Annotated in this window: 55 protein-coding genes and 1 pseudogene (1 of these 56 running past the window's edge); 30 read left to right on the plus strand and 26 right to left on the minus strand. The window is 59.6% G+C overall.

Annotation, left to right across the window (positions count from 1 at the left end; genetic code table 11):
- Together rep and HU759_RS00010 are read left to right on the plus strand one after the other, a co-directional pair.
- On the plus strand, positions 1 to 2010 hold the full coding sequence (rep, locus tag HU759_RS00005) for a DNA helicase Rep (protein ID WP_017135871.1): 2010 nt from the start codon (positions 1 to 3) through the stop codon (positions 2008 to 2010).
- Between the two features lie 58 nt (positions 2011 to 2068).
- Complete coding sequence (locus HU759_RS00010; protein ID WP_010207474.1) at positions 2069 to 2641, plus strand: xanthine phosphoribosyltransferase; 573 nt, start codon at positions 2069 to 2071, stop codon at positions 2639 to 2641.
- 132 nt (positions 2642 to 2773) lie between these two features.
- Here HU759_RS00010 and HU759_RS00015 read toward each other — a convergent pair whose 3' ends face one another.
- Complete coding sequence (locus HU759_RS00015) at positions 2774 to 4696, minus strand: acetyl-CoA hydrolase/transferase family protein (RefSeq protein ID WP_170036717.1); 1923 nt, start codon at positions 4694 to 4696, stop codon at positions 2774 to 2776.
- 328 nt (positions 4697 to 5024) lie between these two features.
- On the opposite strand from HU759_RS00015, the gene HU759_RS00020 reads away from it, so the two are divergent.
- The 4 genes from HU759_RS00020 to HU759_RS00035 are packed head-to-tail and all read left to right on the plus strand — an operon-like array spanning position 5025 to position 8223.
- Positions 5025 to 6359 (plus strand): saccharopine dehydrogenase C-terminal domain-containing protein, encoded by a 1335-nt coding sequence (locus tag HU759_RS00020; RefSeq protein WP_170036715.1) that lies wholly within the window; start codon positions 5025 to 5027, stop codon positions 6357 to 6359.
- A gap of 42 nt (positions 6360 to 6401) precedes the next feature.
- Complete coding sequence (locus HU759_RS00025; RefSeq protein ID WP_186354645.1) at positions 6402 to 7160, plus strand: ferritin-like domain-containing protein; 759 nt, start codon at positions 6402 to 6404, stop codon at positions 7158 to 7160.
- Positions 7157 to 7867 (plus strand): hypothetical protein, encoded by a 711-nt coding sequence (locus tag HU759_RS00030; protein ID WP_225933017.1) that lies wholly within the window; start codon positions 7157 to 7159, stop codon positions 7865 to 7867. The genes HU759_RS00025 and HU759_RS00030 overlap by 4 nt, the downstream gene beginning before the upstream one ends.
- Complete coding sequence (locus tag HU759_RS00035) at positions 7867 to 8223, plus strand: hypothetical protein (protein WP_017135866.1); 357 nt, start codon at positions 7867 to 7869, stop codon at positions 8221 to 8223. The genes HU759_RS00030 and HU759_RS00035 overlap by 1 nt, the downstream gene beginning before the upstream one ends.
- A gap of 74 nt (positions 8224 to 8297) precedes the next feature.
- Here HU759_RS00035 and HU759_RS00040 read toward each other — a convergent pair whose 3' ends face one another.
- The 5 genes from HU759_RS00040 to dadA form a co-directional block, all read right to left on the minus strand.
- Positions 8298 to 8714, minus strand: a complete 417-nt coding sequence (locus tag HU759_RS00040; protein ID WP_170037030.1) for a c-type cytochrome — start codon at positions 8712 to 8714, stop codon at positions 8298 to 8300.
- Positions 8715 to 8895: 181 nt separating this feature from the next.
- A complete protein-coding gene (locus tag HU759_RS00045; protein WP_017135864.1) occupies positions 8896 to 9444 on the minus strand; it encodes a cupin domain-containing protein in 549 nt (182 codons plus the stop codon).
- Between the two features lie 116 nt (positions 9445 to 9560).
- Positions 9561 to 10634, minus strand: coding sequence for an alanine racemase (gene alr, locus HU759_RS00050; protein ID WP_170036713.1), 1074 nt, complete (start codon positions 10632 to 10634; stop codon positions 9561 to 9563).
- A gap of 79 nt (positions 10635 to 10713) precedes the next feature.
- Positions 10714 to 11067 (minus strand): RidA family protein, encoded by a 354-nt coding sequence (locus HU759_RS00055; protein WP_017135862.1) that lies wholly within the window; start codon positions 11065 to 11067, stop codon positions 10714 to 10716.
- Positions 11039 to 12343: a D-amino acid dehydrogenase gene (dadA, locus tag HU759_RS00060; RefSeq protein WP_017135861.1), complete on the minus strand. Its 1305-nt coding sequence runs from the start codon at positions 12341 to 12343 to the stop codon at positions 11039 to 11041. Before dadA ends, HU759_RS00055 begins: the two co-directional genes overlap by 29 nt.
- Positions 12344 to 12499: 156 nt before the next feature.
- Here dadA and HU759_RS00065 point away from each other — a divergent pair, with 156 nt between their 5' ends.
- Entirely contained in the window at positions 12500 to 12988 is a 489-nt protein-coding gene (locus HU759_RS00065) for an Lrp/AsnC ligand binding domain-containing protein (protein WP_003176896.1), read from the plus strand.
- A gap of 73 nt (positions 12989 to 13061) precedes the next feature.
- Here the strand turns inward: HU759_RS00065 and HU759_RS00070 are convergent, their stop codons facing one another.
- Positions 13062 to 13415: a YkgJ family cysteine cluster protein gene (locus HU759_RS00070; protein WP_017135860.1), complete on the minus strand. Its 354-nt coding sequence runs from the start codon at positions 13413 to 13415 to the stop codon at positions 13062 to 13064.
- Between the two features lie 115 nt (positions 13416 to 13530).
- Here HU759_RS00070 and HU759_RS00075 point away from each other — a divergent pair, with 115 nt between their 5' ends.
- Positions 13531 to 14823, plus strand: a complete 1293-nt coding sequence (locus tag HU759_RS00075; RefSeq protein WP_170036711.1) for an FAD-binding oxidoreductase — start codon at positions 13531 to 13533, stop codon at positions 14821 to 14823.
- Here the strand turns inward: HU759_RS00075 and HU759_RS00080 are convergent, their stop codons facing one another.
- On the minus strand, positions 14824 to 15048 hold the full coding sequence (locus tag HU759_RS00080) for a DUF1127 domain-containing protein (RefSeq protein WP_017135858.1): 225 nt from the start codon (positions 15046 to 15048) through the stop codon (positions 14824 to 14826).
- A gap of 166 nt (positions 15049 to 15214) precedes the next feature.
- Between HU759_RS00080 and HU759_RS00085 the strand changes: the two genes are divergently transcribed.
- Positions 15215 to 16639 carry a PLP-dependent aminotransferase family protein gene (locus HU759_RS00085; protein ID WP_099550264.1) on the plus strand — a complete coding sequence of 475 codons (1425 nt, stop codon included), beginning with the start codon at positions 15215 to 15217 and terminating at the stop codon, positions 16637 to 16639.
- A gap of 61 nt (positions 16640 to 16700) precedes the next feature.
- Positions 16701 to 18269 carry a phospholipase D family protein gene (locus HU759_RS00090; protein WP_170036709.1) on the plus strand — a complete coding sequence of 523 codons (1569 nt, stop codon included), beginning with the start codon at positions 16701 to 16703 and terminating at the stop codon, positions 18267 to 18269.
- A gap of 127 nt (positions 18270 to 18396) precedes the next feature.
- Here the strand turns inward: HU759_RS00090 and HU759_RS00095 are convergent, their stop codons facing one another.
- Complete coding sequence (locus HU759_RS00095) at positions 18397 to 19539, minus strand: MFS transporter (RefSeq protein WP_170036707.1); 1143 nt, start codon at positions 19537 to 19539, stop codon at positions 18397 to 18399.
- A 180-nt stretch (positions 19540 to 19719) separates the two neighbouring features.
- Positions 19720 to 21213, minus strand: a complete 1494-nt coding sequence (locus HU759_RS00100; protein ID WP_170036705.1) for an aldehyde dehydrogenase — start codon at positions 21211 to 21213, stop codon at positions 19720 to 19722.
- A 230-nt stretch (positions 21214 to 21443) separates the two neighbouring features.
- Here HU759_RS00100 and HU759_RS00105 point away from each other — a divergent pair, with 230 nt between their 5' ends.
- A complete protein-coding gene (locus HU759_RS00105) occupies positions 21444 to 21806 on the plus strand; it encodes a cupin domain-containing protein (protein WP_017135853.1) in 363 nt (120 codons plus the stop codon).
- Between the two features lie 71 nt (positions 21807 to 21877).
- On the opposite strand, the gene rpmG is transcribed toward HU759_RS00105, so the two are convergent.
- Complete coding sequence (gene rpmG, locus HU759_RS00110) at positions 21878 to 22033, minus strand: 50S ribosomal protein L33 (protein ID WP_003176906.1); 156 nt, start codon at positions 22031 to 22033, stop codon at positions 21878 to 21880.
- Positions 22034 to 22044: 11 nt separating this feature from the next.
- On the minus strand, positions 22045 to 22278 hold the full coding sequence (gene rpmB, locus HU759_RS00115) for a 50S ribosomal protein L28 (protein ID WP_003176907.1): 234 nt from the start codon (positions 22276 to 22278) through the stop codon (positions 22045 to 22047).
- A 458-nt stretch (positions 22279 to 22736) separates the two neighbouring features.
- On the opposite strand from rpmB, the gene HU759_RS00120 reads away from it, so the two are divergent.
- Positions 22737 to 24329 carry an ABC transporter substrate-binding protein gene (locus HU759_RS00120; RefSeq protein WP_017135852.1) on the plus strand — a complete coding sequence of 531 codons (1593 nt, stop codon included), beginning with the start codon at positions 22737 to 22739 and terminating at the stop codon, positions 24327 to 24329.
- Between the two features lie 57 nt (positions 24330 to 24386).
- Here the strand turns inward: HU759_RS00120 and radC are convergent, their stop codons facing one another.
- Positions 24387 to 25061, minus strand: a complete 675-nt coding sequence (gene radC / locus HU759_RS00125) for a DNA repair protein RadC (protein ID WP_017135851.1) — start codon at positions 25059 to 25061, stop codon at positions 24387 to 24389.
- 143 nt (positions 25062 to 25204) lie between these two features.
- On the opposite strand from radC, the gene coaBC reads away from it, so the two are divergent.
- From coaBC to argB, 4 genes and pseudogenes are all read left to right on the plus strand, one after another.
- A complete protein-coding gene (gene coaBC / locus HU759_RS00130; protein WP_015886530.1) occupies positions 25205 to 26413 on the plus strand; it encodes a bifunctional phosphopantothenoylcysteine decarboxylase/phosphopantothenate--cysteine ligase CoaBC in 1209 nt (402 codons plus the stop codon).
- Between the two features lie 5 nt (positions 26414 to 26418).
- A complete protein-coding gene (gene dut, locus HU759_RS00135; RefSeq protein ID WP_099550262.1) occupies positions 26419 to 26874 on the plus strand; it encodes a dUTP diphosphatase in 456 nt (151 codons plus the stop codon).
- Positions 26875 to 27115: 241 nt separating this feature from the next.
- Positions 27116 to 28537: pseudogene (locus HU759_RS00140) on the plus strand (phosphomannomutase/phosphoglucomutase); the annotation flags it as partial.
- 20 nt (positions 28538 to 28557) lie between these two features.
- A complete protein-coding gene (gene argB / locus HU759_RS00145) occupies positions 28558 to 29463 on the plus strand; it encodes an acetylglutamate kinase (RefSeq protein WP_015886532.1) in 906 nt (301 codons plus the stop codon).
- Between the two features lie 168 nt (positions 29464 to 29631).
- On the opposite strand, the gene pyrE is transcribed toward argB, so the two are convergent.
- A complete protein-coding gene (pyrE, locus tag HU759_RS00150; RefSeq protein WP_017135848.1) occupies positions 29632 to 30276 on the minus strand; it encodes an orotate phosphoribosyltransferase in 645 nt (214 codons plus the stop codon).
- Positions 30277 to 30358: 82 nt separating this feature from the next.
- Between pyrE and HU759_RS00155 the strand changes: the two genes are divergently transcribed.
- Positions 30359 to 31138, plus strand: coding sequence for an exodeoxyribonuclease III (locus HU759_RS00155; RefSeq protein WP_003176915.1), 780 nt, complete (start codon positions 30359 to 30361; stop codon positions 31136 to 31138).
- 58 nt (positions 31139 to 31196) lie between these two features.
- Here HU759_RS00155 and HU759_RS00160 read toward each other — a convergent pair whose 3' ends face one another.
- Both HU759_RS00160 and rph read right to left on the minus strand, forming a co-directional pair.
- Positions 31197 to 31565, minus strand: a complete 369-nt coding sequence (locus HU759_RS00160) for a DUF4870 domain-containing protein (protein ID WP_017135847.1) — start codon at positions 31563 to 31565, stop codon at positions 31197 to 31199.
- 22 nt (positions 31566 to 31587) lie between these two features.
- Positions 31588 to 32310 carry a ribonuclease PH gene (gene rph / locus HU759_RS00165; RefSeq protein WP_003213280.1) on the minus strand — a complete coding sequence of 241 codons (723 nt, stop codon included), beginning with the start codon at positions 32308 to 32310 and terminating at the stop codon, positions 31588 to 31590.
- Between the two features lie 219 nt (positions 32311 to 32529).
- On the opposite strand from rph, the gene HU759_RS00170 reads away from it, so the two are divergent.
- The 6 genes from HU759_RS00170 (at position 32530) to HU759_RS00195 (ending at position 37826) form a co-directional block, all read left to right on the plus strand.
- On the plus strand, positions 32530 to 33393 hold the full coding sequence (locus HU759_RS00170; RefSeq protein WP_017135846.1) for a YicC/YloC family endoribonuclease: 864 nt from the start codon (positions 32530 to 32532) through the stop codon (positions 33391 to 33393).
- Between the two features lie 10 nt (positions 33394 to 33403).
- On the plus strand, positions 33404 to 34024 hold the full coding sequence (gene gmk, locus HU759_RS00175; RefSeq protein WP_010168203.1) for a guanylate kinase: 621 nt from the start codon (positions 33404 to 33406) through the stop codon (positions 34022 to 34024).
- 167 nt (positions 34025 to 34191) lie between these two features.
- Positions 34192 to 34455 (plus strand): DNA-directed RNA polymerase subunit omega, encoded by a 264-nt coding sequence (gene rpoZ / locus HU759_RS00180; RefSeq protein WP_003176920.1) that lies wholly within the window; start codon positions 34192 to 34194, stop codon positions 34453 to 34455.
- A gap of 60 nt (positions 34456 to 34515) precedes the next feature.
- Positions 34516 to 36621, plus strand: coding sequence for a bifunctional GTP diphosphokinase/guanosine-3',5'-bis pyrophosphate 3'-pyrophosphohydrolase (gene spoT, locus HU759_RS00185; protein WP_170036703.1), 2106 nt, complete (start codon positions 34516 to 34518; stop codon positions 36619 to 36621).
- A 24-nt stretch (positions 36622 to 36645) separates the two neighbouring features.
- Positions 36646 to 37026: a RidA family protein gene (locus HU759_RS00190; RefSeq protein WP_003176922.1), complete on the plus strand. Its 381-nt coding sequence runs from the start codon at positions 36646 to 36648 to the stop codon at positions 37024 to 37026.
- A 56-nt stretch (positions 37027 to 37082) separates the two neighbouring features.
- Entirely contained in the window at positions 37083 to 37826 is a 744-nt protein-coding gene (locus tag HU759_RS00195) for a hypothetical protein (protein ID WP_017135845.1), read from the plus strand.
- 126 nt (positions 37827 to 37952) lie between these two features.
- Here the strand turns inward: HU759_RS00195 and HU759_RS00200 are convergent, their stop codons facing one another.
- A complete protein-coding gene (locus HU759_RS00200) occupies positions 37953 to 38804 on the minus strand; it encodes an SDR family oxidoreductase (protein ID WP_017135844.1) in 852 nt (283 codons plus the stop codon).
- Positions 38805 to 38993: 189 nt separating this feature from the next.
- Here HU759_RS00200 and exbB point away from each other — a divergent pair, with 189 nt between their 5' ends.
- The 7 genes from exbB (at position 38994) to HU759_RS00235 (ending at position 47025) form a co-directional block, all read left to right on the plus strand.
- Positions 38994 to 39977 (plus strand): tonB-system energizer ExbB, encoded by a 984-nt coding sequence (exbB, locus tag HU759_RS00205; RefSeq protein WP_186617258.1) that lies wholly within the window; start codon positions 38994 to 38996, stop codon positions 39975 to 39977.
- A gap of 6 nt (positions 39978 to 39983) precedes the next feature.
- Positions 39984 to 40409 carry a TonB system transport protein ExbD gene (exbD, locus tag HU759_RS00210; protein WP_003195519.1) on the plus strand — a complete coding sequence of 142 codons (426 nt, stop codon included), beginning with the start codon at positions 39984 to 39986 and terminating at the stop codon, positions 40407 to 40409.
- Complete coding sequence (locus HU759_RS00215) at positions 40406 to 41155, plus strand: energy transducer TonB (RefSeq protein ID WP_017135842.1); 750 nt, start codon at positions 40406 to 40408, stop codon at positions 41153 to 41155. The genes exbD and HU759_RS00215 overlap by 4 nt, the downstream gene beginning before the upstream one ends.
- A 177-nt stretch (positions 41156 to 41332) precedes the next feature.
- Positions 41333 to 42253, plus strand: coding sequence for a hydrogen peroxide-inducible genes activator (locus tag HU759_RS00220; protein ID WP_017135841.1), 921 nt, complete (start codon positions 41333 to 41335; stop codon positions 42251 to 42253).
- An 8-nt stretch (positions 42254 to 42261) separates the two neighbouring features.
- Positions 42262 to 44337 carry an ATP-dependent DNA helicase RecG gene (gene recG, locus HU759_RS00225; protein ID WP_026013586.1) on the plus strand — a complete coding sequence of 692 codons (2076 nt, stop codon included), beginning with the start codon at positions 42262 to 42264 and terminating at the stop codon, positions 44335 to 44337.
- 77 nt (positions 44338 to 44414) lie between these two features.
- Positions 44415 to 45815 carry an aminoacyl-tRNA deacylase and HDOD domain-containing protein gene (locus HU759_RS00230; RefSeq protein WP_017135839.1) on the plus strand — a complete coding sequence of 467 codons (1401 nt, stop codon included), beginning with the start codon at positions 44415 to 44417 and terminating at the stop codon, positions 45813 to 45815.
- A gap of 319 nt (positions 45816 to 46134) precedes the next feature.
- Complete coding sequence (locus HU759_RS00235) at positions 46135 to 47025, plus strand: hypothetical protein (RefSeq protein ID WP_170036701.1); 891 nt, start codon at positions 46135 to 46137, stop codon at positions 47023 to 47025.
- 56 nt (positions 47026 to 47081) lie between these two features.
- Here the strand turns inward: HU759_RS00235 and HU759_RS00240 are convergent, their stop codons facing one another.
- The 9 genes from HU759_RS00240 to tssM form a co-directional block, all read right to left on the minus strand.
- Complete coding sequence (locus tag HU759_RS00240) at positions 47082 to 47462, minus strand: hypothetical protein (protein WP_017135837.1); 381 nt, start codon at positions 47460 to 47462, stop codon at positions 47082 to 47084.
- Between the two features lie 124 nt (positions 47463 to 47586).
- Entirely contained in the window at positions 47587 to 48513 is a 927-nt protein-coding gene (gene tagQ / locus HU759_RS00245; RefSeq protein ID WP_017135836.1) for a type VI secretion system-associated lipoprotein TagQ, read from the minus strand.
- 84 nt (positions 48514 to 48597) lie between these two features.
- The gene (locus HU759_RS00250) at positions 48598 to 50310 is read right to left on the minus strand and encodes an SUMF1/EgtB/PvdO family nonheme iron enzyme (protein ID WP_186617257.1); all 1713 of its coding nucleotides are present in this window, start codon (positions 50308 to 50310) and stop codon (positions 48598 to 48600) included.
- Positions 50303 to 51487, minus strand: coding sequence for an ABC transporter permease (locus HU759_RS00255; RefSeq protein WP_017135834.1), 1185 nt, complete (start codon positions 51485 to 51487; stop codon positions 50303 to 50305). The genes HU759_RS00250 and HU759_RS00255 overlap by 8 nt, the downstream gene beginning before the upstream one ends.
- Entirely contained in the window at positions 51487 to 52191 is a 705-nt protein-coding gene (locus HU759_RS00260; RefSeq protein ID WP_017135833.1) for an ABC transporter ATP-binding protein, read from the minus strand. Before HU759_RS00260 ends, HU759_RS00255 begins: the two co-directional genes overlap by 1 nt.
- On the minus strand, positions 52191 to 55169 hold the full coding sequence (locus tag HU759_RS00265) for a serine/threonine-protein kinase (protein WP_170036689.1): 2979 nt from the start codon (positions 55167 to 55169) through the stop codon (positions 52191 to 52193). The genes HU759_RS00260 and HU759_RS00265 overlap by 1 nt, the downstream gene beginning before the upstream one ends.
- Positions 55166 to 55885: a protein phosphatase 2C domain-containing protein gene (locus HU759_RS00270; RefSeq protein WP_170036687.1), complete on the minus strand. Its 720-nt coding sequence runs from the start codon at positions 55883 to 55885 to the stop codon at positions 55166 to 55168. Before HU759_RS00270 ends, HU759_RS00265 begins: the two co-directional genes overlap by 4 nt.
- Positions 55886 to 56539 carry a type VI secretion system-associated protein TagF gene (gene tagF, locus HU759_RS00275; protein ID WP_017135830.1) on the minus strand — a complete coding sequence of 218 codons (654 nt, stop codon included), beginning with the start codon at positions 56537 to 56539 and terminating at the stop codon, positions 55886 to 55888.
- Positions 56536 to 56783 carry the end of a type VI secretion system membrane subunit TssM gene (gene tssM, locus HU759_RS00280; RefSeq protein WP_138450367.1) on the minus strand. The gene runs 3253 nt beyond the window's last position, so 248 of the gene's 3501 nt are visible here — the last part of the coding sequence; its start codon lies beyond the right edge, outside the window; its stop codon occupies positions 56536 to 56538. Before tssM ends, tagF begins: the two co-directional genes overlap by 4 nt.

Below are 56783 nucleotides of genomic sequence, written 5' to 3' on the forward strand. Positions count from 1 at the left end.
ATGTCCCGACTCAATCCCCGGCAGCAAGAAGCCGTGAACTACGTCGGCGGCCCTCTATTGGTGCTCGCCGGTGCTGGCTCCGGCAAGACCAGCGTGATCACCCGCAAGATCGCGCACCTGATCCAGAACTGCGGCATCCGTGCCCAGTACATCGTCGCCATGACCTTTACCAACAAGGCCGCGCGCGAAATGAAGGAGCGTGTCGGCACGCTGCTCAAGGGCGGCGAAGGCCGTGGCCTTACGGTGTGTACCTTCCACAACCTGGGCTTGAACATCATCCGCAAGGAGCACGTGCGGCTGGGCTACAAGCCGGGCTTCTCGATCTTCGACGAGACCGATGTGAAGTCGCTGATGACTGACATCATGCAGAAGGAATACGCAGGCGACGACGGCGTGGATGAGATCAAGAACATGATCGGCGCCTGGAAAAACGACCTGATCCTGCCGCCCCAGGCCCTGGAAAACGCGCGCAACCCCAAGGAACAGACCGCCGCCATCGTCTACACCCACTACCAGCGCACGCTCAAGGCGTTCAACGCGGTGGACTTCGACGACCTGATCCTGCTGCCGGTAAAGCTGTTCGAGGAACACGCCGACATCCTCGAAAAATGGCAGAACAAGGTCCGCTACCTGCTGGTGGACGAATACCAGGACACCAACGCCAGCCAATACCTGCTGGTGAAAATGCTCATCGGCACGCGCAACCAGTTCACCGTGGTAGGCGACGACGACCAGTCGATCTACGCCTGGCGTGGCGCGCGCCCGGAAAACCTGATGTTGCTCAAGGACGACTACCCGTCCCTGAAAGTGGTGATGCTGGAGCAGAACTACCGCTCCACCAGCCGTATCCTGCGCTGCGCCAACGTGCTTATTTCCAACAACCCCCACGAGTTTGAAAAACAACTGTGGAGTGAGATGGGCCATGGCGACGAGATCCGCGTGATCCGCTGCCGCAATGAAGACGCCGAAGCCGAGCGCGTGGCCGTGGAAATCCTCAGCCTGCACTTGCGTACCGACCGGCCCTACAGCGATTTCGCGATCCTGTATCGCGGCAACTACCAGGCCAAGCTGATCGAGCTGAAACTGCAGCACCACCAGGTGCCGTATCGCCTGTCGGGCGGCAACAGCTTTTTCGGACGCCAGGAAGTAAAAGACCTGATGGCCTACTTCCGGCTGATCGTGAACCCGGATGACGACAACGCCTTCCTGCGCGTGATCAACGTGCCGCGTCGGGAAATCGGTTCGACGACCCTGGAAAAGCTCGGCAACTACGCCACCGAACGCAAAATCTCGATGTACGCCGCCACCGACGAAATCGGCCTGGGCGAGCACCTGGACACGCGCTTCACCGATCGCCTGTCGCGCTTCAAACGCTTCATGGACAAGGTACGCGAGCAGTGCGCCGGCGAAGACCCGATCAGCGCCCTGCGCAGCATGGTCATGGACATCGACTATGAAAACTGGCTGCGCACCAACAGCTCCAGCGACAAGGCTGCGGATTACCGCATGGGCAACGTCTGGTTCCTGATCGAAGCGTTGAAAAACACGCTGGAGAAGGACGAAGAAGGCGAGATGACCGTCGAAGACGCCATCGGCAAGCTGGTGTTGCGCGACATGCTTGAGCGCCAACAGGAAGAAGAAGACGGCGCCGAAGGCGTGCAGATGATGACCCTGCACGCGTCCAAGGGCTTGGAATTCCCTTACGTGTTCATCATGGGCATGGAAGAGGAAATCCTTCCGCACCGCTCCAGCATTGAAGCTGACACCATCGAAGAAGAACGGCGCCTGGCCTACGTGGGCATTACCCGCGCACGTCAGACACTGGCCTTCACCTTCGCGGCCAAGCGCAAGCAATACGGCGAAATCATCGATTGTGCCCCCAGCCGGTTCCTGGATGAACTGCCGCCGGACGATCTGGCCTGGGAAGGCAATGACGACACCCCGACCGAGGTGAAGGCCGTTCGCGGCAACACCGCCTTGGCGGACATACGCGCGATGTTAAAGCGCTAGAATCGACTACTTTTTAATCTACTTTCGGCGCAAACCGCGCCATTAGAGGAAGCTTTCCGTGGAAGCACTGCACAAGAAAATTCGCGAAGAAGGCATCGTGCTTTCCGATCAGGTCCTCAAGGTTGACGCCTTTTTGAACCACCAGATCGACCCGGCGCTGATGAAGTTGATCGGCGACGAATTCGCCGCGCTGTTCAAGGACTCGGGCATCACCAAGATCGTCACCATCGAAGCCTCGGGTATTGCACCGGCGATCATGACCGGCCTGAACCTGGGTGTGCCGGTGATCTTCGCCCGTAAGCAGCAGTCTCTGACCCTGACTGAAAACCTGCTGTCGGCCACTGTGTATTCCTTCACCAAGAAGGTCGAAAGCACCGTGGCGATTTCCCCACGTCACCTGACCAGCAGCGACCGCGTGCTGGTGATCGACGACTTTTTGGCCAACGGCAAAGCGTCCCAGGCGCTGATCTCGATCATCAAGCAAGCCGGCGCGACCGTTGCAGGCTTGGGGATTGTGATTGAGAAGTCGTTCCAGGGTGGCCGTGCGGAGCTGGATGCGCAGGGTTATCGGGTTGAATCGCTGGCGCGGGTGAAGTCGCTGGCCGGTGGCGTCGTCACCTTCATCGAGTAATCACTGCCTGAACTCGATTAAAAATGTGGGAGCTGGCTTGCCTGCGATGAGGGCCTGACAGTCGACAACTCTGTCGACTGACACTCCGCTATCGCAGGCAAGCCAGCTCCCACATTTGATTTTTGGTGCCTGTCAGTGCGCGGTGGCTTGGAGGCCAGCAAGCAGCAAGCGCTGATACAGATCCTCTTTCAACCCCTCCGGCTGATCCAGCCGCATGCGCTTCAAATGCTCAGGAAACGCCTCCGGCTCCGGTGCATCCAGTGCAGCCCGGCCCAATTCCAGAATCTCCGTCAGCTTGAATTTGCTCTTGAGCCAGTTAAGGGCGCGCAACAGGTCTCGCTCCTCATCGGTAAAGTCAGTGCCCAACGGATATTCCGGGAACAACCGGCGATGCCGCGCCTGAATGCCCTTGAGCCGCTCCGGCGTATTCTCAGTAAAACGTGGGTCCAGTTCGAAGTCCTTGGCCAGCTTGCCAGCCTTTTGCGCCTGTTCGATCAGGTCGTTCTGGAAGCGCGAGTCGGTGACCTTGAGCAAGGCCTCGATCACCTTGGCATCCGTCTGACCGCGCAAGTCGGCAATGCCGTATTCGGTAATGACGATATCCCGCAGGTGCCGTGGGATGGTGCAATGCCCGTACTCCCAGACTATATTGGAACTGACCTCACCCGCCGACTCGCGCCAGCTGCGCAGAATCAGGATTGAACGCGCGCCCTCCAGCGCATGGCCTTGCGCAACAAAGTTGTACTGCCCGCCCACACCGCTGAGTACGCGACCGTCTTCGAGCTGGTCGGCCACGCCCGCACCGAGCAGCGTCACCATGATCGCGCTGTTGATAAAGCGCGCATCCAGGCGTTGCAGACGCTTGAGTGCTTCCTGCCCGTACAGCTCGTTGATGTAGCTGATGGCGGTCATGTTGAATTCGAGGCGTTTGGCGTGAGTCATTTCCTGCAAACGCTGGTAAAAGCTGCGCGGCCCGAGGAAGAAACCGCCGTGAATGGAAACACCGTCGGGCTGCGCGGCGTCATCCAGGGTGCCGGCGTTGGCCTGCTGCTGGGTCGTCACATCCGGGTAGACCTTGCGCCGAATAATCCCGGCATCGGCCAGCACCAGCAGGCCGTTGACGAACATTTCGCTGCATCCATAAAGGCCACGCGCAAAGGGCTCGACACCGCCTTCGCGGCTGATCAAAGGCGCCCACTGGTAAACATCCAGATCCGTCAGCAACAACCGGTAGGCTTCGTTATCGGCCTGGCGCGCCAGTAAGGCGGCGGTCAGCGCATCGCCCATCGAGCCAATGCCAATCTGCAACGTGCCGCCATCGCGCACCAGGGTGCTGGCATGCAAGCCGATAAAGTGGTCTTGAAAGCCGACCGGCATATTCGGTGTGGAGAACAGCGTGGTGCTGTCCTTCTCGTCGATCAGGTAATCGAAGGCGTCCATACCCAGTTCGGCATCGCCGGGCATATAGGGCAAATCGCTGTGAACCTGGCCGACGACGAGGATGGTTTCGCCTGCTTCGCGGCGCTTGGCGATCATCGGCAGCAGGTCGAGGGTGATATCGGGGTTGCAGCTCAAGCTCAGCCGGTCGGGGTGTTCGGCGCTGCTGGCGACCAATTGCGCCACCAGGTTCAAGCCGGCGGCGTTGATATCGCGGGCAGCGTGGCTGTAGTTGCTGCTGACGTAGTCCTGCTGCGCCGACGCGCTATGCAGCAGGCTGCCGGGCTGCATGAAGAACTGCTGCACACGGATGTTCTTTGGCAGGCTGTCCTTGTGCAAATCCGCCAGGAAATCCAGCTCGGGATAGTCGCCGAATACCCGCTCGATAAAGGGTTCGAGAAAGCGCTTCTGCAGGCCGTCAACCATGGTCGGGCGGCCCAGGGCCAGTGCGGTATAGATCGTCAGCTCGCGCTCCGGCAGCTTGGCGATACGCCGGTACAGCGCATTGACGAACAGGTTGGGCTTGCCCAGACCGAGCGGCATGCCCATGTGGATATGCGCCGGCAAGCGTGCCAGTACGTCGTCAACTGCTTGCTCGATTGAACACAACTGCACCATCCGACCCTCCTGAACATTCCGTGATTAGGGGTTGGACCGAGCTTGCCGGGTCTTTGCTGCAATGAACAGCAATCAATTTGATAAGGCCATCCCTGTGCGCATGAAGAAACTGCCAAATAAAAGCCTAATTAAAACAGAAACATATCATAAAGGTTTAACCCGAGATTACGACCAAAGAAAAGCCTTACGACTCATTGAATAAAAGCCCTACGTTCATTTAGGACAAGATCAAAACACAAATTATATCCACGCACTAATATCGATTTCAGTATGAAACCATCTTCAAAAGGCTATACACCTAACGAATACAAATACCCAAGGAAGTGCAATGAAAAACATTAATCATATAATAATTATCGGTTTCGGAAGCGTCGCACAAGGCCTGCTCCCACTATTATCAAGGCATTACAATGGAGTGAACGTGACAATTTTTGAGAAACACCTAAACGAGAGCCTTATCGAAATCACCACCGAATTCTCAGCCACCCTGGAAGAAAAGGCCATAACCGCTGAAAACTTCAAACCCATACTCTCGCCGTACTTAAACGGAAATACTTTTTTAGTGAACCTCGCAGTATCTGTCTCAAGCCTGGAGCTTTTAGAACTGGCTCAAAAGTATGACTCACTTTATCTAGACACCTGTATAGAGCCGTGGGCCTACAAAGACGAAAAATACCAGGCGCTTATCACAAACTATCAGCTTCGCGAGGTAATGAAAACGTATCAACAGAAAACTACTGGCCCAACCGCTGTTGTCGCCCATGGCGCAAATCCTGGTTTCATCTCAATTTTATTAAAGAAAGCTTTAGTAGAAATGGCCGCAGCAAACAACATAGTAGCAGAACCGAAAAACCAGATTGAATGGGCAGCGCTTGCCAACATCCTTGAAATACAAGTTATACAAATCTCCGAGCATGACTCCCAAGTCAGTGCATCAGCCCGCGCCCCCCTAAACTTCGTCTCCACATGGTCTGTGGACGGTCTCGTTACCGAATGCCTGCAAGCAGCAGAATTGGGCTGGGGCACACACGAAACAGAAATTCCTTACGGCGCAAGAAAAAATGGATATGCACTAGAAATGCTAGAGCAAGGGTGTAACGTTAGAGTTAAAAGCTGGTCACCTAACTATTTGGAATTTTCTGCCTATTTACTAACCCATAACGAAGCACTGTCAATTGCTGAATATTTGACTTTAGGCGACCCCGAGAATCCTACCTACCGCCCAACTGTTTACTATGCGTATGAACCTTGTGATCAGACACTCGATTCAATGCAACTTTTGGGTCAGAGTGAGCAATCAGAAAAAATCAAAAAAACGATTATGAAAGACGAAATTATTTCGGGAATAGATGAGCTTGGCGTTTTCCTAATCAGCAAAAAATTCCGCGCCTTCTGGTTAGGGTCAAATCTATCAATTGGTAAAGCCAGGAAAATGGCCAACTACAACAGTGCGACAAGCTTACAGGTTGCCTCCAGCATAATTGGCGGCATGAAATGGGCAGAATACTTTCCAAACGCTGGCGTCATAGAGTCGGAAAATTTGGATTGGCGTTACGTATACGACATCACTGTTAACTATTGGGAACCCATCGTCAGTCAACAGACAGACTGGAAACCATCGGATGTCGACCACACGCTGTCTTTCAGTAACTTTTTAGTATGAAGCCGTCTACCTGAAAAATAACTTTACCAAAAGGCCGCTATCATGAATAACATGCAGAGCACCTCTAATACGCCGAAAAAATTAAGCAATGCGTCTTCAATTCTCAAGGATTTTTGCTTTCCTCCGTTAACGCTTAGCAAGGCAGAGAAGGCTACTTGGAAAGAAATTTTCTTCGACTCAATAATTACCGAATACGATGCAAGGAGGCTTTATTGGCATATCGCTGATCAGAATCCAGCTTGCATCTCTGAATTGGCAAATATTTTAAAGCCTTGGCTTAGAGATGAAATCGATCACGCGTATGGCTTCTCTCTGATTTATTCAGCCTACACAGGAATTCCGCTTGACGTTGTAGCAATGGAAGTTGAAACAAGACAATCCGACTTCAACAGCCTAGCCCCCTTTATGCAGGACCCACTTAGACTTCTCATCTTGCTTGCGTATGACGAGATAATCACGACGCACGTCTATCAGCGCAGCATAAAAAATTACGACAACTTTAGTTCCTCGCAATTGTCAGTCTGGATCAGAAAAACCAAAAGAGATGAAGCTAAGCATTTTTTCTTTTTCATAGAACAAGCTAAACAGCTATTCCCGAATAGGCTTCAAGAAGCCCCGTCCATACTTAAAGAGCTTTTCACATTAGATTTTGAAAAAACAGAATATACAGGAACCTTTGTGTTAGACCACAACACGCTTGATTATCCAATCACTAAAAAAGAAATACAAGAATCAATAATCCCAACCATCATCAAAAAATTGAGCCATGACACTCACACATCAAACGGAGCAAAAAAATGAAACCTCCCTTCCTCAATAAGCGTCATTGGAGCTCTAGAGCGCTATTCAAAGAAATCGCCAATAGCGACTGGGTCAATCCCGGCATTGACCCAAAATACGAGGATTTCTTTTTGGCTGACTTAGTCTCTGAGTACGACGCGATAAACCTGTATCACTACCTTTATCCGAGACGCTCTGAGTTTTCCCCATACTTCGTGCAATATTTAGACTTATGGTTTTTAGATGAAAAAAATCATGCCGACGGCTTTATAGAACTGAATCGTTTGATATTTAATACAGACGAAGAAACTCTCTTGGACAATTTAAAATCAAGAAACAGCGACTTTAAACCCTTTGAAGAAATTTTATCAAACGAACTAAGCTTACTTACTGTGTTTGCGTACGATGAATACATTTCAGTCAAAACATACAAGAAAGATACGTTCTATAATCAGTTTGGGCACTCGGGCTTCGACACATGGATTTGTAACTTAATCGCCGACGAAGCAACCCATTTCGCAAACGCTATAAAATTATTAAGAAACAACCACTCATCTTGTCTAGAGCTGATTGAAAAAAACTTAACCCGTATTATTCAACTTGAAAGTACCCCTTACAGAAATACTTTCTTGCTCGATCATGACGGGCCACACTTTCTTCTAGGCAATAGTGATTATGCGGAAGCTGCCGCGAGTGAAATACTAGACATCCTAACTAGAGATAAATAATGAAAAACAGTCACTATTTAATAGCCTCCATGGTGCTCATGGTGTTTGGCGAAATCCTAACTATCTATAGTGAAGTTTATGCCTCAAAACTTTCTGGACGAGTTATAGAAAATCCTGAACTTTTTATAAAACCTATTTTACTCATATGCATTGCCGGCATAAGCCTGATATTCGCTTATTGGTTAGGTTACCAAGGCACAGGGAATATATGGATCGTGACAGTGGCGTCACTCACACTGCTGCTTATATTAGAGCCCATCGTCATTTATGCGATGCTAAAGGAACTACCGGGGCGCGGGGCACTCATCGGATTCATTCTTGGAGCCGTAGGGCTACTGGCGACTTTGGTACTTTAAAATATGCGAAAGCGCTCTTGTTACCCAAAGGTTAGCCCACTTTGCGGGCTAACCTTTTGTAAAGGCTTAACTTTTTACTTCAATCCAGACATCTTCTCGATTGCACCTTTAAGCTCGTCATCCGAGCAATCGGCGCATGTGCCTTTTGGCGGCATGGCGTTCAAGCCGGTGATCGCCTTGGCCAGCAGGCCGTCGAGGCCGCCCTGGTGGTCGGCGCGGTCTTTCCAGGCCGCGCTGTCACCGATCTTCGGTGCGCCCAGCAAACCCGTGCCGTGGCACGCATTGCAGTGCTTGGCAATCACTTCATCCGGCGTCTTCGCGCCGCCGCCGCCGCCCGCAGCCACGGCAACTTCCATCCCTTTGCATTCCTGGCCCTGGACACACACCTGGCCGACAGGCTCCAGGCGCTTGGCAATTTCATCATTGGTCGCAGCTTGAGCGCTGACAGCCCATAGGGCCAGTACGGTTGCTGGTGCAGCCAGCATTTTCATAATTAGGTTCACGCGTTCACCCTCAATGGTGGCTATTCACGCCTGCGGCCACGGTTTCGCAGGCGGCGAAAGTATAACGGTTAGCCCGTCATGCCGAAACAACCCTATTAAATAAAGGGAGATTCGGCCTCACGGTTACAGCAACGGGTGTGTCTGCAACGCTGGCAGCACGCCTCTTCTGTCAAAAGTTCGCAGGTGTGGCTGCGCTGATTAGCCGCGCCGGCACGTCGAACGGGTTGCGAAAACGATGCGGCTTGGTGCTTTCAAAGTAGTAGCTATCGCCGGCTTCGAGCACAAAAGTTTCAAGACCGACCACCAACTCCAGGCGACCTTCCACCAGAATCCCGGTTTCTTCGCCTTCGTGGGTGAGCATTTCTTCGCCCGTGTCGGCGCCCGGCGGGTAGATCTCGTTGAGAAACGCGATCGCCCGGCTGGGGTGCGCGCGCCCGACGAGTTTCATGGTGACGGCGCCGTCCGAGATGTCGATCAGCTCATTGGCTTTATAGACGATCTGCGTCGGTTTTTCCTGGAGGATCTCCTCGGAAAAGAACTCGACCATGGACATGGGGATGCCGCCCAGCACCTTGCGCAAGGAACTGATCGAGGGGCTGACACTGTTTTTTTCGATCATCGAAATGGTGCTGTTGGTGACACCCGCGCGCTTGGCGAGCTCTCGCTGGGAAAGACCTTTGAGTTTACGGATGGATTGCAGTCGTTCGCCGACGTCCAATGCAGGAGCCTCCTAGGATTCAGGCTTTGTTGTAGTTGAGCGTTATCATGGCGACAGCGTTCAGTATTTACAACACTTGGGCCTAAATCCCGGTGGGCTCTGCTCGTAGGCGCGGCTTAAGCCCCGCAATAGAGCCTTGGTACGCGGCGCAGGTTGCAGAAAATCTGGTAGGGGATGGTTTCGGCAGCCGCCGCCACGTCACTGGCAAGGATATTTTTGCCCCACAGCTCCACGGGGGAACCGAGCCCGGCCTGGGGCACGTCGGTGAGGTCAACGCAGAGCATGTCCATGGACACTCGGCCCAGCAACTGGCTGCGCTGGCCTGCCACCAGCACTGGCGTGCCGGTCGGTGCATGGCGCGGGTAGCCGTCGGCATAGCCCATGGCAACCACGCCGACGCGCATCGGTTTTGGCGTGATGAACTTGGCGCCGTAACCGATCGGCTCACCGGCCGGCAATTCACGCACGCAGATGACTTTCGATTCCAGGGTCATCACCGGCTGCAAACGCGCAGCGATGGCCTGGTCCTCACCAAACGGCGTAGCACCGTAGAGCATGATGCCTGGGCGCACCCAGTCGCTGGACATATTCGGCCAGCCCATCACCGACGGCGAATTACGCAGGCTGACCTCGGCCGACAAGCCTTGGCGGGCCGCTTCAAACACCGCCACTTGCTCGTCACTGCGCACGCAATCGAGTTCATCGGCGCGGGCGAAGTGGCTCATCAGTACGATCCTGGCCACTTTGCCGCTGGCCAGCAGGCGCTGGTACGCCTCGTGGTAATCCTTGGGGTGCAGGCCCACGCGGTGCATGCCCGAGTCGAGCTTGAGCCAAATGGTCAGCGGTTTGCTCAGCCGGGCTTGTTCGATGGCTTCCAACTGCCACAACGAATGCACCACGCACCAAAAATCATGTTCGATGATCAGCGGCAGTTCGTCAGCTTCGAAAAAACCTTCCAGCAGCAATACCGGCGCACGAATCCCGGCAGCCCGCAGCTCCAATGCCTCCTCGATGCACGCCACCGCAAACCCATCCGCCTCGGCTTCCAGCGCCTGGGCCACACGTACGGCACCATGGCCATAGGCATCCGCCTTGACCACGGCGAGGGCTTTGGCCCCCGTCAGTTCACGGGCCAGTTGGTAGTTGTGGCGCAGGGCTTGGAGGTCGATCAGGGCACGGGCAGGACGCATGGCGGCAGGCTTCTAGGCGGTAAAGTGAAGAAAAACCGGCGCCGACTATCAGCCACGGCGCCGGGGGAAAAAGCTACGTTTAAGGCAGCGCAGCCACCACGGACAGCTCTACCAGAATTTCTGGTTCGCACAGTTTGGCCTCAACCGTGGCACGGGCCGGGGCCACGCCTTTAGGCAGCCACTTGTCCCACACCGCGTTCATGCCGGCGAAGTCGGCGTCGATGTCTTTGAGGTAGATCGTCACCGACAGCAACTTGGTTTTGTCGGTGCCGGCCAGGTCCAGCAAACGTTCGATATTGGCCAGGGTTTCGCGGGTCTGCTGTTCAATCCCGGCATTCATGTCGTCGCCGACCTGCCCTGCCAGATACACGGTACCGCTGTGAACAACGATCTGGCTCATGCGCTCATTGGTGAGCTGGCGCTGGATTGACATGTTTTGCGGACTCCTGGTGGTTGCTGCCGTAACGGGAAATATCGAGACCTTCGGCGCTGATCTGCGGCGTTTTTTTCGCCATCAGGTCAGCCAGCAAACGGCCAGAGCCGCACGCCATGGTCCAGCCAAGGGTGCCGTGGCCGGTGTTCAGGAACAGGTTCTTGAACGGGGTGGCACCGACAATCGGCGTGCCGTCGGGTGTGGTCGGGCGCAGGCCGGTCCAGAAAGTGGCTTCGGTCAAATCGCCGCCCTGAGGATAAAGGTCGTTGACGATCATCTCCAGGGTTTCACGTCGACGAGGGTTCAGCGACAGGTCAAAACCGGCTATTTCAGCCATGCCGCCGACGCGGATGCGGTTGTCGAAACGGGTGATCGCGACCTTGTAGGTCTCATCCAGAATGGTCGAAGTCGGCGCCATCGCCGGGTTGGTGATCGGCACGGTCAGTGAGTAACCCTTGAGCGGATACACCGGCGCCTTGATCCCCAGCGGCTTGAGCAGCTTGGGCGAGTAACTGCCCAGGGCCAGTACGTAACGGTCGGCGGTTTCCAGCTTGCCATCGATCCACACGCCATTAACGCGATCACCGGCGTAATCAAGGCGCTGGATGTCCTGTTCGAAACGGAATTCCACGCCCAATTGCTTGCACATGTCCACCAGACGCGTGGTGAACATCTGGCAGTCGCCGGTCTGGTCGTTGGGCAGGCGCAGGGCGCCGGCGAGGATATCGGTGACGCTGGCCAGGGCTGGCTCAACGCGGGCAATGCCGGCGCGGTCGAGCAGCTCGAACGGCACGCCGGATTCTTTCAATACGGCGATGTCTTTGGCCGCACCATCCAATTGCGCCTGGGTGCGGAACAACTGGGTAGTACCCAGGCTGCGGCCTTCGTAGGCGATGCCGGTTTCGGCGCGAAGTTCGTCAAGGCAGTCACGGCTGTATTCGGACAGGCGCACCATGCGCTCTTTGTTCACCGCGTAACGGCTCTGGGTGCAGTTGCGCAGCATCTGCGCCATCCACAGGTACTGATCGATATCGGCGGTGGCTTTGATCGCCAGTGGCGCGTGGCGTTGCAGTAACCACTTGATGGCCTTGAGCGGCACGCCTGGCGCGGCCCAGGGCGAGGCATAACCCGGCGACACCTGGCCTGCGTTGGCGAAACTGGTTTCCATGGCAGCGGCGGGCTGACGGTCGACCACAACCACTTCAAAGCCGGCCCGCGCCAAATAGTAGGCACTGGTCACCCCAATGACGCCGCTACCCAAGACCAGAACGCGCATTTTTATATCCTCATCACGGGCTTAGCCGCTGACGTGTGTTATTCGAGCAATGATGGACGCAGTGTAAAAAACAATGACCAGTGCATTTCACTATATAAATGCCTATATTTGGCGACAATTCTCGGCAAAAACCCTTTTCACAGAGGCGTATCCCCTATGCGTACCAACACCCAGACCAAGCGGGAGCTGGACAAGATCGACCGCAATATCCTGCGCATCCTGCAAACCGATGGGCGTATTTCGTTTACGGAGCTGGGGGAAAAGGTCGGGCTGTCGACCACGCCGTGCACCGAGCGGGTCCGCCGCCTGGAGCGTGAAGGGATCATCATGGGCTACAACGCGCGGCTCAACCCGCAGCATTTGAAGGGGAGTTTGCTGGTATTTGTCGAGATCAGCCTGGATTACAAGTCGGGCGACACCTTTGAGGAATTCCGCCGCGCCGTGCTGAAGCTGCCCCATGTGCTGGAGTGCCACTTGGTGTCAGGCGACTTCGACTACCTGGTGAAAGCGCGGATCTCCGAGATGGCCTCGTACCGCAAATTGCTCGGCGATATCTTGCTCAAGCTGCCGCATGTGCGCGAGTCCAAGAGCTATATCGTGATGGAAGAGGTGAAAGAGAGCCTGAACCTGCCGATCCCCGACTGACCAAATGACACAATTCGGTCAAATGTGGGAGCTGGCTTGCCTGCTCCCACATTTTTTTGATCCAGTACATCCGTCAGACCAGTACTTGCCGGGTACTCGCCATGTATTCGTGAATTTGCTTCTCAACCCTAGGGTGAATCAACTCCACCGGCCGCCGCCCATTCGGGCACGGCAACGTCTTGGTAGTGCCAAACAGCCGGCAAATCAGCGGCCGCTCGTCATACACCGTGCAGCCATTCGGCCCCAGGTGCACGCAGTTCAGCTCGTCCATGGCCGCCTCCTGCTCGGCGGCAGTCTTGCGTGGCAGGCGCGACATTTCCTCGGGTGAGGTGGTCACCGGCCCACAGCAGTCGTGGCAGCCGGGGACGCACTCGAACGAAGGGATCTGCCTGCGCAGCGCGCTGATTTTCTGGCTGTTGCAACTCATCGAAACACTTACCGAACGGCGAATAGGCGTGGATTCTGACGCAAAACGTGCTGCGCAGACAGCTTCGTCCGACCGCTGTATCCTGCGTCAAATTTTCCAAACAGGGATGCTCCCCATGACCGCCAGCGCCCGGCACACCGCTTCCTACTACGCCGCCAGCAGCGTTTCACAGCCCGACTACCCGGCGTTGATGGGCGAAGTGCGCGCCGATGTGTGCGTGATTGGCGGCGGCTATTCCGGCCTAAACACAGCGCTTGAGCTGGCCGAGCGTGGCTTTAGCGTGGTGCTGCTGGAAGCGCGCAAGCTCGGCTGGGGCGCCAGCGGCCGCAACGGCGGCCAGCTGATTCGCGGTGTCGGCCACGGCCTGGACCAGTTCAGCAACGTGATCGGCAGCGACGGCGTGCGCCAGATGAAGCTGATGGGCCTGGAAGCCGTCGAGATCGTGCGCGAGCGGGTCGAGCGCTATCAGATCCCCTGCGACCTGACCTGGGGTTACTGCGACCTCGCCAACAAACCCCGCGATCTGATCGGCCTGGCCGAAGACGCCGAAGAACTGCGCAACCTCGGTTATCGCCATGAAGTACGTCTGCTGCAAGCCAACGAGATGAGCAGCGTGATCGGCTCCGAGCGCTATGCAGGCGGCATGATCGACATGGGTTCCGGCCATTTGCACCCGCTGAACCTGGCCCTCGGCGAAGCCGCCGCCGCGCAGCAGCTGGGCGTGAAGCTGTTTGAGCAGTCCGAAGTGACGCGCATCGACTACGGCCCCGAGGTCAACGTGCACACCGCCAATGGCAACGTGCGCGCCAACACCCTGGTGCTGGCCTGCAACGCCTACCTCAACGGCCTGAACCCGCAATTGAGCGGTAAGGTGCTGCCCGCCGGCAGCTACATCATCGCCACCGAACCCTTGAACGAAGCCCAGGCCGCCAGCCTGCTGCCGCAGAACATGGCGGTGTGCGATCAACGCGTGACCGTGGATTACTTCCGCCTGTCCGCCGACCGCCGCCTGCTGTTCGGCGGAGCCTGCCACTATTCCGGCCGCGACCCGCAGGACATCGGCGCCTATATGCGCCCCAAAATGCTCAAGGTGTTCCCGCAACTGGCGGACGTGAAGATCGACTACCAATGGGGCGGCATGATCGGCATCGGCGCCAACCGCCTGCCGCAGATTGGCCGGCTGGCCGACCAGCCCAACGTGTATTACGCCCAGGCCTACGCCGGCCATGGCCTCAACGCCACGCACCTGGCCGGCAAGCTGCTCGCCGAAGCCATCAGCGGCCAACAGCAGGGGCGTTTTGATTTGTTCGCCCAGGTGCCGCACATCACCTTCCCCGGCGGCAAACATCTGCGCTCGCCGCTGTTGGCGCTGGGGATGCTCTGGCACCGGGTCAAAGAGCTGCTCTAATCAGTCGCGCCAGAACGGCTTCATGCCTTCCTGGCGCGCCTGTTCGGCAGTCAACCCGACGTCACGCAGTTGCTCACCGGTCAGGTGCAGCAAGGCTTTGCGCGTGTAGCGGCGGTGCCAGAACAGACTCCAGCGGCTGATATCGCGCGGCGCCTTCGCCCGCTCCTGCCCTGCCTGCAATTGCTGACTGTGTAACATCAGCCGCACATCGCTCATGCCGTTCATCGTGTTGCCCCTCATTTGCCTGTTGCCATGAGTGACTAGGATGAGCGCGCGGGCCAAACCATTACAGATTCAACCAATCTTTATTAAATCCATACAGATACTGCCCATGAAAGGCTGAATCCTGTATTTTGCGCCTATCTGTACTGGTCCCCTCGGAGCGATCACCATGACCCTCTACGTCAACCTCGCCGAATTACTGGGCACGCGCATCGAGCAGGGCTTCTATCGCCCCGGTGATCGCTTGCCTTCCGTGCGGGCCTTGAGTGTGGAACACGGAGTGAGCCTGAGCACCGTGCAACAAGCCTACCGATTGCTGGAAGACAACGGCCTGGCGATGCCCAAGCCCAAGTCGGGCTACTTTGTGCCGGTCGGACGCGAGTTGCCGGCGCTGCCGGAAATCGGCCGTCCGGCACAGCGCCCGGTGGAAATCTCGCAGTGGGACCAGGTGCTGGAACTGATTCGCGCCGTGCCGCGCAAAGACGTCATACAGATGGGCCGTGGCATGCCGGACGTATTGTCGCCGACCATGAAGCCCCTGCTGCGCAGCCTGGCCCGGGTGAGCCGTCGCCAGGACCTGCCGGGGCTGTATTACGACAATATCCTTGGCTGTATGGAGTTGCGTGAGCAGATCGCTCGACTGTCTCTGGATTCCGGCTGCCAGTTGACCGCCGAAGATATCGTGATCACCACCGGCTGCCATGAAGCGCTGTCCGCCAGCATCCACGCGATTTGCGAGCCTGGCGATATTGTTGCGGTCGACTCGCCAAGCTTTCACGGCGCGATGCAAACCCTCAAAGGTCTGGGCATGAAGGCCCTGGAAATCCCCACCGACCCCATCACCGGCATCAGCCTCGAAGCACTGGAGCTGGCACTGGAACAGTGGCCGATCAAGGTCATCCAGCTGACCCCCAACTGCAATAACCCGCTGGGTTACATCATGCCCGAGGCACGCAAACGCGCACTGCTAACCCTGGCCCAGCGCTTTGACGTGGCGATTATTGAAGACGATGTGTACGGCGAATTGGCCTACAGCTACCCGCGTCCGCGCACGATCAAATCCTTCGACGAAGATGGCCGTGTGCTGCTGTGCAGCTCGTTCTCGAAAACCCTGGCGCCCGGCCTGCGCATCGGCTGGGTAGCGCCAGGGCGCTATCTTGAGCGGGTGTTGCACATGAAATACATCAGCACCGGTTCCACGGCGACGCAACCGCAGATCGCCATCGCCGAGTTCCTCAAAAACGGTCACTTCGAGCCGCATTTGCGGCGGATGCGCACCCAATACCAGCGCAATCGCGACTTGATGCTCGATTGGGTCAGCCGTTATTTCCCCGCCGGCACCCGTGCCAGCCGGCCCCAAGGTAGCTTCATGCTATGGATCGAGCTGCCGGAAGGCTTTGATACCTTGAAGCTTAACCGTGTGCTGGTGGAACAAGGCGTACAGGTGGCGGTGGGCAGCATCTTTTCCGCCTCCGGCAAATACCGTAATTGCCTGCGCATGAACTACGCTGCCAAGCCAACGCCGCAGATCGAAGAGGCAGTGCGCAAGGTCGGGGCCGCCGCGATGAAGATGCTTGCCGAGGTGACCGACTGACCTTTCCCCGCAATCTGCCGTCATATCCCACAACCGCCCTGACCTGGAAGCAGTGCCTTTGATGATTCGACGGCTTTTACCGTTTTTACTGCTGGGCGCCCTGACGCTGAGTGGCTGCGCCACGGTCGATGCACCGCGCATCCCCAGCGACGCCCTGCCTGCGGCGCAATCCTCGTTCGGGCGCTCGATCCAGGCCCAGGCGGCGCCGTACCAAGGTCGTTCGGGCTTTCGCCTGTTGCCCAACAGCAGCGAAGCCTTCATGGCCCGTGCCGAACTGATCCGCAATGCTCAGAGCAGCCTCGACCTGCAGTACTACATCGTGCACGACGGCATCAGCACGCGCATGCTCGTGGATGAACTGCTCAAGGCCGCCGACCGTGGTGTGCGCATCCGTATCTTGCTGGACGACACCACCAGCGACGGCCTCGATCAGGTTATCGCCACCCTCGCCGCCCACCCGCAGATCCAGATTCGCCTGTTCAACCCGCTGCACCTGGGCCGCAGCACCGGCGTGACACGGGCGATGGGCCGGCTGTTCAACCTGTCGCTGCAACACCGGCGCATGCACAACAAGCTGTGGCTGGCGGATAACAGCGTGGCCATTGTCGGCGGGCGCAACCTGGGCGACGAGTATTTCGATGCCGAGCCCAATCTCAACTTCACCGATATCGACATGCTCAGCGTCGGCCCGGTGGCCGAGCAGCTCGGGCACAGCTTTGATCAGTACTGGAACAGCGCGCTGAGCAAGCCCATTGACGACTTCGTCTCAAGCACCCCGTCCAAGGGTGACCTGAACGCCGCACGCGCACGCCTGCAAGACTCGTTGGCTGAGTCGCGCCAGCAGAACCACGCCCTCTATAACCGCTTGCGCACTTACCAGACACAACCGCGCATGGACATCTGGCGGCGCGAGCTGATCTGGGCCTGGAACCAGGCGTTGTGGGATGCGCCGAGCAAAGTGCTGGCCAAGGCTGACCCTGATCCACGCTTACTGCTAACCACTCAGCTGGCGCCGGAGCTGGAAGGCGTCAGCCATGAGCTGATAATGATTTCGGCGTATTTCGTGCCGGGGCAACCCGGGCTGGTGTACCTGACCGGGCGCGCCGATGCGGGCGTGTCAGTCAGCCTGCTGACCAACTCCCTCGAAGCCACCGACGTGCCTGCCGTACACGGCGGCTACGCGCCCTATCGCAAGGCGTTGCTGGAACACGGCGTGAAACTCTATGAGCTGCGCCGCCAACCGGGCGATGCGGGCGGTGGCAGTGGCCCACACTTGTTTCGCCGAGGCGCCTTCCACGGCTCGGACTCCAGCCTGCACAGCAAGGCGATGATCTTTGATCGGCAAAAGTCGTTTATCGGCTCGTTCAACTTCGACCCGCGCTCGGTGCTGTGGAACACCGAAGTCGGGGTGCTGGTAGACAGCCCCGAACTGGCGGAACACGTGCGCAACCTGGCGCTGCAAGGCATGGCGCCGGCGTTGAGCTATGAGGCGAAACTGCAGGATGGCCAGGTGGTGTGGGTGACCGAGGATAACGGCCAATTGCACACCCTGACGCGGGAGCCGGGCAGTTGGTGGCGCAGGTTTAATGCGTGGTTCGCCACCAGTGTTGGCCTGGAGCGCATGCTGTAAGAACAACAGGGTCAACTGTGGGAGCCGGGCTTGCCCGCGATAGCGGAGTATCAGGCGCCATTTGGGCAAGCTGACACACCGCTATCGCAGGCAAGCCAGCTCCCACAGTTGATTGCATTTCAAATGCTTAGGCAGGCTGTACGGCGCCAAATGCGCCCTGGCGCAGCAACAACACCACCAGCCCCAGCGCCCCGGCCGCCATCAACAGCGGCAGCGCATGCCCGCTGATCCATTGGCTGCCCGCGCCCGCTACCAGAGGCCCGATCAGGCAACCGATGCCCCACAGCTGCGCTACGTGAGCATTGGCGCGCACCAGCGCATCGTCGCGATAACGCTCACCGATCAGGATCAGCGACAAGGTGAACAACCCACCGGCACTCGCGCCAAAGATCACCCACACCGGCCAGATCAACTGCGTATGCAATAGCAAAGGAATCGCCAGGCTTGAGGCCAGCAACAACACCGCGCAGCTCAAGAACAAGGTGCGCCGTGGCAAGTAGTCGGCCAAAGCGCCAATGGGCAATTGCAACAGCGCATCACCGACCACCACGGTGCTGACCATGGCCAAGGCAATCTCGGCGGTGAAACCCTGCTGCAGGCAATACACCGGCAGCAGCGTCAGAATCATCGCCTCGAACGCGGCGAACAAGGCGACCGCCCAGGCAATTGCCGGCAGCGTCAGGCAGAAACGCCACAGGTCACTGAACGTCACGCTGAAGGACTCGGCGGTTGGGGCACCGGAACGCCCTAGCAGCAACAGCGGCGCGACCACCAACAAGCCAACGCCCACCCAGAAGCCATAGTCATGGTCAGTGCCGAGTACGCCCAGCAGCAACGGGCCCGACAATTGGCTCAAGGCATAGCTGCAACCGTACAGCGCCACCAGGCGGCCACGCCATTGCTCGACCACCAACTGGTTGATCCAGCTTTCACCCAGGATAAACACAATGGTCAGGATCACGCCGATCATCAGCCGCAGCACCAGCCACACCGGGTAGCTGGGTAGTATTGCCAGCAAGCCGATGGAGATGGCACCGGCCCACAGGCACAGCCGCATCAGGTTGGCGGTGCCCAGCCACGAGGCCAGCCGGCTGGAGACCTTCGCGCCGAGCAGTACGCCAAAAGCCGGCATGGCGGCCATCACGCCAATGGCGAAGCTGCCATAACCCCAGCCTTCGAGACGCAGGGACACCAGCGGCATGCTCACGCCCAAGGCCAGGCCGACGCTGAGGACAGAGGCCAGCACGGCGAAATAAGTCGCCCAACGCATTTCCACGCTCCTGTGGATAATTATCAAGATCACACAAAACAGTGTGGGAGCGGGCTTGTGTGGGAGCCGGGCTTGCCCGCGATGCAGACACCTCGGTTTATCTGTTACACCGAGTTGATGCTATCGCAGGCAAGCCAGCTCCCACACAAACCGGCTCCCACATTTGACCTGCGGTGTTGCTTACAGCTTGATCCAGGTCGATTTCAGCTCGGTGTACTTGTCGAACGCGTGCAGCGACTTGTCGCGACCGTTACCCGACTGTTTGAAACCACCAAAGGGTGCGGTCATGTCGCCGCCGTCGTATTGGTTGACCCACACGCTACCGGCGCGCAAGGCCTTGGCAGTCAGGTGTGCCTTGGAGATATCAGCGGTCCACACGGCTGCGGCCAGGCCATAAATGGTGTCGTTGGCAATAGCGACCGCCTCTTCGGCGCTGTCGAATGTGATAACCGACAGCACTGGGCCGAAGATTTCTTCCTGGGCGATCTTCATGGCGTTGGTCACGCCGTCGAAAATCGTCGGCTCCACATAGGTGCCACCAGTTTCTTGCAGGGTGCGCTTGCCACCCGCCACCAGCTTGGCGCCGTCGGCATGGCCAGCTTCGATGTACGACAGCACGTTATTCATCTGCTGGGTGTCCACCAGGGCACCGACGTTGGTCGCCGGGTCCAGCGGGTTACCTGGCTTCCAGCCCTTGAGAGCCTCGATCACCAGCGGCAGGAATTTATCCTTGATGGAGCGCTCGACCAGCAGGCGCGAGCCGGCGGTGCAGACCTCGCCCTGGTTGAAGGCGATGGCGCCCGCGGCAGATTCGGCGGCGGCTTGCAGGTCCGGCGCATCAGCAAACACGATATTCGGGCTCTTGCCGCCCGCTTCCAGCCATACACGCTTCATGTTCGACTCGCCGGAGCGGATCAACAGTTGCTTGGCGATTTTCGTGGAACCGGTAAACACCAGGGTGTCGACGTCCATGTGCAGCGCCAGCGCGTTGCCGACGGTGTGGCCGTAGCCCGGCAGCACGTTCAACACGCCTTTAGGGATGCCGGCCTCAACGGCCAGGGCCGCGATGCGGATGGCCGTCAGTGGGGATTTTTCGGACGGCTTGAGGATCACCGAGTTACCGGTGGACAGCGCAGGGCCGAGTTTCCAGCAGGCCATCATCAGCGGGAAGTTCCACGGCACGATGGCGCCCACTACGCCGACCGGCTCGCGGGTCACCAGACCCAACTGGTTGTGCGGGGTGGCGGCGACTTCGTCGTAGATCTTGTCGATCGCCTCGCCGCTCCAGCTAAGGGCGTTGGCGGCGCCAGGCACGTCAATTCCCAGGGAGTCGGAAATCGGCTTGCCCATGTCCAGGGTTTCGAGCAGCGCCAGTTCTTCGGCATTGGCGTTGAGCAGCGCGGCGAAACGGATCATGACGGCTTTGCGTTTGGCCGGCGCCAGGCGCGACCAGACACCAGAATTGAACGTAGCGCGGGCGTTCTCGACAGCGCGCTGGGCGTCGGCGGCGTCGCAGCTGGCAACGGTAGCCAGCAAGCGGCCATCGACCGGGCTGATGCATTCGAACGTGTCACCGGAAACAGCAGCGGTGTACTCACCATTGATGTAGGCGCGGCCTTCGATCTTCAGATCCTTGGCGCGTTGTTCCCAATCGGCACGGGGCAGGGTGGTCATGCGAGTGTCCTCCTCTTATTGAATACAAGGGCCAGGTGATGTCCCCCGGCAGCCTCAAAGAATTCTTGCCCGGCCAGCCTGCTGTTCGGCTCAAGGCAGCTGCCACCCTAAACCAGCGGCTGGGGGTGTTTCAATATATTTGACATAACGGCGGTAAACGCCCTTGCGATGTTCATTTTAATAAACATAGACTTTGGGCTCTCCAACCGCAGGCCAGACGGGACACGCACATGAGCATCCAGGATATCGTCGACTTCAGCCAAGCCAACACCACCCCGGACCGCTACCGCCCGGCCGCCGAAAAAATCCTCAAGGGCGACCCCGAGCAGACGATTTATAACCACTACAACAGCCCGTGCGGCCAGATGAACGCCGGCGTGTGGGAAGGTGAAGTCGGGCAGTGGAAGGTCAATTACAGCGAGCATGAGTATTGCGAGATTGTGCAGGGGGTTTCGGTACTGCGTGATGCCGATGGCAATGCCAAGACCTTGCGTGCCGGCGACCGTTTCGTAATTCCTGCCGGGTTCAGCGGCACCTGGGAAGTGCTGGAGCCGTGCCGCAAGATCTACGTGGTGTTCGAGCAGAAAGCCTGATCAGCACATTTCAGGCAAAAAAAAGCCCGTCTCGTGAGAGACGGGCTTTTTTTCACAAGGAAGAAAATCAATTACTTGATTTTGCCTTCTTTGTAGATCACGTGCTTGCGAACGCGCGGGTCGAACATTTTCTTTTCGAGCTTGTCCGGGGTAGTACGCTTGTTCTTGTCGGTAGTGTAGAAGTGACCAGTACCGGCGCTAGAGATCATTCGAATCAATTCACGCATGATAAAGCTCCTTAAATCTTGCCAGCGGCGCGGATTTCGGCCAGCACGACAGTGATGCCACGCTTGTCGATGATACGCATGCCTTTGGCAGATACACGCAGGCGAACAAAACGTTTCTCTTCTTCAACCCAGAAGCGGTGATGCTGCAGGTTCGGCAGGAAACGACGACGGGTTTTGTTATTTGCGTGGGAAATGTTATTCCCAGTCACCGGACCCTTACCGGTAACTTGACAGACTCTCGACATGCCTCAGCCCTCTAAAACCACATGCCCAACCCGGCATGGGTTGGCCGCTTAATCTCTCAGTCATTTGGCGCCAGGCGCCGCGTTTCTTTAAGGGTCTTACCGGCTACACCTACAGTGAAGGAACCGGGCCCCTAGAAAAGAGCGCTGCTTTATACCAGAAAGACCCCAATGCAACAACAGCCCGTGTGTTTTTACCGGCGTAAATCTTGGCAATAGACGCCCGAACCGTTGCCAGGAGGGGCCGCTGTAACAGCCGACCACTCGTCGCACAGAATGATTTACCGCGCTCGCCCGCACACAAAAGTACAAGGCGAAACGCGCTGAGGCGCCATCAAAACAGCATTTGCGCCAAAAGCACAGGCAAAAATGGGCTAGTCATTTATCAATCAGACCACTACGGTAGGCTTTTTCCAGACTGCACTCGCAGATGGGCCTTCGATCTGCAAAGGAAACCGAATATGCGCCTCGCTGCCCTACCGCTATTGCTCGCCCCTCTATTTATCGCGCCGCTGGCCTCTGCCGCCACCAATCTGAGCGTTTGCACCGAGGCCAGCCCCGAAGGGTTCGATGTGGTGCAGTACAACTCGCTGACCACCACCAACGCCTCGGCCGACGTGCTGATGAACCGCCTGGTGGACTACGACGCCACGGCCGGCAAGCTGGTGCCGAGCCTGGCGGACAGCTGGCAAGTGTCGCCCGATGGTCTGACCTACACCTTCAAACTGCACCCGAACGTGAAGTTCCACCGCACCGAGTACTTCAATCCAAGCCGCACCCTGACTGCCGAAGACGTACGCTTCAGCTTTGAACGCATGCTCGACCCGGCCAACCCATGGCACAAGATCGCCCAGAGCGGCTTCCCCCATGCGCAGTCGCTGCAACTACCCGCATTGGTCAAGAAGATCGATGCTCTCGACCCATTAACCGTGCGCTTCACCCTGGATCACGCCGACTCCACCTTCCTCGCCGCCTTGAGCATGGGTTTTGCCTCGATCTACCCGGCCGAATACGCCGACAAACTGCTCAAGGCCGGCACGCCTGAAAAACTCAACAGCCAGCCAATCGGCACCGGCCCGTTCGTGTTTGTACGGTTCCAGAAGGATGCCGTGGTCCGCTATAAAGCCAACCCGGATTACTTTGCTGGCAAACCGGCTGTGGATAACTTGATCTTCGCCATCACCCCGGATGCCAACGTGCGCCTGCAAAAGCTGCATCGCGATGAATGCCAGATCGCCCTGTCGCCCAAGCCACTGGATGTGAGTGAAGCCGAGAAAGATCCTGCACTCAAAGTAGAAAAAACCCCGGCCTTCATGACCGCATTCGTCGCGATCAACAGCCAGCACCCGCCGCTGGACAAGCCCGAAGTGCGCCAGGCAATCAACCTGGCCTTCGACAAAGACAGCTACCTCAAGGCCGTATTTGAAGGCACCGCCGAAGCAGCCAATGGCATTTACCCACCCAATACCTGGAGTTACGCCAAGGACTTGCCAGGTTATCCACAGAACATCGCCAAGGCCAAGACGCTGCTGGAGCGCGCCGGACTCAAGAACGGCTTCAAGACCACAATCTGGACTCGCCCCACTGGCAGCCTGCTGAACCCCAACCCCAACCTCGGTGCCCAGTTGCTGCAAGCGGACCTGGCCAAAGTCGGCATCCAGGCCGAGATTCGCGTAATCGAATGGGGCGAACTGATCCGCCGCGCCAAAGCCGGCGAACATGACCTGCTGTTCATGGGCTGGGCCGGCGACAACGGCGACCCGGATAACTTCCTCACCCCGCAGTTCTCATGCGCTGCGGTAAAATCCGGCACCAACTTTGCCCGCTACTGCGATCCGGCCCTGGACAAGCTGATCAGCGCCGGCAAGACCACCAGTGAACAAGGCGTGCGCAGCAAGTTGTACCAACAGGCCCAGGCTCAGATTCAGCAGCAGGCATTGTGGCTGCCATTGGCACACCCCACCGCATTCGCCCTGACGCGCAAGAATGTTGACGGCTACCAGGTGAGCCCGTTTGGGCGCCAGGATTTCTCCAAGGTCAGCGTCAAGCCCTAAGCTGCAAGCTGCAAGCCGCTTGTGGCTTGCAGCTTCAACCTTGCAGCTGCTCCCATCCTACAACCAGCCGTATTCCGCCATCGACAGCGGGTCGCCATCTCCCACGATGATGTGGTCGAGCACCCGCACATCTACCGACTCCAAGGCCTTTTGCAATATTTTGGTTAATTTTCGATCAGCCGCACTTGGCTCGACGCTCCCGGACGGATGGTTGTGGCACAGGATAAGAGCCGCCGCGTTGTAAGCGAGCGCGCGCTTGACCACTTGTCGCGGATAAACGATGGCCGCGTCGATGGTGCCCTCAAATAGCGCCTCAAAGCCCAGCACCCGGTGCTTTGAGTCAAGAAACAGGCAGCCGAATATTTCGTGGGGCTCGTGGCGCAGCAAGGCCTTGAGGTACTCACGTACGGCCAGCGGGCTTTCCAGCACCGAGTCGGCACGCAAGCGTTCGGCCATATGCCGCCGAGACATTTCCAGCACCGCCTGCAACTGGGCAAATTTCGCCGGCCCCAGCCCCAAGTGCTGGCTGAACAGCGTCTGGCTGGCCTCCAACAACGGGCGCAGGCCACCGAATTGCGCCAATAGATGGCGCGCCAGGTCGACTGCGCTTCTGCCGGAAACCCCGGTACGCAGGAAGATCGCCAACAACTCGGCATCCGACAGACTCGCCGCGCCCCATTCCAAAAGCTTCTCCCGTGGGCGTTCCGCCACAGGCCAATCGCGAATACTCATCCCGCCTCCCTCTGCACGTGCGCCGCTGTTGCCTGGCGGTCGCTGTGTTATCTTAAGCCCTCTTTTTTGCATGTGATTTCCCCTGGGGAGGGGGCATCGCAGGCGTCACTGAACTGGCATCACTGAACTGGAAAGGCAAACCAATGCAGCGTCTGTATCGGAAACGCATCGTTCTCGGCGTCGGCGGCGGCATTGCCGCCTACAAGAGCGCAGAACTGGTTCGCAGGCTCCTGGACCAGGGCGCCGAAGTGCGCGTGGTCATGACCCGTGGTGGCAGTGAGTTCATCACCCCGCTGACCATGCAGGCCTTGTCTGGGCACCCGGTTCACCTGGACCTTTTGGACCCGGCGGCCGAAGCTGCCATGGGCCACATCGAGCTGGCAAAATGGGCCGACCTGGTGTTGATCGCCCCGGCCACCGCCGACCTGATCGCCCGCCTGGCCCAAGGCATCGCCGATGACCTGCTGACCACTCTGGTACTGGCCACCGACGCCACCGTCGCCATCGCACCGGCCATGAACCAGGCCATGTGGCGCGACCCGGCCACCCAGGCCAACACCCAACTCCTGCAAAGCCGTGGCCTTAAAGTATTTGGCCCGGCTTCGGGCAGCCAAGCCTGCGGCGACGTGGGCATGGGCCGCATGCTTGAGGCTACTGACCTCGCGCTGTGCGCCGCCGAGTGCTTTCAGCACCTGGCTCTCACGGGCAAACATGTGCTGATTACCGCCGGCCCGACCCAGGAAAACATCGACCCGGTGCGTTACATCACCAACCATAGCTCAGGAAAAATGGGCTTTGCCTTGGCGGAAGCCGCGGTCGAGGCAGGCGCACGCGTCACCCTGATCACCGGCCCGGTGCACTTGCCAACCCCTGATCGCGTCACACGAATCGACGTAGTCAGCGCCCGGGACATGCTGGCGGCCTGTGAAGCGGCCATTCCCTGCGACCTGTTTATCGCCTCGGCAGCGGTTGCAGACTACCGCCCGGAAGTCGTCGCCCCGCAAAAGCTTAAGAAAGACCCTACAAGCGGCGACGGCCTGCTCCTGCAAATGGTGCGCAACCCGGACATCCTGGCCACCATCGCCACGCGCCCGGACCGCCCGTTCAGTGTCGGTTTCGCCGCCGAAACCGAGCACTTGCTGGACTACGCCGCACGCAAATTGAAAGACAAAAACCTCGACCTGATCGTTGCCAATGATGTCGCCAACCCGAGCATCGGCTTCAACAGCGAGGAAAACGCCTGCAGCGTGATCGACCGCGAGCTGCACGCCACCCTTTTCGCCCAGACCAGCAAGGGCAAGATTGCCCGCCAACTGATCTCATTTATCGCCCAACGGCTGAACCAGGTTTAATTTACATGCACGCTTTGCAAGCCAAGATCCTCGACCCCCGCATCGGCAACGAATTTCCTCTGCCGGCCTATGCCACTCCGGGCTCCGCCGGCCTGGACCTGCGCGCCATGCTCAAGGAAGACACCGTCCTTGAGCCAGGCCAGACAATCCTGATTCCTACCGGCCTGTCGATCTACGTCGGCGACCCAGGCCTGGCGGCATTGATCCTGCCGCGCTCCGGCCTGGGCCACAAACATGGCATCGTGCTGGGCAACCTCGTAGGCCTGATCGATTCGGACTATCAGGGCGAATTGATGGTGTCGTGCTGGAACCGTGGCAACACCGCGTTCAACATCGCTGTCGGCGAGCGCATCGCCCAGTTGGTGCTGGTACCGGTGGTACAGGCACACTTCGAACTGGTGCAGGAGTTCGACGAAACTCAGCGCGGCGCAGGTGGTTTTGGGCATTCCGGCAGCCACTGACTAAGCTGAACCTTGCCGGATGCAGTTGTCCGGCAAGACGCCACCGCATGGCTATTCAGGATGAAGAATGTGCGGATTTATTCAGCGAAATTTCCACAATGAAATCAATGCATTACGCGTTTTCCCAAAGTGCCTCGGCACGCCGATGGCATTTTTGCACCACGAACTCTCTGCCGAAAACACCGTCATACCCTTCAGTTTGAGCCTGCCGGTCAGCCACTTTAAGGCCAGCTTTGCCCCCCTTCAGATGGAGTTCACCCCCGCGATGAGTACCGCAGCCCGAGTAGCCCCGACATTCCCCGACAGCATCTTCCGCGCCTACGACATTCGTGGCGTGGTGCCCAAGACCCTGACCGCCGAAACCGCCTACTGGATCGGCCGCGCCATCGGAGCCCAGAGCCTGGCCCAGGGCGAACCTAATGTCTCGGTAGGCCGTGATGGCCGCTTGTCCGGCCCGGAGCTGGTGGAACAACTGATCCAGGGCCTCGCTGACAGCGGTTGCCACGTCAGCGACGTCGGCCTGGTGCCGACACCAGCGCTGTACTACGCGGCCAACGTACTGGCCGGTAAGTCCGGGGTGATGCTCACCGGCAGCCATAATCCCTCGGACTACAACGGCTTCAAGATCGTCATCGCCGGTGACACCCTGGCCAACGAACAGATCCAGGCCCTGCACGACCGCCTCAAGACCAACGACCTGACCAGCGGCAAAGGCAGTGTCACCAAAGTCGACATTCTGCAACGCTACTCTGACCAGATCACCGGCGACGTCAAATTGGCCCGCCGCCTGAAAGTGGTGGTGGACTGCGGCAACGGCGCGGCTGGCGTGATCGCTCCGCAACTGCTCGAAGCCCTCAACTGTGAAGTGATCCCGCTGTTCTGCGACGTCGACGGCAACTTCCCCAACCATCACCCGGACCCAGGCAAGCCTGAAAACCTGGTGGACTTGATCGCCAAGGTCAAGGAAACCGGCGCCGACGTGGGCCTGGCGTTCGACGGTGACGGCGACCGTGTTGGCGTGGTGACCAACACCGGCGAAAACGTGTTCGCCGACCGCCTGCTGATGCTGTTTGCCCGTGACGTGGTGGCGCGCAATGCCAACGCCGAAATCATCTTCGACGTGAAGTGCACCCGCCGCCTCACGCCGTTGATCAAGGAATATGGCGGTCGCCCGCTAATGTGGAAGACCGGTCATTCGTTGATCAAAAAGAAAATGAAGGAAACCGGCGCACTGTTGGCCGGTGAAATGAGCGGCCACGTGTTCTTCAAAGAGCGCTGGTTCGGTTTCGACGACGGCATTTACAGCGCCGCCCGTCTGCTGGAGATCCTCAGCAAGGAAAAATCCACGGCGCAAGAGCTGTTTCAGACCTTCCCGAACGATATTTCTACGCCAGAGATCAATATACATGTGACCGAGGAGAGCAAATTCAGCATCATTGACGCACTGCACGATGCGCAATGGGGCGAAGGCGCCAACCTGACCACCATTGATGGTGTGCGAGTCGATTACGCCAAAGGCTGGGGCCTGGTTCGCGCGTCCAACACCACACCGGTGCTGGTCCTGCGTTTCGAGGCGGATACCGAGGCTGAGTTGCAGCGCATCAAGGACGTGTTCCACGCCCAGTTGAAACGTGTTGCCCCTGATCTCCAATTACCGTTCTGATTTTTTTACCGGAGCCCTGAATGACCCTCGAACGCGAAGCCGCTGCCAACACTGCCAAGGTCCTGTCCGAAGCGTTGCCTTACATTCGACGCTACGTCGGCAAGACGCTGGTGATCAAGTACGGCGGCAATGCCATGGAAAGCGACGAGCTGAAAACCGGTTTTGCCCGCGACATCGTGTTGATGAAAGCCGTGGGGATCAACCCGGTGGTCGTCCATGGTGGCGGCCCGCAAATCGGTGACCTGCTCAAGCGCTTGTCGATCGAGAGTCACTTCATCGATGGCATGCGCGTCACGGACGCGCAAACCATGGACGTGGTGGAGATGGTCCTTGGCGGCCAGGTCAACAAGGACATCGTTAACCTGATCAACCGCCATGGCGGCAGTGCCATCGGCCTGACCGGCAAGGACGCGGAACTGATCCGCGCGAAAAAACTGACGGTGACCCGCCAGACGCCGGAAATGACCCAGCCGGAAATCATCGACATCGGCCAGGTAGGCGAAGTAATCGGCATCAATACCGACTTGCTGAACCTGTTGGTCAAGGGCGACTTCATCCCGGTGATCGCGCCCATCGGCGTGGGCGCCAACGGTGAGTCCTACAACATCAACGCCGATCTGGTCGCCGGTAAAGTGGCTGAAGCACTGAAAGCCGAGAAGCTGATGCTGCTGACCAACATCGCCGGGCTGATGGACAAGGAAGGCAAGGTATTGACCGGTTTGACCACTCAACAAGTGGACGAGCTGATTGCCGATGGCACCATCTACGGCGGCATGCTGCCGAAGATCCGTTGCGCGCTGGAAGCCGTGCAAGGCGGCGTGGGCAGTTCGCTGATCCTGGATGGCCGCGTGCCGAATGCGATCCTGCTGGAAATCTTCACCGATACGGGTGTGGGTACGCTGATCAGTAACCGCAAGCGGCCTTAAACGCCAAAAACCAAAAGGCCCCGCTCAATCAAATTGAGCGGGGCCTTTTTTGTTTTCACAGTTCCAATGTGGGAGCTGGCTTGCCTGCGATGACGGCGGCACATTCAAGAACTGCACCGCCTGACATACCGCTATCGCGGGCAAGCCCGCTCCCACAGGGGTTCGGTGTCAGACGCCGAACTGCTCACGGTACGCACGCACTGCAGGCAAATGCTGCTTGAGCTGCGCGTCATCTTCCAGGTATTGCAGCACCTGGTTCAACGAAACAATGCTCACCACCGGAATACCGAAATCACGCTCCACTTCCTGGATTGCCGACAACTCACCGTTGCCGCGCTCCTGGCGGTTCAGCGCGATCAGCACGCCGGCGGCCTTGGCACCTTCCTGGGACGCGATGATCTGCATCACTTCACGGATGGCGGTGCCGGCGGTGATCACATCGTCGATGATCAGCACGTCGCCCTTGAGTGGCGCACCGACCAGGCTGCCGCCTTCGCCATGAGCCTTGGCCTCTTTGCGGTTGAAGCACCATGGCAAATCCAGCTCATGATGTTCAGCCAGGGCCACGGCCGTAGCGGCCGCCAGAGGGATGCCCTTGTAAGCTGGCCCGAACAACACGTCGAAGGAAATACCGCTATCGACGATGGCTGCCGCATAGAAACGACCCAGCTGAGCCAGGGCCGAACCCGAGTTGAACAGGCCTGCATTGAAGAAGTAAGGGCTGGTGCGCCCGGACTTCAAAGTGAACTCACCGAAGCGTAAAACGCCGCGATCGATGGCAAAACGAATGAAATCGCGTTGATACGCCTGCATGAAAAAAGCCTCAGATACCACGGATTTAGCTAATTAGGTAGACGGCGTGTATCATACACGCACGCGATTTTTGGGGCCATTTATGCGGATCATCAGTGTGAACGTCAATGGTATTCAGGCTGCAGTCGAGCGTGGTTTGCTCAGTTGGCTGCAAGCACAGAATGCCGACGTCATCTGCCTGCAGGACACCCGCGCCTCCGCCTTTGAACTGGACGACCCAGCCTTCCAACTGGATGGCTACTTCCTTTATGCCTGTGATGCCGAAGTCCCTGCCCAAGGTGGCGTGGCTCTGTACTCACGGTTGCAACCCAAGGCGGTCATCAGCGGCCTCGGCTTCGAGACAGCCGACCGCTACGGGCGCTACCTGCAAGCCGATTTCGACAAGGTCAGCATCGCGACCTTGCTGCTCCCTTCGGGGCAGAACGGCGATGAAGACTTGAACCAGAAGTTCAAGCTAATGGACGATTTCGCCCGTTATCTGGATAAACAGCGACGCAAACGTCGCGAGTACATTTACTGTGGCTCGCTGTACGTGGCGCAACAGAAGCTGGATATCAAGAACTGGCGCGACAGCCAGCAATCACCGGGTTTCCTGGCGCCGGAACGGGCCTGGATGGACGAGATTGTCGGCAACATGGGCTATGTGGATGCCCTGCGCGAAGTCAGCCGTGAAGGCGACCAGTACAGCTGGTGGCCGGATAACGAACAGGCTGAGATGCTCAACCTGGGCTGGCGTTTTGACTACCAGTTGCTGACCCCAGGTCTGCGCCGGTTCGTTCGCAGCGCACGTCTGCCGCGTCAGCCGCGTTTTTCGCAGCACGCGCCGCTGATCGTGGACTACGACTGGACGCTGACCATCTAAGGTCTTTTTCCGGGCACAAAAAAACCGACATCGCTGTCGGTTTTTTTGTGCCTGCTCATTATTTGACCACTCGCCAGGTCAAGGGGTAGCGATAGGCAATCCCCTTGTTGGCCTTGATGCTACCGATGATCGTCAGCACCACCGTGGCGATTGCCAGGGCAAACATCAGGAAAAACCCGATCACCGCGAAGGCCAGCACAATGCACGCCATCCAGGCGATGGCTACGGTGATCTGGAAGTTCAGGGCTTCCTTGCCCTGATCATCAATGAACGGGTCCACTTCCTTCTTCATCTGCCACAGGATCAGCGGCCCCACGACACTGCCGAAGGGGAACACAAACCCCAGAAACGCCGCGAGATGACACAACATGGCTCCCTGGCGCACTTCGTAGGAAGGCGTAGGTACGGGCATTTGGCTGTCATTCATGGCGCTTCTCCTTGAGGCAGGCTCAGTCGGCCAGTGCGGCGTTCTGCAGTTCGAAGATTTCGGTCATGCCTTTCTGGGCCAGGGCGAGCATGGCGTTCAGGTCGGCTGGCTGGAATGGCGCGCCTTCGGCGGTGCCCTGCACTTCGATGAAACCACCGGTGCTGGTCATCACTACGTTCAGGTCGGTCTCGGCGGCCGAATCTTCCAGGTAGTCCAGGTCCAGCACAGGCTCGCCCTGATACATGCCAACCGAAACAGCGGCGATCATCTGCTTGAGCGGGTCGCCGCCTTTGAGGCCGCCGCGCTTCTTGATCACTTTAAGCGCATCTACCAGGGCCACCATGGCGCCAGTGATGGAGGCGGTGCGGGTGCCACCGTCAGCCTGGATCACGTCGCAGTCGACGTACAGGGTCACGTCGCCCAGCTTGGACATGTCCAGGGCTGCGCGCAGCGAGCGGCCGATAAGGCGCTGGATTTCCAGGGTGCGGCCGCCTTGCTTGCCACGGCTGGCTTCACGCTGGTTACGCTCGCCGGTAGCGCGCGGCAGCATGCCGTACTCGGCAGTCAACCAACCCTGACCTTGGCCTTTAAGGAAGCGCGGCACGCCGTTTTCGACGCTGACGGTGCAGATCACTTTGGTATCGCCAAACTCGACCAGTACAGATCCCTCGGCGTGTTTGGTGTAGTTGCGGGTAATGCGGATCGAGCGGAGCTGATCGGCAGCGCGACCACTTGGACGTTTCATAGGGGATACCTGTACGAAGGACGAAAAACTGCCGAGCATTATAGAGCCGCGAACCGTTTCGGGGCACTTCTAAAAAATTCGGTTACGAATGGCCTGGTCGGCGCCCATTGTTTGGGCGCGCTCGCCCCACTGCGCTACAATCCTGCGCCTTCGCAGCCTGTCGGCTTCAAAATTTACCCATCAGCCCGCATTTGCGGGTCTGCATCGCGAGGTACTTCCATGGTGCACAGCATGACCGCCTTCGCCCGCGTCGAAAAAGCCGGCGCCCAGGGCACCCTGAGCTGGGAACTGCGCTCGGTCAACAGCCGCTACCTGGAGCCGCACCTGCGCCTGCCGGAATCCTTCCGCGACCTCGAAGGCGCCGTGCGTGAAGCGTTGCGCCAGGGTATCTCGCGGGGCAAGCTGGAATGCACCCTGCGTTTTACCGAAGAAACCACCGGCAAGCCGCTGCAGGTCGACCGCGATCGCGCCGCGCAACTGGTAGCCGCCGCCGAAACCATCGCCAGCCTGATCAAGCAACCGGCCGCGCTGAACCCGTTGGAAGTGCTGGCCTGGCCCGGCGTACTGGTGGCCGACGCCACCGACCCGCAAGCCCTCAATGCCGAAGCCCTCGCCCTGTTCACCCAGGGCTTGAAGGAACTCAAGGCCGGCCGCGAGCGCGAAGGCGCCGAACTGGCCCGCCTGATCAATGAGCGCCTGACTTCGATCGAAGAAGACGTGGTCACCCTGCGTGAGCTGGTGCCGCAGATGCTCGCCACCCAGCGCCAGAAGGTTCTGGACCGCTTCACCGACATGAAGGCCGACCTCGACCCGGTGCGCCTGGAGCAGGAAATGGTGCTGCTGGCGCAAAAGAGCGACGTAGCCGAAGAACTCGACCGCCTGAGCACCCACATCCTCGAAGTGCGCCGCGTACTCAAATCAGCGGGTGCCGCCGGTCGGCGCCTGGACTTCCTGATGCAGGAACTCAACCGCGAAGCCAATACACTGGGTTCCAAGGCGTTTGATCCGCGCAGCACCACGGCTGCGGTCAACCTCAAAGTGTTGATCGAGCAGATGCGCGAACAAGTACAGAATATTGAGTAAGGCAACTTCCATGACCCACAGCACCGGCACCCTTTACATCATTTCTGCGCCATCGGGCGCGGGCAAGAGCAGCCTGGTCAAAGCCTTGACCGACGCCGACGAGCAAATCCGCATTTCGGTCTCGCACACCACCCGCGCCATGCGCCCAGGTGAAGTGAACGGCGTGCACTATCACTTCGTCGAGCGCACCGAGTTCGTCAAGATGATCGAACACGGCGACTTTCTGGAGCGCGCGGAAGTGTTCGGCAACCTCTATGGCACCTCGCAAAGCCACCTGCAGCAGACGCTGGACGAAGGCCACGACCTGATCCTGGAGATCGACTGGCAGGGCGCCGAACAAGTGCGCCAACTGATGCCCAAGGCGCGTTCCATCTTCATCCTGCCGCCGTCTTTGGAAGCGTTGCACCAGCGCCTGACCAACCGCGGCCAGGACAGCGACGAGATCATCGAAGGCCGCATGCGCGAAGCCGTCAGCGAAATGAGCCACTACGTCGACTACGACTACCTGATCATTAATGACGATTTTGCCCACGCACTGGATGATTTGAAGGCGATTTTTCGCACCAATCAGCTCCAGCAAAAGCGCCAACAGCAGCGTTTTGGCAAATTACTCGCTGAACTGCTTGGTTGATTGGCGCTTCCCAAAACCGCTGCAAGGGCTTTACATTGGCACTTGTAGCGGTTTTGCGAGGGCGCGGGGAAAATCAGCGCTTCCCTAAACGCTGGTGATTTTTTAAACTGTTTAGTCCGCTTGCCCAACCGGGCAGCGCGCATCTTGCATTCGCTCCGAGGAATACCATGGCCCGCGTAACCGTTGAAGACTGCCTAGAACACGTGGATAACCGCTTTGAGCTGGTCATGCTCTCTACCAAGCGTGCCCGTCAACTGGCCACCGGCGGCAAAGAGCCCCTGGTCCAGTGGGAAAACGACAAGCCTACCGTTGTAGCCCTGCGTGAAATCGCTGAAGGCCTGATGAGCTACGAGTTCATCGCCAACGCTGAAATCGTTGAAGACGAACCGCTGTTTGCAGCGTTCGAGGACGAGTCCAACGAGGCCGTCTAAGCCTATGCCTGGTCGACGTAGCACGGCGCGGGGTCACAGCCAACGGCAGGAGTTCATACTTTGCCGAGCATAGACGCCCTCGCCGATCGCTTATCGGCCTACCTCGGCCCAGACCAGGTCAACCTGGTCCGCCGAGCGTATTTCTACGCCGAACAAGCCCACGACGGCCAGCGCCGCCGAAGCGGCGAGGCGTATGTCACCCATCCTCTTGCGGTGGCAAATATTCTTGCCGACATGCACATGGACCATCAGAGCCTGATGGCCGCGATGCTGCATGACGTGATCGAAGACACCGGCATCGCCAAGGAAGCGCTTAGCGCGCAATTTGGTGAAACCGTGGCCGAACTGGTCGACGGGGTCAGCAAACTGACCCAGATGAACTTCGAGACCAAGGCTGAAGCCCAGGCAGAAAACTTCCAGAAAATGGCCATGGCCATGGCGCGGGATATCCGTGTGATTCTGGTCAAGCTGGCCGACCGGCTACACAACATGCGCACGCTGGAAGTGCTGTCCGGCGAAAAACGCCGGCGCATCGCCAAGGAAACCCTGGAAATCTACGCCCCCATCGCCAATCGGCTGGGCATGCATGCCATTCGTATCGAATTCGAAGACCTCGGCTTCAAGGCCATGCACCCGATGCGCTCGGCGCGCATCTACCAGGCGGTCAAGCGCGCACGGGGCAACCGCAAGGAAATCGTCAACAAGATCGAAGAGTCGCTGAGCCACTGCCTGGCGATCGACGAGATTGAAGGCGAAGTCAGCGGCCGGCAGAAGCACATCTACGGCATCTACAAGAAGATGCGCGGCAAGCGCCGGGCCTTTAACGAGATCATGGACGTGTACGCGTTCCGGATCATCGTCGACAAGGTAGACACCTGCTACCGCGTGCTGGGTGCTGTACATAATTTGTACAAACCCCTGCCGGGGCGCTTCAAGGACTACATCGCCATTCCCAAGGCCAACGGCTATCAGTCGCTGCATACCACGCTGTTCGGTATGCACGGGGTGCCGATCGAGATCCAGATCCGCACGCGGGAAATGGAAGAGATGGCCAACAACGGCATCGCCGCCCACTGGCTATACAAATCCAGCGGTGACGAACAGCCAAAAGGCACCCACGCCCGCGCTCGCCAGTGGGTCAAAGGCGTGCTGGAAATGCAACAACGTGCCGGCAACTCCCTGGAATTCATCGAAAGCGTGAAGATCGACCTGTTCCCGGACGAGGTCTACGTGTTCACGCCCAAAGGCCGAATCATGGAGCTGCCCAAAGGCTCCACGGCGGTCGACTTTGCCTACGCGGTGCACACCGACGTCGGTAACAGCTGCATTGCCTGCCGGATCAACCGTCGCCTCGCGCCGCTGTCCGAACCGCTGCAAAGCGGCTCCACGGTCGAGATCGTCAGTGCTCCCGGCGCGCGCCCGAACCCGGCCTGGCTCAACTTCGTGGTCACCGGTAAAGCGCGGACACACATCCGCCACGCCCTGAAGTTGCAACGCCGCTCCGAATCCATCAGCCTCGGCGAACGCCTGTTGAACAAGGTCCTCAACGGTTTCGACAGTGCCCTGGATAAAATTCCGACAGAGCGCGTACAAGCGATGCTCCACGAGTATCGCCAGGAAACAAGCGAAGACCTGCTGGAAGATATCGGCCTGGGTAACCGCATGGCCTATGTAGTCGCTCGCCGCCTGCTCGGCGAAGGCGAACAATTGCCAAGCCCGGAAGGTCCGCTGGCGATTCGCGGCACCGAAGGCTTGGTGCTCAGCTACGCAAAATGCTGTACGCCGATCCCGGGCGACCCGATTGTCGGCCACTTGTCGGCAGGCAAAGGCATGGTGGTGCACCTGGACAACTGCCGCAATATCACCGAAATCCGCCACAACCCGGAGAAATGCATCCAGCTCTCTTGGGCCAAGGATGTCACCGGCGAATTCAACGTCGAGCTGCGTGTGGAGCTGGAACATCAGCGCGGCCTGATCGCACTGCTTGCCAGCAGCGTCAACGCGGCCGACGGCAATATCGAAAAAATCAGCATGGATGAACGCGATGGGCGCATCAGCGTGGTCCAGCTGGTGGTCAGCGTGCACGACCGCGTGCACCTGGCCCGCGTGATCAAGAAACTGCGCGCCCTGACCGGAGTGATCCGCATCACCCGTATGCGTGCATAGCCCCTCTCTTACAAGGAGCAACTCATGACCAAGACTGTTATCACCAGCGACAAAGCCCCGGCCGCCATCGGCACTTACTCCCAGGCGATCAAGGCGGGCAACACCGTCTACATGTCCGGCCAGATTCCGCTGGACCCAAAGACCATGGAACTGGTTGAAGGCTTCGAAGCACAAACCGTACAAGTCTTCGAAAACCTGAAATCCGTAGCCGAAGCCGCCGGCGGTTCGTTCAAGGACATCGTCAAGCTGAACATCTTCCTCACCGACCTGAGCCACTTCGCCAAGGTCAACGAGATCATGGGCAAGTACTTCGAACAGCCGTACCCAGCCCGCGCTGCCATCGGCGTTGCTGCGCTGCCAAAGGGCGCACAGGTTGAGATGGACGCGATTCTGGTCATCGAGTAAAACACCCGGCGCAGCCTCAACAGGCTGCGCCGACTTCGTTTCAGAAGGATTTCATGATGCGCAAAGCGCTTGTAGCCACTTCGTTGCTCGCCCTGTTGCTCGGCGGCTGCGCCAGCAACCCCGCCGACCTGGATGTGAGTGGCACCTGGATCAACCAGGCCGCCATCAACGCGGCAGCCAAGGGCGGCCCTTTGCGCGAAGCGCTGCAGAGTTTTGGCCCGAACCTCGAATGGGAGGTCAATACCAAGGCTTTGCAGGCGCGCTACTACAACGGCTTTGAAGTCGCCGAAGGCAAGTTGCTCGGGGATAAATCCGGCGCCTGGAACGTCGAGTTCTACGGCAGCTCCGCCACCGAACTCAAGCGCAAAGGCAAACAACTGCTGCAAGTGGCCAACGATAACGAGCCCGAGCAACTGTTCGCCCGTGCCAAGGATCCCGCCCCGGAAGGTGCGCCACTGGGCGCCAACTTCGAACGGGCACTGTATGCAGCCTATATGGGCGGCGACTGGAAGATTACCGACGGCAACGGCGACGGTTCCACAGTGCAGTTCCAGGCCGACGGAAAGGTCGCCGGCCTGCCAGGCGTCGACCGCTACTCGCTGTGTCTGGCGGGCGACTGCGCCTCTATGAGCGGCGGCTACGACAGCATCTGGCTGCAATTGAACGGCCAGGGCAACCCCTGGATCTTCACGCGCAAAGGCAAGCAGTTGGCGATATTCCAAGCGATCAACACCGCGCTGGCCGACGAGGTGCCGCAGTTCACGCCCGGCCCGCGCCAATGGCTGCTTGAGAAGAAATAACCAGCATCACCCTGAAGCAAATGTGGGAGCTGGCTTGCCTGCGATGACGGTGGCTCAGTCGAGATAGAGGTCGACTGATACTTCGCTATCGCAGGCAAGCCAGCTCCCACATTTTTTGACTGCGTTTCAGCCCTTGAGAATCGCCGCATACCCTTCGCGATAAGTCGGGTAGGTCGGCACCCAGCCCAACGCCTTAGCCCGGGCGTTGCTGCATTGTTTGCTGCCGGCACGCCTTACACTGGCGTCATCCGCCCACTCCGTCACGCCCAGGTACTCGCGCAACCAGCCCACCACCTCCGCCAATGGCGCTGGGGCATCGTCGACCCCGATGTAGATTTTTTCCAGCGAGCCACCCTGCTCTACATGACGCAGCAAAAAGGCCAGCAAACCTGCCGCATCATCCGCGTGAATCCGGTTGCCATACAACGGCGGATCGATCGCCACGCGATAGCCCTGGCGTACCTGGGTCAGCAGCCATTCGCGGCCCGGGCCGTAAATCCCGGTCAAGCGCACGATACTCGCTGGGATCCCACTGTTGAGCGCGACCTGCTCGGCCTCCAGCATGACCTGGCCGGAATAGCCCGTCGCCCTGGTATCAGATGTTTCGTCGACCCACTCACCATTCTGCTGGCCATACACGCTGCTGCTGGAAACAAACAGCAGGTGCCTGGGCGCCTGGCCGTAGTCACTCAGCCACTCCAACACATGCTGCAACCCTTGCACGTATGCCGCGCGATACCCGGCCTCATCGTGGTCGGTGGCGGCCGCGCAATACACCAGGTAATCCACTGCGCCGATCGGCCAGGTCTCAGGACAATCCTTTTTGAACAGGTCGCCGGCAATGCCGATCACGCCATCGGGGAGCTTTGAAACATCACGGCGCAGGCCATGAACCTCCCAATTCGCGCCGAGCAATTGGCTAGCCAGCCGGCTCCCCACATCGCCGCAACCGGCAATCACAACAGAAGGCGCAGACATCATAAAACTCCGTTCTTAAAGGTCTAGATTAGCCCTCGCAGATGACGAGCGGCCAGAAAAAGCACAAATAAAGTTACTGTATTACTTCTGTTAACAAGAATTACTTGCAATAATAACGGCCCATTTGTCCTCGACCCTCAAGGGTCTGGCAGGACGATCACTCAATTTTTCCTCTCAGGTCCGGCCAGCATGACACGTAATACAAACCCCGCTTCGCCAACCAAGCTTCACAGCCCATCCCGCGCCTGGCGTGCGATTGCTGCGCTGCTGTTCAGCGTACTGCTGGCACCGACCGCTGCCTTCGCTGATGCCACCGCCCCAGCCGCACCGGCTGCTGCCGAGCACACCGGCGCTACGCCAGCTGCTCCTGTTGCCGCCCCGGTTGCCACAGACCCGGCCCAGGCTGCAGGCGACGTCGCACCTGCCGACGAAACCGGTGTAGTGTTGGAAGAAGACAACAGCCTGGGCATGGCCCATGACCTGTCGCCGTGGGGCATGTACCAGAACGCTGACGTCGTGGTAAAAGCCGTGATGATCGGCCTGGCCATCGCCTCGATCATCACCTGGACCATCTGGATCGCCAAGGGCTTCGAGCTGCTGGGCGCCAAGCGCCGTCTGCGCGCCGAGATCGTCCACCTGAAAAAAGCCACCACCCTCAAGGAAGTCAGCGAGAGCGCGACCAAGAAGGGCACCCTGGCCAACCTGCTGGTACACGACGCTCTGGAAGAAATGCGTCTGTCGGTCAATACCCGCGAAAAAGAAGGCATCAAGGAACGCGTCAGCTTCCGTCTCGAACGCCTGGTTGCAGCATGCGGCCGTAACATGAGCAGCGGCACCGGCGTGCTGGCCACCATCGGTTCCACCGCACCGTTTGTCGGCCTGTTCGGCACCGTGTGGGGCATCATGAACAGCTTCATCGGCATCGCAAAAACCCAGACCACCAACCTCGCCGTCGTCGCCCCCGGCATCGCCGAAGCCCTGCTGGCAACCGCGCTGGGCCTGGTTGCAGCAATCCCTGCGGTGGTGATCTACAACGTCTTCGCCCGTTCGATTGCCGGCTATAAGGCCCAGGTATCGGACGCGTCGGCAGAAGTCCTGCTGCTGGTCAGCCGCGACCTCGATCACCTGCCTACCGAGCGCAGCTCGCAACCGCACATGGTGAAAGTGGGGTAATCGGCCATGGGCCTGCATTTGAATCAAGGCGACGACGAACTCGTCGAGAACCACGAGATCAACGTCACGCCGTTTATCGACGTAATGCTCGTGCTGCTGATCATCTTCATGGTGGCCGCGCCGCTGGCGACCGTGGATATCAAGGTCGACCTGCCCGCGTCCAGCGCCAAGCCTGCGCCGCGGCCGGAGAAGCCGATTTTCCTCAGCGTCAAGGCGGACCAACGCCTGTTCCTGGGCGAAGAAGAAGTCAAAGCTGAAACCCTGGGCCCGGTGCTCGACGCCAAGACCCAAGGCAAGAAAGACACGACGATCTTCTTCCAGGCCGACAAAGGCGTGGACTACGGCGACCTGATGAGTGTGATGGATGCCCTGCGGGCAGCCGGCTACCTCAAGGTAGGCCTGGTCGGACTTGAGACGGCAGCCAAGAAATGATCACGACGCGCCACAAACTGACGCGTTATGGCACCAGCCTCGCCGTCGTGCTGGGCGTGCATGCCGTCGCGATTATCATCGCGCTCCAGTGGTCCGCGCCGCATCCGGTAACACTGCCACCGGCGGCGATGGTCATCGACCTCGCGCCGATGCCTGCACCGCCGCCGCCGGCTCCACCCAAGGTTGTCACACCGCCGCAGCCGCCTGCCCCCGTGGAAGAGCTGCCCCTGCCAAAACTGGCTGAGGCACCTAAACCAACGATCCAGGTGCCCAAGCCGGTCAAGCCAAAACCGAAGCCGCAGCCGCCCAAGCCGGTGGAAAAGAAGCCCGAGCCGCCCAAGGAAAAACCTTCCGAAGAACCGCCGAGCGAATCGCCACAAAACAATGCGCCAGCTGAAAAGTCTGCCCAGCCGGTTCCGGGCCCGTCGCCACAACAGGTCGCAGCCAAAGCGTCCTGGGAAGGCGCCCTGCTGGCGCACTTGCAGAAGTACAAGAAGTATCCGCCAGGTGCCCAACAGCGAGGCAAGGAAGGCTTGAACCGCCTGCGCTTTGTGGTCGATGCCGAAGGCAACGTGCTGTCCTATGAGTTGGTGGGCCGCTCCGGCAACGCCGATCTGGACCGTGCGACCCTGGACATGATCCGTCGAGCCCAGCCACTGCCCAAACCACCGGCCGATATGTTGAAAGGCGGCAGCGTCGAAATCGTCGCGCCATTTGTTTACAACATTGAGAAGCGCCGCCGGTAAGCGGCAAACGGGAGCCGGCTGGTGTGGGAGCTCCCACACAAGCCAGCTCCCACATTTGGTTTCACCACTTCAGCAAAATCCTCAACATTCCCCGCTCAATCCCCATCAAAGTTCTGATAACGTGCGTCTATCGATTGCAGCCGGTATGCTTGGCCCGCAACCTCATGGACGCCCGCTATGACTCTTACAGAATTACGCTACATCGTGACCCTCGCCCAAGAGCAGCACTTCGGCCACGCGGCCGAGCGTTGCCATGTCAGCCAACCGACGCTGTCGGTGGGTGTGAAGAAGCTTGAAGACGAACTCGGTGTGCTGATTTTTGAGCGCAGCAAGAGCGCCGTGCGCCTCACGCCGGTGGGCGAAGGCATCGTCGCCCAGGCCCAAAAGGTACTGGAGCAAGCCCAAAGCATCCGCGAGCTGGCCCAGGCCGGCAAGAACCAGCTGACTGCACCGCTCAAAGTCGGCGCCATCTACACCGTCGGCCCGTACCTGTTCCCGCACCTGATTCCGCAACTGCACCGCGTTGCGCCGCAGATGCCGCTGTATATCGAAGAAAACTTCACCCATGTACTGCGCGACAAACTGCGCAATGGCGAGTTGGACGCGATCATCATCGCCCTGCCGTTCAACGAAGCAGACGTGCTGACCCTGCCGCTCTACGACGAACCGTTCTACGTGTTGATGCCGGCCTCCCACCCGTGGACGCAAAAGGACACCATCGACGCCGGCCTGCTCAACGACAAGAGCTTGCTGCTGCTGGGCGAAGGTCACTGCTTCCGCGATCAGGTACTGGAAGCCTGCCCGACCCTGACCAAGGGCAACGACGGCGCCAAACATACCACCGTGGAATCCAGTTCCCTGGAAACCATTCGCCATATGGTCGCTTCCGGCCTGGGTATTTCGATCCTGCCGCTGTCGGCAGTGGACAGCCATCACTACGCCCCCGGCGTGATCGAAGTGCGCCCACTCACGCCGCCGGTGCCGTTCCGTACTGTGGCGATTGCCTGGCGCGCGAGCTTCCCGCGCCCGAAAGCCATTGAGATCCTGGCCGACTCGGTCCGTCTGTGCTCGGTGGCCAAGCCGAATGCTGCGAGCTGATTAACGGTATGACAGAGCTGTCGCAGGTGTCGGTCACCGCACTCAAAGGTGTCGGTGACGCCATGGCCGAAAAGCTGGCCAAGGTCGGCCTGGAGAACCTCCAGGACGTGCTGTTCCACCTGCCCCTGCGCTACCAGGACCGCACGCGTGTGGTGCCCATCGGCCACTTGCGCCCTGGGCAGGATGCTGTGGTCGAAGGCACCGTCAGCGGCGCCGATGTGGTGATGGGCAAGCGCCGCAGTTTAGTCGTGCGCCTGCAGGACGGCACCGGCGGCCTGAGCCTGCGTTTCTACCATTTCAGCAACGCGCAAAAGGAAGGCCTCAAGCGTGGCACCCGCGTGCGTTGCTACGGCGAAGCCCGCCCCGGTGCATCCGGCCTGGAAATCTACCACCCGGAGTACCGCGCAATCACCGGCGACGAGCCGCCTCCGGTCGATACCACTCTCACGCCGATCTACCCGCTGACCGAAGGCCTGACCCAACAACGCCTGCGCCAGCTGTGCATGCAAACGCTGACGATGCTCGGCCCCAAAAGCTTGCCCGACTGGTTGCCTCTGGAGCTGGCGCGCGACTACCAACTGGCGCCGTTGGACGATGCGATTCGCTACCTGCATAACCCACCCGCCGACGCCGACGTCGACGAACTCGCACTGGGCCATCACTGGGCCCAGCATCGCCTGGCCTTTGAAGAGCTGCTGACGCACCAACTGTCCCAGCAGCGCCTGCGCGAAAGTATGCGCTCCCTGCGCGCGCCGGCGATGCCCAAGGCCACGCGACTACCTGCGCAATACCTGGCCAACCTCGGCTTTGCGCCAACGGGGGCCCAGCAACGCGTGGGCAATGAAATCGCCTACGACCTCAGCCAGCACGAACCCATGCTGCGGCTGATCCAGGGCGACGTGGGCGCAGGTAAAACCGTGGTGGCCGCCCTCGCCGCCTTGCAGGCGTTGGAAGCCGGTTACCAAGTGGCGCTGATGGCGCCCACCGAAATTCTCGCCGAACAGCACTTCATCACCTTCAAGCGCTGGCTCGAACCGCTGGGCCTGGAAGTGGCGTGGCTGGCCGGCAAGCTCAAGGGCAAGACCCGCGCAGCGGCGCTGGAGCAGATTGCCGGTGGCGCACCGATGGTGGTGGGCACTCACGCATTGTTCCAGGACGAAGTGCAGTTCAAGAACCTCGCCTTGGTGATCATCGACGAACAGCACCGCTTCGGTGTGCAACAGCGCCTGGCCTTGCGCCAGAAAGGCGTGGGCGGGCGCATGAACCCGCACCAGTTGATCATGACCGCCACACCAATCCCGCGCACCTTGGCGATGAGCGCCTACGCCGACCTCGACACGTCGATCCTCGATGAGCTGCCGCCCGGCCGCACGCCGGTCAATACCGTGCTGGTCACCGACACGCGCCGCGTCGAGGTCATCGAACGCGTGCGCGGCGCCTGCGCCGAAGGCCGTCAGGCGTATTGGGTGTGCACGCTGATCGAAGAATCCGAAGAGCTGACCTGCCAGGCCGCCGAGACCACGTTTGAGGACCTCACCAGTGCCCTGGGCGAGCTGAAGGTCGGGCTGATCCACGGGCGCATGAAGCCTGTGGAAAAAGCCGCGGTGATGGCCGAGTTCAAAGCTGGCAACCTGCAACTGCTGGTAGCCACCACGGTGATTGAAGTCGGCGTGGACGTGCCCAACGCCAGTTTGATGATCATCGAAAACCCCGAGCGCCTGGGCCTGGCCCAACTGCACCAACTGCGCGGCCGTGTCGGCCGGGGCAGCGCCGCCAGCCACTGCGTGCTGCTGTACCACCCGCCGCTGTCTCAGATCGGCCGTCAGCGCCTGGGCATCATGCGCGAGACCAACGACGGTTTTGTCATCGCCGAAAAAGACCTCGAACTGCGCGGGCCCGGCGAAATGCTTGGTACTCGCCAGACCGGCCTGCTGCAATTCAAGGTCGCCGACCTGATGCGCGATGCCGACTTGCTGCCCGCTGTGCGTGATGCGGCGCAAGCGCTGCTGGAGCGTTGGCCGGAACATGTCAGCCCCTTGCTCGATCGCTGGCTCAGGCATGGGCAGCAATACGGCCAAGTGTGACGCCTGACTCACTTATCCAACCAACAGTTGTATCAAGCTGGTTATACTTCGGTGACTGTACGAAATTGGATCAGGCCATGTCAGAAGTTGCCCTCGCCACAGCCCCACTGACCGCCCCGCCGGTCATTCGGGCTCTGCTCGCAAAACTCGCCATCCCCTACACGGAAGTGACCGAACACGCCGGCCTGAATCCCGCACAAAAAGTCCAGGCAGTACTGCTGGAAGATGCCGTGGGCGCACTCATGGTGCTGTTCCCGCAAAGCCAGTTACTCGACCTCAACCGCCTGGCTGAACTCACCGGCCGCCGCCTCACGGCCGTGTCGCCGGACCGCATCGAGCGCATGCTGGCCAAGCACGACTTGAGCCTGTTGCCCGGCCTGCCGGTACTGACCAGTTCGCCGTGCCTGTATGAAGGCAGCCTGCTCAGCGAACCCAGCCTGTTGGTGCATTCCGGCGAAGCCGGGCTGCTGCTGGAAATCGCCAGCATCGATTTCAAGACCATGCTCACCAAGGCCAGCGCCGGGCACTTCGGCGAACCGCTGAGCAACATCCGCCCCAACCTCGATCGCCCGAACGATGACCGCGAGGAAATCACCCAGGCGATGCAGGCGTTCACCGCCCGCCGAATCCAGCAGCGTCTGGAAGCGACCATCGAGATTCCGCCGCTGGCCGACACCGCGCAGAAAATCATCAAGCTGCGCGTCGACCCCAACGCCACCATCGATGACATCACCAGCGTCGTCGAAACCGACCCAGCCCTCGCCGCCCAAGTGGTGAGCTGGGCAGCGTCGCCGTACTACGCCTCGCCGGGCAAGATTCGCTCAGTGGAGGACGCCATCGTGCGCGTGCTGGGCTTTGACCTGGTGATCAACCTGGCGCTGGGCCTGGCCCTGGGCAAAACCCTGAGCCTGCCCAAGGACCACCCGCACCAGTCCACGCCGTACTGGCACCAGTCGATCTATACCGCTGCTGTGATCGAAGGCCTGACCCGCGCCATGCCCCGCGCCCAGCGCCCGGAAGCTGGCCTGACCTACCTGGCCGGCCTGCTGCATAACTTCGGTTACTTGCTGCTGGCCCATGTGTTCCCGCCGCACTTCTCGCTGATCTGTCGCCACCTGGAGGTCAACCCGCACCTGTGCCACAGCTATGTCGAGCAGCACCTGCTGGGCATCAGCCGCGAGCAGATCGGCGCCTGGCTGATGCGCTACTGGGACATGCCGGACGAACTGTCCACCGCCCTGCGCTTTCAGCACGACCCGACCTATGACGGGCAATATGCTGAATATCCCAACCTGGTGTGCTTGGCGGTACGTTTGCTGCGCAGTCGTGGAATTGGTTCCGGGCCGGATGAGGCGATACCCGACGCCCTGATCGAACGTTTGGGCTTGAGCCGGGAAAAGGCTGAGGAAGTGGTCGGCAAGGTACTGGATGCCGAGGTGCTGCTACGCGAACTCGCGTCCCAGTTCAGCCAGGCATAAGTCTGTCGCCTGCTACATAGCTTTCGCAGGCAAACCAGCTCTCACACTTAACTGCGTTCCAACTGTAGAACGCGGTCGAATGTGGGAGCGGGTTGCCCTGATCTGGATGGTCTGATCCTGAATCGCATCATAATGCCAGTTAATTACTCCTCGCCTTTTGAGCGGCGAAGGCGAAAGTGACATACCTACCCAACGAAATCATGGCACTCTAACAACTTACAAATATAAAGTAACATCTGATACGGAACTGTCCCGCCCAACTAATCCACATAGAGCATGTCGGTAAGTTTTCTTACCATTAAAACTCTGGATTCTGCCTATGTCTATTTCATCCACCGTTAGCAACTTTATAACTAACAACCCAATAAGCGCCTACCCTTCACCTACAGCTACCGAACCCTCTGTAAACATCAACGGCAGTCTTACACCTCGCAGAGACCAATATGGGACCGTACTGGTTGTAACGACGCCTGACCCAGGCGCACCACAAAACGTCAATGGCCGCACTTATCACCCCGCCTCCGAAGTAAGAATTTATACGGGACATGCGGATGATAAAATCGATATAAAAGTTATTAATGATCGCGTCGTCGCCATTATCAATGGGCAAGCCGTCAAGCTGGACATCGACGCCTCTAACCCCGAGGGCAATCAAGGCAAACTGTTCATAGACAGCGGCGGTGGCGATGACAGTGTAAAGATAGCCCCTGACGTCAAGACCAGTGTAACCATTCACACTGGCCCAGGCAAAGACACCGTGAGCACGGGAGGCGGCTACGCTCAAGTATATCTGGGCGACGGCAATGATACCGGTGAACTAGCCTATGGCGGCGGAGAATTATACGGTGAAAACGGCGATGATACCTTGGCAGGAGGTACAGGCAGTAACTTCATTAATGGTGGCGCGGGAAAAAACACTATAAGGGGTGGTACACCCAGCGATTCATCTCGAACGGCGATCTCCGCCGAAGGTACAAGCGACACTATTATTGGCCGCTCTGACAACACGTATATCCAGACCAAGGCCCAATTCACCTCTATAAAACTTTACCGGCAATTTGATACCGAAGTCGACATTCATGAAAGTGCCGGAAATACCGAAACCAACGAATATAAGAGCCGGCAACATGTGACCGATGGAGACATACGGTTTTCAGGCAGATTCGACCCAGCCAAAGACCGTCGTATACGTGTAAACCAACAGGACTGACGGTCAACTTATACTGGCTCTCCTCGGGGTTTCTGTGCCCCGAGGGCTCCAAAAAGCTAACCAGCTGTTTTTTTACGCGGCTTCAAATACTTGGTCAGCCCCTGAAACCAGATCACCAACGCCGGGTTGCCCTTGATCTGGATCGACTTGTCCTGAATCCCCGTCATGAACGCCAGTTGCTTGTTCTTCGCCTGCATCGTGGCGAAGCCGTAGGCGGCATCTTTAAAGGCGATAGCAAAGGCTGGCGCCGGGTGAACACCTGAGCGGCTGGTGATGCGCTGGTCTTTGACGATGAAGTGACGGGCAACCTTGCCGTCGAGGGTCTGCAACTGGAACGCCAGGTCTTTATCACCCAGCTGTTGCTGAAAGGCAGGATTGGTGCGGCTGGCTTTGCCCATCATCAGGCCCAGCACCCACAGCAGAAGACGAAATTTCATGCACACAGCCTCAGTGTATTTATTAAGTGGCCGCAGCAGTGTAACGATTTACCGGCAGAACGCCACCGATCTCGCGCTTTAGCAGGAGATCGGCAGGCGTTTAACGCTTATAGAAACATGTTGCTTAAACGTTAGGGCACGGCACTGGCGCCCAGTCGGCCAGGTTCGGATCGCGGCAGGTGCCTTCGATCTGCGCCTTGCCAGCGCTGGCGACCTGCTTGCTTTCAGCCTGCTTGGTTTGCACGGTCTGAATACTCTTCTCGGTGGTCACCGCTTCTTTCGGCACGGTTGGCAGCACCGGTTTTTTGGCGACTTTGGCAGGCGTCTTGCCTTTCTTCGCCGGCACCACCTGCGGCGTCGTGTCGGCCTGGGCCACGGTCACTACGTCAGCACGCTGCACACCCACTTGTTTCAGGTCTTGCTCGTAAGCCTGGGTGTAGTTGTTCAAGTCTTCGCTGGCCTTGCCGTTCACTGCAACGATCAGGTCATTGGACTCTTTCAAGCCAGCCACGATTTCCGCCAGGCGCTTGCGGCCTTCGGTGTCGTTGACGGTCTTGGCCTTGCGGTCGGCCACCAGCTTGGTGAATGCGCTCTGATAGCACTGCTGGGACGCCTTGGCGTAGGCCGTGCTGCGGTCGATGTCGGACGCGCTTTTATTGAAGTCGGTGGAGTAGGACGCGATGCGCTGGTTGTCATCGGTGATCTGCTTCTGACGCTCGGTGTAGTAACCCGCTGCGCCACCCGCCAGGGCGCCGCCCGCTGCACCGATGGCGGCATTACGGCCACGCTTGTCGGAGTCGCCGGTCAGCGCGCCCAGCAATGCACCGCCGGCTGCGCCAAGCGCCGCACCGGTGACGACCGACTTGGTCATGTTCGAATCGGTTGCACGCAAGTGCTGCACCGGCTCGTAGCAGTTGGGGTAGTACTCGACCTTGGTGCTCGACGCGACCTTGGAAGCCGGCGACGTGGCGCAACCTGTCAACACGGTGCTGAAACCAGCTGCGATCAGCAGCAGGTGACGCTTGGAAACCGCCTTACGGGAAAAAAGCATAGGTGTGTTCTCTTTTAAGTTTGACTTGCCCAGCACGGCCCACCGCCGCCTGAGTCCTTTCCAAGCTCGCCATACAACCAGCGGTCAAGACCGCTGACCGCTCGCTGCGAGCAATTCCTTCAAGATCGTTGCCGGGTCGGCCCGCTGTTGCTTGCGGTAGTTGCCGACATGGCGAACGAACAGTGTCGCGCGCGTCACCAGGCTCTTGCCGAGCACTGGCTTGCGATCCAACTCTTCCTTGATTCGTTGAAACTGGGCCTGGATCACCGCATCGGTGTAGCGCGTGCCGGTGGCCAGGTTGTCGATGTAAATCGCCACCGCGCCGTCGAGGGCGCTGCGGCCATTGGTGATGGCCATGTCGAACAGCTGCGCGCTGGCCTCATCCTTATTGTCTTTGGCCTCTTGGCGGCTCTTCTGCAAGTTGGCCAGGCGGATGTTGTAATTGCTGATGGTCTCGGCCACCAACGCGGCCGACTGGATCAGGTTGCCCGCGGCCTCTTCGCGCTGCTGGGCGATCAATGAAACGTTGCGTTTGAGCTCTTCGTTGACCAGGCCGAGTTCGGCTTGCAGCTTGGGGTCGACACTGGCCGCAATGATGCTGTCCAGGCGCTTGGTCGGGTCCTGGGCGTCATCGATGGCGTCAGTCAGCGACGCCAGGCGGCCTTCTTTCTGCCACTGGGCGAACAGCTCCTTGTAGCGCGAGCGCGGCGCCGACAACGCACCGATCGCTACGCGAAAACCGGTGGTTTCGTTGCTTTGTTCGGTGCCGTCAGCGGCGAATAACGGGTACTCACGGCGCATGCCGGTAAACAGCGTGCCCTCGCCTTCCAGGTAGTTGCCGCCCTTGACCACAAAGCCCCCGTAGGTGCCCTGGCGGCGCCCGGCATGCACCAGCTGGAACGATTCCTGGACCATTTCCGCTGCGTTGCCGATCACGTCAAACAGGCCGATCGGGTTGGGCAATTTGGTGCCGATGGGCATCAAGCGCGCAGCCTGACCGGTGCCGCCGGCAACCTGGTTGAACACCGCGTAATCACCCAGCGGGCCGTCGCTCTCGCTGCCGTCGACGCGGCGCGGGAACAGTCGCCCTTCCAGTTCCTGACGGCTAACCGCCTGGCCACCGCGTGCGGCGTATTCCCATTCCACTTCGGTGGGCAGGCGCAAAAAACCCAGGCCGCCGTCGTCGGCCGAAGAGCCGCGGCCGCTCACCGGCAGCAGCTCACGGTGGTATTTCATCAGCCAGGCGCTGTACACCGCCGAGAAACGTTCAGCTTCGAAACGCGATAGTTTTACCTTGGGCAAACGCGCGGCCATGCCGGTCGGCGCATCACAGGCTGGAGCTGGTTCGCCGCTGGCCAGCGACTGCGCCTGGGACATCACCTGCGCATACTGGCGGGCAGTCACTTCGTACTTGCCGATGAAATACAGCATCGGCTTGAGCGGAGTTTTGGCGTCGGTTTTCGGCATCAACGGCGCGATGACTTTGTTCCAGTCCTTGGGCAGATCCTTGAGCGTGAACTGGCCGTTGATAAAGTCGCGGCGGTAGCCGGAAATAAACGATTGCTGATAACCCGCCTCGCCTTCGGCAAAGGGGTAACCGAGGCTGATCTCGCGGTCATCCAGCGTGCCTTGGGCCAGCACGTAGGCGTAGCGGAACACCATGTTGCCTTCGCAGGGCAGCGGCAGGCTCACATCATCCGGCAACGGCTTGGGGTTATCCAGTTTGTCACTCGCTTCATCGGCCCAGGCCAACGAGGCCAGGCTCAGCGCCACACAGGCGCCCAGTAACTTATACATCTCTGATTCCTTCAGAAGCCTGGATCCGCGCCACTCGCCAACCGCCACAGGCCGCCGCCACGGCGCTGACGCCGAGGATTGCAACCAGGGCCAGGACGTAGTGACGCGCCAGCAGGTGACTGGCATATTCGCCCGCCCCTTGCACAAATAGTTTATTCAAAGCAGCCTCGGCCAGGCCATACAGCCCGGCGCTTAGCACGGCGGCAAACCCTGCGCTGTAGAGCGCCTGCAACACCACAAACAACAACAGTGCGCCGGTGGAAAACCCCAACAGGCGCAACACCGACAATTCCCGCCGCTTGCGCGCGACAGCCGCCAGCGCCCCGGCGAAGATCGCTGCAAACGCCCCGACCAAGGCCAGCCCGGCAATAATCCAGAACACCAACGACAGGTTGCGGCTCAACGACTGCACCTGGGCGATGGTCTGTGCCTGGGTCGACACCAACAGATTCTGCCCGGCGAAATACACCCGCAGCGGCTCCACATCAGTAAGGTTGCGTGCGTAAAGACGAAACGCCGGGTACACACGCTGCTCGTTCAACCCGACCTCATCCCCGTCCCAGCCCAACACCGGCACGGCACGGCCATCGCGGTAATCTTCCGCCGCTTCCAGCAAGCCCAAATCAGCAAACAAGCCGTCACGGGCGAAGGCTTCCAACGGCAACACCGCCAGCACCTGCAGGCGCGCGTTGCGGGCTTCGACACGCCCCGCCACTTGCCGCGCAAAGCGGGTTTCCAGCCAATCCCCAGGCCGCGCCGCAAGCTTTTCGGCTGCGGTGTGGCTCAGCACGATCTGGTCCAGGCCCTTGGGCATTGGCAAACCACTGAGCAACGGGTCACCCGCCGCCGTCGGCAGCATTTCCAACGCCAGCGTGCCCACCTGCGCGGTCGCCGCAATTTGTCGGGTACGCGGCACGGCAAAGGCCACATCGCTGCGCCGACCTAGCTGCTGGATAAATTCGCTGCTGAATCGACCACCGCCCAATGGGATAATTTCACGGGTGGCCGGATCGGTCTCCAAGCGTTCGGTCAAACTGCCAACCAGTCCAAATTTCAGGCCGAATAACACCAGCAGCGGCGCGATCACTGCCACCAGCGCCAGCACCGAACAGGCCGACAGCCAGGCGTCATTGCGGTAATCCTGCCAGGCCAGCGAGGCCACCAAGCCGATGCGCATCAGCACACCTCCCCGAGCGTGGCCGTGACGCCGCCATCAGGGTCGCGGCGGCAACCGATGCGCCGTACCTGCAAGCCGCTGGCGCGGGCCAGGGGTTCGTCATGGGTGGCGATCACGCAGGCGGCACGGTGTTCGCGGGCCTGGGCCAGCAACGCCTGCATCACGCGCTCGGCATTCAGTGGGTCCAGCGACGCGGTCGGCTCATCCGCGAGCACCAATTGCGGCGCATGGGCCAGGGCACGGGCGCAACTCACGCGCTGGCGTTGGCCCACCGACAGGTCCGCCGGTTTCTTCGCCAACTGGTCACTAATCTCCAGCTGCTCAGCCAGGCGCGCCACGCTGCCGTCATCCTTCAAACCCAGCAATTGCCGCGACAAGGCGATATTGCCGCGCACATCGAGAAAACCCAGCAGGCCGCCGGTTTGCAGCACGTAACCCAAGTGCTGGCTGCGCAGCGCAGCCAGGGTAGATTGCTGATCGGCACGCCATAGCCCGCCGATATCGGTGTTGTCGAATTCAAACCGGCCCGCCTGATCCGGCGCCAACACCAGCGCGAGCAAATCCAGCAAAGTGCTTTTGCCGCAGCCACTGGGCCCGATAATCGCCAACTGCTCACCGGCACGCAGCTGCAAGGCCGGAATCACCAGGCTGTAACGCTGGTTTCCCGTGCCCCGGCTTTTGTGCACCGCGCTCAAGTTCAGCATTACGGCAGCGTCGACAACGGTACGCGGTACAACGCATCGCCCGGCTCGGCATCGCCGAAACGGACCCAGTTGGCCACATCATTGTGAAAGGTTTCGTAGAGGCGGATTTTCGAATCCAGCTCGTCGATAAAGTCTTCCTGCTCGGCCACACTCAGCGACAACCACAAGTCCTGGGTCATGTTCAGCGACTTGCTGCGGTACGGCAGGCCTTCCAGGTATTCACCGAGCAGGCCACCATCAGCCAGGTTGCCGCCCTTGCGCAGGGCCTGCGGGTCACGGCTCATATAGGCTGAAGCGCTGGCAATTTCCTGGAAGAAATCCTTGGGCGAGGTCTGGGTTTTACGCGCGGCATCCACGATCAGTTTCAGCGATTGCTGCAGGTCGTTTAGCTGCAATTTTGTGAGCATCACGCACACCTGGAACGCCGGCAGCGCCGGATTGGTCAGGTCACGATCGGCGGTCCAGGCGCTGACCAGTTGCGGCGCCTGGCTGGCGGTTTTACGGCCGAGGAAGTCCATGTGCATGGCGTAGCCGACTGCTGCGGATTTATCCGCCAGGCTCGGCGCGCTACTCAGCAGCGGCACCGGTTGCGGTGTGTCGCTGCGGACCTGGTGCACCAGGTTGGCGAACACTGTGCCAATCTCATCAACCCGCTCGCCCAGCTTGTGTACATCACCCCCGGGCACCGGCGTGTAAAGGTCGCCGATCTGCGGGTTGGCGTCTGCGGTCAGCACGCGGTACTGGGTTTCGGCACCGGCGTGGGTTTTCTTGCCGGCATCGGTACGCAGGTGCAGGGCGTAAATCTTGATCTGCTTGCCGAGTGCTGCCTGGCGCACTTCGGCTTCGTTCATCTGGGTGGCGGTGAACGGGTCGTTCTTGCGCAGCGCGCCGGCATCGGTGACCAGCAAAATGATGCGCCCGCCGTAGCCAGACCAATCCATGCCATCGACCGCCTGCATCACCCCGGCAAACGCGTCCTCATTGAATGAGTGGCTGGACACCGTGGACGCTTTGACCTGGCGCGCCATATCGAGGAAGCGCTGCGGGTCGCGGCCCTGATCAAGGCTGATGAGCGTCTTGGCGACGTATTCCAAACCAGGGGTTTTCTTGATGCTGTTGCGAAAGCCCACCAGCCCGAAGCTCACGCTATCAAGCTCACCGCGCTCGGCAATGCGAGTTTGCAACTCATGCACCACATCGCGAACCTGGTCGATGTAAGGCTGCATCGAAACCGTCGTGTCGACCACCAACACCACGGCCGTGCGGAAAGCGTCTGCGGCGATTGCTTTGGTGGCCGGCTTGGCCGCCGCGCTGCCCGGGTCGATGGACGCCACATTGAGCAACTGCACCGGCTGGCCGTTTTCGTCGAAGCTCTCTTTGGAATCAAAAATCGGCAGCAGGTAAAACTGGTTTTGCGGCACAGCACTGGCTGTCGGCTCAAGCGCCAGCACCTGTTGATTGTCTTCGCGGTTCTTCTGCGCCTTGGCCAACACGTTTTTGGCGGCGGCGGGATCAGCCAACAGCTTTTCCACCTGCGCCGATTGGCGCAGGAACATCACCGGCGCCCGGCCCGAGCGCTCGGTAAACTTAAGCACCAGGCTTTGCTTCCAGTCGCTGACTTGAGCGGCGGGCAACCAACCATCGCTGCGCCCATCGGTTGCGGCGCCGACACGCACCCACGGGCTGCCGTCGATGTCTTTGCGCTGGTAAACATAGAGCACCGAAAACGCCGGCAGGGCTTCGTCTGCGGCACCACCGGCATCATGGGACAGCTTGGCGCCCGGCTTGCTGAGCACGCGCTGGAACAAGGTCTTTTTACCGGCCATCAGCAACGGCCGCTGGCCGCCATCCGCCTCGGCCACCACCGGCTTTACCTCCGGCGGTGGCGTGGTCTTGGGCACCACGGCGACAGGCGGTTTGGCAGGTTCATCGCTGCCGCTCAGCCACCAGTAACTGGCGCCACCAATGGCCAGTGCAACCGCCACAGCGACAGCGGCCAGGGCCAGCACCGGGCCACGGCGCTGCTCGGACACGGCGCGGTGTTGCGTGGGAGTTACCACCGGTTGACGCACCGGTTGCGGCTGGGGTTTGTCGGTCGGAATCTCGATGGACACTGGCGTCATTCCGGCCAAGTCAAAACTCAGCGGAATCGGTAACGGCCGCACCAGCGTGGCTTCCGGCGAATCCGCGGGCAGTTGGTCGAGCGCGCGCAGCAACGCCGCCGCATCCGGAAAACGCTCGGCCGGGTCTTTGGCCAGCAGCTTGCGCAGCACCTCCTGATAACGCCCGTGGTGCACCGGCAGTTCCGGCAGCGGCTCGGTCAGATGCGCCAGCGCAGTGGACAGCGCATCGGTGCCGCTGTACGGCAGCTTGCCGACGAGAATTTCGTAGAGCACCACGCCCAACGCATACAGGTCGGCGCGGCCATCAATTTCCTGGCCACGCGCCTGCTCCGGGCTCATATAGCTCGGCGTGCCCACGGCAAAACCGGCTTGGGTGAACTGGGTGCGATCGTCCAGGGACTTGGCGATGCCGAAGTCTGACAGCACGGCGGTACCGTCAGCGCGAAACAGAATGTTCGCTGGTTTGACGTCGCGGTGTACCAAACCCTGTGCATGCGCATAGCCCAACGCCGAAGCGATCTGGCGAATCAGCGTCACGCCCTGCTCCGGCGTCAGGCCGGCGGCGATACGCTCCTTTAGCGTGCCGTTGGGCAGGTATTCCATGGCCATGTAGTACAGCTCACCGACATTGCCGATGTCATGGATGGTCACCGTGTGCGGATGCGACAGGCGCGCCAGCGTCTTGCCCTCGCGCAGGAAGCGCTCGCAGAAGCTCGGGTCGGCCGCCAGCGCCGCCGCCATCACCTTCAAGGCCACCTTGCGCTCCAGCGAGCGCTGGGTCGCCAGGTACACGCTGGCCATGGCGCCTTCGCCGATCTCGCCTTCGATGTCGTAGCCAGGGATCACAATGTTCATGGCGAGACCTTCACGACAATGGCAGTGATATTATCCGGCGCGCCACGGTTGAGCCCCAGGTGCACCAGGCTGCGCACGATTTCGTCCGGCGCGTCGTGGCTCAGCACTTCACGTATTTCATGGTCTTCGACGGTCTTGTTCAGGCCATCGCTGCACAGCAGGTAGCTGTCGCCGGGGGAAATCAGCAGGTCAGTCACCGCCACGTCCAACTGCGCCTCCACGCCCACGGCGCGGGTGACGATATTGGCGCGAGGATGCACGCGCGCGTCGGCTTCGCTGAGCAGGCCGCTGTCTTGCAGGTCCTGCACGTAGCTGTGATCGCGGGAAATGCTGTCCAACTGCCCTTCGCGCAGGCGGTACAGGCGACTGTCGCCGGCCCATAAACACACGCCACGTAGGCCACGTGCGGCGAGCACCACCACGGTGCTGCCCATCATGCTCACGCCACGGTTGGCGGTTTCTTCACGCACCGTGGCGTTGATGCGGATCAGGTCATTGCGCAAGGCCGCCGAGTATTCATCGAGAGAGCGCCCCACCGGCACGTTGCGCAGACTGTCGACGATCAAGCTGCTGACGTAATCGCCGGCCGCATGCCCGCCCATGCCATCGGCTACCACCCACAGGCGGTTTTCCGGCAGGTCCAGGCACGCGTCTTCATTGACCTGGCGCACCATGCCCACATGGCTTTTGCTCGCGGATTTAAACGTCGCCCCCATCTACACCACACCTTCTTGTCCGAGCAAAAACTGCGCAAAATCGCCGGCAGCCGGCAAACCCTGGCACCGCAATAAACCTGGGGAAATACGTTGTGAGCCACGGCCCCACCACAGGCTGGCACCCTCACAAGCCTGCTCGGCCAGTGCGGTCATGCGGCTGTGGGGCACGGTGGCGGCGACCCGCTGCAGGCCCGCGAAGCGACTGTCTACCGCGCGCGGTTCACTGGCCGGGATGCCCAGGCTGTCAACGCCATCGTTAAAGCCTTCAAACGTAGCGCCAGTATCCAGGGTGCTGAGCAACAGCTCTTCAGCCTGCTCAAACCACGTATCCGGGCCACCCACCAATGACGCCGGGTTAGTGTCGTGATCAAGCAACGCCACCACGGCCAACGGGAAATAGCGCCCGACCCGATCAATACTTGGCATCACCACGCCTGCCGCCGCGTCCGGCCCGCATACGCCCGGCGCCAGCACAAAACGCCACAACGGGCTGACCAGATAGACGTTTAGCCAATCGCCACCCAGGCTGCTCTGGCTGGCGAGCAAACCTGCGGCCAGCCAGCTGTCCCACGGGCCGATAAAACTCTGGGGCAAGGCGCGGCTGACAAAGTCACCGCGGCTGGCCAACTTGCCGTAGAAGCCCAGCGTGTTCATAGCCGCTCCGGCAGGCTGAAGCCACTGAGTACGCGGCTCTTGAACGGGTTGAAGGCGCTGTTGGCGCGCAACTCGTAGGCGATGCTCGCGCCATCAACCCGCAAACGCAGGTTGAAGCGGTCCGGCGAATTGCCGGCGCTCAGGTCCGATTGCTCCAGCAGACGGAACCATGCCCATGGGCCGTCCAGGGTCACGCCGGAACGGCCACTGGCCGACGGCGGCGTGATCGAAATACGCACCACGC

It is taken from the genome of Pseudomonas sp. OE 28.3 (assembly GCF_014268205.2).
Classification (GTDB): Bacteria; Pseudomonadota; Gammaproteobacteria; order Pseudomonadales; family Pseudomonadaceae; genus Aquipseudomonas; species Aquipseudomonas edaphica.

Excerpts from the sequence above, each read along its gene's own strand:
- rep (WP_017135871.1), top strand. The coding sequence starts at position 1 with ATGTCCCGACTCAATCCCCGGCAGCAAGAAGCCGTGAACTACGTCGGC.
- HU759_RS00015 (WP_170036717.1), bottom strand. The coding sequence starts at position 4,696 with ATGGTGCAGTTGTGTTCAATCGAGCAAGCAGTTGACGACGTACTGGCA.
- HU759_RS00020 (WP_170036715.1), top strand. The coding sequence starts at position 5,025 with ATGAAAAACATTAATCATATAATAATTATCGGTTTCGGAAGCGTCGCA.
- HU759_RS00025 (WP_186354645.1), top strand. The coding sequence starts at position 6,402 with ATGAATAACATGCAGAGCACCTCTAATACGCCGAAAAAATTAAGCAAT.
- HU759_RS00030 (WP_225933017.1), top strand. The coding sequence starts at position 7,157 with ATGAAACCTCCCTTCCTCAATAAGCGTCATTGGAGCTCTAGAGCGCTA.
- HU759_RS00035 (WP_017135866.1), top strand. The coding sequence starts at position 7,867 with ATGAAAAACAGTCACTATTTAATAGCCTCCATGGTGCTCATGGTGTTT.
- HU759_RS00040 (WP_170037030.1), bottom strand. The coding sequence starts at position 8,714 with ATGAAAATGCTGGCTGCACCAGCAACCGTACTGGCCCTATGGGCTGTC.
- alr (WP_170036713.1), bottom strand. The coding sequence starts at position 10,634 with ATGCGTCCTGCCCGTGCCCTGATCGACCTCCAAGCCCTGCGCCACAAC.
- HU759_RS00055 (WP_017135862.1), bottom strand. The coding sequence starts at position 11,067 with ATGTCAATCCAGCGCCAGCTCACCAATGAGCGCATGAGCCAGATCGTT.
- dadA (WP_017135861.1), bottom strand. The coding sequence starts at position 12,343 with ATGCGCGTTCTGGTCTTGGGTAGCGGCGTCATTGGGGTGACCAGTGCC.
- HU759_RS00065 (WP_003176896.1), top strand. The coding sequence starts at position 12,500 with ATGCGTACCAACACCCAGACCAAGCGGGAGCTGGACAAGATCGACCGC.
- HU759_RS00070 (WP_017135860.1), bottom strand. The coding sequence starts at position 13,415 with ATGAGTTGCAACAGCCAGAAAATCAGCGCGCTGCGCAGGCAGATCCCT.
- HU759_RS00075 (WP_170036711.1), top strand. The coding sequence starts at position 13,531 with ATGACCGCCAGCGCCCGGCACACCGCTTCCTACTACGCCGCCAGCAGC.
- HU759_RS00080 (WP_017135858.1), bottom strand. The coding sequence starts at position 15,048 with ATGAACGGCATGAGCGATGTGCGGCTGATGTTACACAGTCAGCAATTG.
- HU759_RS00085 (WP_099550264.1), top strand. The coding sequence starts at position 15,215 with ATGACCCTCTACGTCAACCTCGCCGAATTACTGGGCACGCGCATCGAG.
- HU759_RS00090 (WP_170036709.1), top strand. The coding sequence starts at position 16,701 with ATGATTCGACGGCTTTTACCGTTTTTACTGCTGGGCGCCCTGACGCTG.
- HU759_RS00095 (WP_170036707.1), bottom strand. The coding sequence starts at position 19,539 with ATGCGTTGGGCGACTTATTTCGCCGTGCTGGCCTCTGTCCTCAGCGTC.
- HU759_RS00100 (WP_170036705.1), bottom strand. The coding sequence starts at position 21,213 with ATGACCACCCTGCCCCGTGCCGATTGGGAACAACGCGCCAAGGATCTG.
- HU759_RS00105 (WP_017135853.1), top strand. The coding sequence starts at position 21,444 with ATGAGCATCCAGGATATCGTCGACTTCAGCCAAGCCAACACCACCCCG.
- rpmG (WP_003176906.1), bottom strand. The coding sequence starts at position 22,033 with ATGCGTGAATTGATTCGAATGATCTCTAGCGCCGGTACTGGTCACTTC.
- rpmB (WP_003176907.1), bottom strand. The coding sequence starts at position 22,278 with ATGTCGAGAGTCTGTCAAGTTACCGGTAAGGGTCCGGTGACTGGGAAT.
- HU759_RS00120 (WP_017135852.1), top strand. The coding sequence starts at position 22,737 with ATGCGCCTCGCTGCCCTACCGCTATTGCTCGCCCCTCTATTTATCGCG.
- radC (WP_017135851.1), bottom strand. The coding sequence starts at position 25,061 with ATGAGTATTCGCGATTGGCCTGTGGCGGAACGCCCACGGGAGAAGCTT.
- coaBC (WP_015886530.1), top strand. The coding sequence starts at position 25,205 with ATGCAGCGTCTGTATCGGAAACGCATCGTTCTCGGCGTCGGCGGCGGC.
- dut (WP_099550262.1), top strand. The coding sequence starts at position 26,419 with ATGCACGCTTTGCAAGCCAAGATCCTCGACCCCCGCATCGGCAACGAA.
- argB (WP_015886532.1), top strand. The coding sequence starts at position 28,558 with ATGACCCTCGAACGCGAAGCCGCTGCCAACACTGCCAAGGTCCTGTCC.
- pyrE (WP_017135848.1), bottom strand. The coding sequence starts at position 30,276 with ATGCAGGCGTATCAACGCGATTTCATTCGTTTTGCCATCGATCGCGGC.
- HU759_RS00155 (WP_003176915.1), top strand. The coding sequence starts at position 30,359 with ATGCGGATCATCAGTGTGAACGTCAATGGTATTCAGGCTGCAGTCGAG.
- HU759_RS00160 (WP_017135847.1), bottom strand. The coding sequence starts at position 31,565 with ATGAATGACAGCCAAATGCCCGTACCTACGCCTTCCTACGAAGTGCGC.
- rph (WP_003213280.1), bottom strand. The coding sequence starts at position 32,310 with ATGAAACGTCCAAGTGGTCGCGCTGCCGATCAGCTCCGCTCGATCCGC.
- HU759_RS00170 (WP_017135846.1), top strand. The coding sequence starts at position 32,530 with ATGGTGCACAGCATGACCGCCTTCGCCCGCGTCGAAAAAGCCGGCGCC.
- gmk (WP_010168203.1), top strand. The coding sequence starts at position 33,404 with ATGACCCACAGCACCGGCACCCTTTACATCATTTCTGCGCCATCGGGC.
- rpoZ (WP_003176920.1), top strand. The coding sequence starts at position 34,192 with ATGGCCCGCGTAACCGTTGAAGACTGCCTAGAACACGTGGATAACCGC.
- HU759_RS00190 (WP_003176922.1), top strand. The coding sequence starts at position 36,646 with ATGACCAAGACTGTTATCACCAGCGACAAAGCCCCGGCCGCCATCGGC.
- HU759_RS00195 (WP_017135845.1), top strand. The coding sequence starts at position 37,083 with ATGCGCAAAGCGCTTGTAGCCACTTCGTTGCTCGCCCTGTTGCTCGGC.
- HU759_RS00200 (WP_017135844.1), bottom strand. The coding sequence starts at position 38,804 with ATGTCTGCGCCTTCTGTTGTGATTGCCGGTTGCGGCGATGTGGGGAGC.
- exbB (WP_186617258.1), top strand. The coding sequence starts at position 38,994 with ATGACACGTAATACAAACCCCGCTTCGCCAACCAAGCTTCACAGCCCA.
- exbD (WP_003195519.1), top strand. The coding sequence starts at position 39,984 with ATGGGCCTGCATTTGAATCAAGGCGACGACGAACTCGTCGAGAACCAC.
- HU759_RS00215 (WP_017135842.1), top strand. The coding sequence starts at position 40,406 with ATGATCACGACGCGCCACAAACTGACGCGTTATGGCACCAGCCTCGCC.
- HU759_RS00220 (WP_017135841.1), top strand. The coding sequence starts at position 41,333 with ATGACTCTTACAGAATTACGCTACATCGTGACCCTCGCCCAAGAGCAG.
- recG (WP_026013586.1), top strand. The coding sequence starts at position 42,262 with ATGACAGAGCTGTCGCAGGTGTCGGTCACCGCACTCAAAGGTGTCGGT.
- HU759_RS00230 (WP_017135839.1), top strand. The coding sequence starts at position 44,415 with ATGTCAGAAGTTGCCCTCGCCACAGCCCCACTGACCGCCCCGCCGGTC.
- HU759_RS00235 (WP_170036701.1), top strand. The coding sequence starts at position 46,135 with ATGTCTATTTCATCCACCGTTAGCAACTTTATAACTAACAACCCAATA.
- HU759_RS00240 (WP_017135837.1), bottom strand. The coding sequence starts at position 47,462 with ATGAAATTTCGTCTTCTGCTGTGGGTGCTGGGCCTGATGATGGGCAAA.
- tagQ (WP_017135836.1), bottom strand. The coding sequence starts at position 48,513 with ATGCTTTTTTCCCGTAAGGCGGTTTCCAAGCGTCACCTGCTGCTGATC.
- HU759_RS00250 (WP_186617257.1), bottom strand. The coding sequence starts at position 50,310 with ATGTATAAGTTACTGGGCGCCTGTGTGGCGCTGAGCCTGGCCTCGTTG.
- HU759_RS00255 (WP_017135834.1), bottom strand. The coding sequence starts at position 51,487 with ATGCGCATCGGCTTGGTGGCCTCGCTGGCCTGGCAGGATTACCGCAAT.
- HU759_RS00260 (WP_017135833.1), bottom strand. The coding sequence starts at position 52,191 with ATGCTGAACTTGAGCGCGGTGCACAAAAGCCGGGGCACGGGAAACCAG.
- HU759_RS00265 (WP_170036689.1), bottom strand. The coding sequence starts at position 55,169 with ATGAACATTGTGATCCCTGGCTACGACATCGAAGGCGAGATCGGCGAA.
- HU759_RS00270 (WP_170036687.1), bottom strand. The coding sequence starts at position 55,885 with ATGGGGGCGACGTTTAAATCCGCGAGCAAAAGCCATGTGGGCATGGTG.
- tagF (WP_017135830.1), bottom strand. The coding sequence starts at position 56,539 with ATGAACACGCTGGGCTTCTACGGCAAGTTGGCCAGCCGCGGTGACTTT.